Source organism: Ruegeria sp., assembly GCF_965199275.1.
In the GTDB taxonomy this organism is placed as follows: Bacteria; Pseudomonadota; Alphaproteobacteria; order Rhodobacterales; family Rhodobacteraceae; genus Ruegeria.
Window position 1 is genome coordinate 115,344 of record NZ_CBDAQX010000024.1, and the last position, 54,365, is coordinate 169,708.

The 54,365-nt window shown below is 58.2% G+C and carries 63 protein-coding genes and 2 pseudogenes (2 of these 65 cut by a window edge); 11 read left to right on the forward strand and 54 right to left on the reverse strand.

Going from position 1 to position 54,365, the window contains the following annotated elements:
• Both ACOERD_RS25355 and ACOERD_RS25360 read right to left on the reverse strand, forming a co-directional pair.
• Positions 1–147: the beginning of an ACP S-malonyltransferase gene (locus ACOERD_RS25355; protein WP_419740898.1), read on the reverse strand. The gene continues 888 nt to the left of window position 1, outside the view; only the first 147 of its 1,035 coding nucleotides appear in the window; its start codon is at positions 145–147; its stop codon lies beyond the left edge, outside the window.
• Positions 144–2,336 (reverse strand): dehydrogenase E1 component subunit alpha/beta, encoded by a 2,193-nt coding sequence (locus tag ACOERD_RS25360; protein WP_419740899.1) that lies wholly within the window; start codon positions 2,334–2,336, stop codon positions 144–146. Before ACOERD_RS25360 ends, ACOERD_RS25355 begins: the two co-directional genes overlap by 4 nt.
• 144 nt (positions 2,337–2,480) lie before the next feature.
• Here ACOERD_RS25360 and ACOERD_RS25365 point away from each other — a divergent pair, with 144 nt between their 5' ends.
• Positions 2,481–3,377 carry a LysR substrate-binding domain-containing protein gene (locus ACOERD_RS25365; protein ID WP_419740900.1) on the forward strand — a complete coding sequence of 299 codons (897 nt, stop codon included), beginning with the start codon at positions 2,481–2,483 and terminating at the stop codon, positions 3,375–3,377.
• Positions 3,378–3,533: 156 nt separating this feature from the next.
• On the opposite strand, the gene ACOERD_RS25370 is transcribed toward ACOERD_RS25365, so the two are convergent.
• From ACOERD_RS25370 to ACOERD_RS25380, 3 genes are all read right to left on the reverse strand, one after another.
• A complete protein-coding gene (locus ACOERD_RS25370) occupies positions 3,534–4,691 on the reverse strand; it encodes an acyl-CoA dehydrogenase family protein (RefSeq protein ID WP_419740901.1) in 1,158 nt (385 codons plus the stop codon).
• Between the two features lie 80 nt (positions 4,692–4,771).
• Positions 4,772–5,356, reverse strand: a complete 585-nt coding sequence (locus ACOERD_RS25375; RefSeq protein ID WP_170681416.1) for a TetR family transcriptional regulator — start codon at positions 5,354–5,356, stop codon at positions 4,772–4,774.
• A gap of 63 nt (positions 5,357–5,419) precedes the next feature.
• Entirely contained in the window at positions 5,420–5,686 is a 267-nt protein-coding gene (locus tag ACOERD_RS25380; RefSeq protein ID WP_419740902.1) for a hypothetical protein, read from the reverse strand.
• A gap of 206 nt (positions 5,687–5,892) precedes the next feature.
• Here ACOERD_RS25380 and ACOERD_RS25385 point away from each other — a divergent pair, with 206 nt between their 5' ends.
• The 4 genes and pseudogenes from ACOERD_RS25385 to ACOERD_RS25400 all read left to right on the forward strand — a co-directional run bounded on the left by ACOERD_RS25385 (position 5,893) and on the right by ACOERD_RS25400 (position 12,880).
• Positions 5,893–8,364: a heavy metal translocating P-type ATPase gene (locus ACOERD_RS25385; protein ID WP_419740903.1), complete on the forward strand. Its 2,472-nt coding sequence runs from the start codon at positions 5,893–5,895 to the stop codon at positions 8,362–8,364.
• Positions 8,361–8,750: a Cu(I)-responsive transcriptional regulator gene (gene cueR / locus ACOERD_RS25390; RefSeq protein WP_170484511.1), complete on the forward strand. Its 390-nt coding sequence runs from the start codon at positions 8,361–8,363 to the stop codon at positions 8,748–8,750. The genes ACOERD_RS25385 and cueR overlap by 4 nt, the downstream gene beginning before the upstream one ends.
• A 21-nt stretch (positions 8,751–8,771) precedes the next feature.
• Positions 8,772–9,713, forward strand: a pseudogene (locus ACOERD_RS25395) (NAD(P)-dependent oxidoreductase); the annotation flags it as partial.
• A 101-nt stretch (positions 9,714–9,814) separates the two neighbouring features.
• Positions 9,815–12,880 carry an aminotransferase class III-fold pyridoxal phosphate-dependent enzyme gene (locus tag ACOERD_RS25400; RefSeq protein ID WP_419740904.1) on the forward strand — a complete coding sequence of 1,022 codons (3,066 nt, stop codon included), beginning with the start codon at positions 9,815–9,817 and terminating at the stop codon, positions 12,878–12,880.
• 40 nt (positions 12,881–12,920) lie between these two features.
• Here the strand turns inward: ACOERD_RS25400 and ACOERD_RS25405 are convergent, their stop codons facing one another.
• The 3 genes from ACOERD_RS25405 to ACOERD_RS25415 are packed head-to-tail and all read right to left on the reverse strand — an operon-like array spanning position 12,921 to position 13,755.
• On the reverse strand, positions 12,921–13,397 hold the full coding sequence (locus ACOERD_RS25405) for a hypothetical protein (RefSeq protein ID WP_419740905.1): 477 nt from the start codon (positions 13,395–13,397) through the stop codon (positions 12,921–12,923).
• Complete coding sequence (gene hemP / locus ACOERD_RS25410; RefSeq protein WP_170468565.1) at positions 13,394–13,561, reverse strand: hemin uptake protein HemP; 168 nt, start codon at positions 13,559–13,561, stop codon at positions 13,394–13,396. Before hemP ends, ACOERD_RS25405 begins: the two co-directional genes overlap by 4 nt.
• Complete coding sequence (locus ACOERD_RS25415) at positions 13,558–13,755, reverse strand: hypothetical protein (protein WP_419740906.1); 198 nt, start codon at positions 13,753–13,755, stop codon at positions 13,558–13,560. Before ACOERD_RS25415 ends, hemP begins: the two co-directional genes overlap by 4 nt.
• Here ACOERD_RS25415 and ACOERD_RS25420 point away from each other — a divergent pair.
• Entirely contained in the window at positions 13,748–15,490 is a 1,743-nt protein-coding gene (locus tag ACOERD_RS25420) for an IS1634 family transposase (protein ID WP_419737624.1), read from the forward strand. The genes ACOERD_RS25415 and ACOERD_RS25420 overlap by 8 nt on opposite strands.
• Before the next feature lie 151 nt (positions 15,491–15,641).
• Positions 15,642–16,460 carry a phosphoglycolate phosphatase gene (gene gph / locus ACOERD_RS25425; RefSeq protein ID WP_419740907.1) on the forward strand — a complete coding sequence of 273 codons (819 nt, stop codon included), beginning with the start codon at positions 15,642–15,644 and terminating at the stop codon, positions 16,458–16,460.
• Between the two features lie 251 nt (positions 16,461–16,711).
• Here gph and dld read toward each other — a convergent pair whose 3' ends face one another.
• The 5 genes from dld to ACOERD_RS25450 form a co-directional block, all read right to left on the reverse strand.
• On the reverse strand, positions 16,712–18,400 hold the full coding sequence (dld, locus tag ACOERD_RS25430) for a D-lactate dehydrogenase (protein WP_419740908.1): 1,689 nt from the start codon (positions 18,398–18,400) through the stop codon (positions 16,712–16,714).
• A gap of 16 nt (positions 18,401–18,416) precedes the next feature.
• Positions 18,417–19,568 (reverse strand): alpha-hydroxy acid oxidase, encoded by a 1,152-nt coding sequence (locus tag ACOERD_RS25435; protein WP_419740909.1) that lies wholly within the window; start codon positions 19,566–19,568, stop codon positions 18,417–18,419.
• Between the two features lie 23 nt (positions 19,569–19,591).
• Positions 19,592–20,623 (reverse strand): IS110 family transposase, encoded by a 1,032-nt coding sequence (locus tag ACOERD_RS25440; RefSeq protein ID WP_419740848.1) that lies wholly within the window; start codon positions 20,621–20,623, stop codon positions 19,592–19,594.
• A gap of 246 nt (positions 20,624–20,869) precedes the next feature.
• Entirely contained in the window at positions 20,870–22,933 is a 2,064-nt protein-coding gene (locus ACOERD_RS25445) for a TRAP transporter large permease subunit (protein WP_170693127.1), read from the reverse strand.
• Positions 22,934–23,048: 115 nt separating this feature from the next.
• A complete protein-coding gene (locus ACOERD_RS25450; protein ID WP_419740910.1) occupies positions 23,049–24,098 on the reverse strand; it encodes a TRAP transporter substrate-binding protein in 1,050 nt (349 codons plus the stop codon).
• 313 nt (positions 24,099–24,411) lie between these two features.
• On the opposite strand from ACOERD_RS25450, the gene ACOERD_RS25455 reads away from it, so the two are divergent.
• On the forward strand, positions 24,412–25,185 hold the full coding sequence (locus ACOERD_RS25455; protein ID WP_419740911.1) for a FadR/GntR family transcriptional regulator: 774 nt from the start codon (positions 24,412–24,414) through the stop codon (positions 25,183–25,185).
• A 68-nt stretch (positions 25,186–25,253) separates the two neighbouring features.
• On the opposite strand, the gene comE is transcribed toward ACOERD_RS25455, so the two are convergent.
• From comE to rplB, 30 genes are all read right to left on the reverse strand, one after another.
• Positions 25,254–25,808 carry a sulfopyruvate decarboxylase subunit beta gene (comE, locus tag ACOERD_RS25460; RefSeq protein ID WP_170494501.1) on the reverse strand — a complete coding sequence of 185 codons (555 nt, stop codon included), beginning with the start codon at positions 25,806–25,808 and terminating at the stop codon, positions 25,254–25,256.
• Complete coding sequence (locus ACOERD_RS25465) at positions 25,805–26,311, reverse strand: sulfopyruvate decarboxylase subunit alpha (protein WP_419740912.1); 507 nt, start codon at positions 26,309–26,311, stop codon at positions 25,805–25,807. The genes comE and ACOERD_RS25465 overlap by 4 nt, the downstream gene beginning before the upstream one ends.
• A gap of 51 nt (positions 26,312–26,362) precedes the next feature.
• A complete protein-coding gene (locus tag ACOERD_RS25470; RefSeq protein WP_170662747.1) occupies positions 26,363–26,770 on the reverse strand; it encodes a universal stress protein in 408 nt (135 codons plus the stop codon).
• A 100-nt stretch (positions 26,771–26,870) separates the two neighbouring features.
• Positions 26,871–28,178 (reverse strand): histidinol dehydrogenase, encoded by a 1,308-nt coding sequence (gene hisD, locus ACOERD_RS25475; protein WP_170681391.1) that lies wholly within the window; start codon positions 28,176–28,178, stop codon positions 26,871–26,873.
• A gap of 324 nt (positions 28,179–28,502) precedes the next feature.
• Entirely contained in the window at positions 28,503–28,691 is a 189-nt protein-coding gene (gene rpmD / locus ACOERD_RS25480) for a 50S ribosomal protein L30 (protein ID WP_074736195.1), read from the reverse strand.
• Between the two features lie 13 nt (positions 28,692–28,704).
• The gene (gene rpsE, locus ACOERD_RS25485; RefSeq protein WP_170356677.1) at positions 28,705–29,268 is read right to left on the reverse strand and encodes a 30S ribosomal protein S5; all 564 of its coding nucleotides are present in this window, start codon (positions 29,266–29,268) and stop codon (positions 28,705–28,707) included.
• A 116-nt stretch (positions 29,269–29,384) separates the two neighbouring features.
• Positions 29,385–29,744: a 50S ribosomal protein L18 gene (gene rplR / locus ACOERD_RS25490; protein WP_039523386.1), complete on the reverse strand. Its 360-nt coding sequence runs from the start codon at positions 29,742–29,744 to the stop codon at positions 29,385–29,387.
• Between the two features lie 11 nt (positions 29,745–29,755).
• Entirely contained in the window at positions 29,756–30,289 is a 534-nt protein-coding gene (rplF, locus tag ACOERD_RS25495; RefSeq protein WP_170373361.1) for a 50S ribosomal protein L6, read from the reverse strand.
• Positions 30,290–30,300: 11 nt separating this feature from the next.
• Entirely contained in the window at positions 30,301–30,693 is a 393-nt protein-coding gene (gene rpsH / locus ACOERD_RS25500; RefSeq protein WP_170373360.1) for a 30S ribosomal protein S8, read from the reverse strand.
• 13 nt (positions 30,694–30,706) lie between these two features.
• Positions 30,707–31,012 carry a 30S ribosomal protein S14 gene (rpsN, locus tag ACOERD_RS25505; protein ID WP_068340744.1) on the reverse strand — a complete coding sequence of 102 codons (306 nt, stop codon included), beginning with the start codon at positions 31,010–31,012 and terminating at the stop codon, positions 30,707–30,709.
• Between the two features lie 19 nt (positions 31,013–31,031).
• On the reverse strand, positions 31,032–31,592 hold the full coding sequence (gene rplE / locus ACOERD_RS25510) for a 50S ribosomal protein L5 (RefSeq protein WP_419740913.1): 561 nt from the start codon (positions 31,590–31,592) through the stop codon (positions 31,032–31,034).
• A complete protein-coding gene (gene rplX / locus ACOERD_RS25515) occupies positions 31,585–31,896 on the reverse strand; it encodes a 50S ribosomal protein L24 (RefSeq protein ID WP_068340764.1) in 312 nt (103 codons plus the stop codon). Before rplX ends, rplE begins: the two co-directional genes overlap by 8 nt.
• Before the next feature lie 2 nt (positions 31,897–31,898).
• A complete protein-coding gene (gene rplN, locus ACOERD_RS25520; protein WP_008757934.1) occupies positions 31,899–32,267 on the reverse strand; it encodes a 50S ribosomal protein L14 in 369 nt (122 codons plus the stop codon).
• Positions 32,268–32,342: 75 nt separating this feature from the next.
• Positions 32,343–32,573 (reverse strand): 30S ribosomal protein S17, encoded by a 231-nt coding sequence (gene rpsQ / locus ACOERD_RS25525; protein WP_152459158.1) that lies wholly within the window; start codon positions 32,571–32,573, stop codon positions 32,343–32,345.
• Between the two features lie 4 nt (positions 32,574–32,577).
• Positions 32,578–32,784 carry a 50S ribosomal protein L29 gene (rpmC, locus tag ACOERD_RS25530; RefSeq protein ID WP_010437082.1) on the reverse strand — a complete coding sequence of 69 codons (207 nt, stop codon included), beginning with the start codon at positions 32,782–32,784 and terminating at the stop codon, positions 32,578–32,580.
• A gap of 216 nt (positions 32,785–33,000) precedes the next feature.
• Positions 33,001–33,609, reverse strand: a complete 609-nt coding sequence (locus ACOERD_RS25535) for a hypothetical protein (RefSeq protein ID WP_419740914.1) — start codon at positions 33,607–33,609, stop codon at positions 33,001–33,003.
• Positions 33,610–33,624: 15 nt separating this feature from the next.
• Positions 33,625–34,245, reverse strand: coding sequence for a 2OG-Fe(II) oxygenase family protein (locus ACOERD_RS25540; protein WP_419740915.1), 621 nt, complete (start codon positions 34,243–34,245; stop codon positions 33,625–33,627).
• Positions 34,246–34,333: 88 nt separating this feature from the next.
• On the reverse strand, positions 34,334–34,462 hold the full coding sequence (locus ACOERD_RS25545) for a hypothetical protein (protein ID WP_419740916.1): 129 nt from the start codon (positions 34,460–34,462) through the stop codon (positions 34,334–34,336).
• 182 nt (positions 34,463–34,644) lie between these two features.
• A complete protein-coding gene (gene istB / locus ACOERD_RS25550; protein WP_419737606.1) occupies positions 34,645–35,376 on the reverse strand; it encodes an IS21-like element helper ATPase IstB in 732 nt (243 codons plus the stop codon).
• The gene (istA, locus tag ACOERD_RS25555; RefSeq protein WP_419737605.1) at positions 35,363–36,871 is read right to left on the reverse strand and encodes an IS21 family transposase; all 1,509 of its coding nucleotides are present in this window, start codon (positions 36,869–36,871) and stop codon (positions 35,363–35,365) included. The genes istB and istA overlap by 14 nt, the downstream gene beginning before the upstream one ends.
• Before the next feature lie 59 nt (positions 36,872–36,930).
• Positions 36,931–38,247, reverse strand: a complete 1,317-nt coding sequence (locus ACOERD_RS25560; protein ID WP_419740917.1) for an ArsB/NhaD family transporter — start codon at positions 38,245–38,247, stop codon at positions 36,931–36,933.
• Positions 38,248–38,270: 23 nt separating this feature from the next.
• Complete coding sequence (locus tag ACOERD_RS25565) at positions 38,271–38,735, reverse strand: CBS domain-containing protein (RefSeq protein ID WP_170556421.1); 465 nt, start codon at positions 38,733–38,735, stop codon at positions 38,271–38,273.
• 153 nt (positions 38,736–38,888) lie between these two features.
• The gene (locus tag ACOERD_RS25570) at positions 38,889–40,631 is read right to left on the reverse strand and encodes an IS1634 family transposase (protein WP_419737624.1); all 1,743 of its coding nucleotides are present in this window, start codon (positions 40,629–40,631) and stop codon (positions 38,889–38,891) included.
• 58 nt (positions 40,632–40,689) lie between these two features.
• Complete coding sequence (locus ACOERD_RS25575) at positions 40,690–40,938, reverse strand: CBS domain-containing protein (protein ID WP_419740918.1); 249 nt, start codon at positions 40,936–40,938, stop codon at positions 40,690–40,692.
• Between the two features lie 266 nt (positions 40,939–41,204).
• On the reverse strand, positions 41,205–42,947 hold the full coding sequence (locus ACOERD_RS25580; protein ID WP_419737624.1) for an IS1634 family transposase: 1,743 nt from the start codon (positions 42,945–42,947) through the stop codon (positions 41,205–41,207).
• 286 nt (positions 42,948–43,233) lie between these two features.
• Positions 43,234–43,647: a 50S ribosomal protein L16 gene (rplP, locus tag ACOERD_RS25585; protein ID WP_058283513.1), complete on the reverse strand. Its 414-nt coding sequence runs from the start codon at positions 43,645–43,647 to the stop codon at positions 43,234–43,236.
• A gap of 12 nt (positions 43,648–43,659) precedes the next feature.
• Complete coding sequence (gene rpsC, locus ACOERD_RS25590; RefSeq protein WP_008758042.1) at positions 43,660–44,370, reverse strand: 30S ribosomal protein S3; 711 nt, start codon at positions 44,368–44,370, stop codon at positions 43,660–43,662.
• Positions 44,370–44,750 carry a 50S ribosomal protein L22 gene (rplV, locus tag ACOERD_RS25595; protein ID WP_039538267.1) on the reverse strand — a complete coding sequence of 127 codons (381 nt, stop codon included), beginning with the start codon at positions 44,748–44,750 and terminating at the stop codon, positions 44,370–44,372. Before rplV ends, rpsC begins: the two co-directional genes overlap by 1 nt.
• A gap of 3 nt (positions 44,751–44,753) precedes the next feature.
• The gene (gene rpsS, locus ACOERD_RS25600; protein WP_005980699.1) at positions 44,754–45,032 is read right to left on the reverse strand and encodes a 30S ribosomal protein S19; all 279 of its coding nucleotides are present in this window, start codon (positions 45,030–45,032) and stop codon (positions 44,754–44,756) included.
• A 3-nt stretch (positions 45,033–45,035) separates the two neighbouring features.
• Positions 45,036–45,878 carry a 50S ribosomal protein L2 gene (gene rplB, locus ACOERD_RS25605; protein ID WP_120633917.1) on the reverse strand — a complete coding sequence of 281 codons (843 nt, stop codon included), beginning with the start codon at positions 45,876–45,878 and terminating at the stop codon, positions 45,036–45,038.
• Between the two features lie 321 nt (positions 45,879–46,199).
• Here rplB and ACOERD_RS25610 point away from each other — a divergent pair, with 321 nt between their 5' ends.
• From ACOERD_RS25610 to ACOERD_RS25620, 3 genes are all read left to right on the forward strand, one after another.
• Entirely contained in the window at positions 46,200–47,123 is a 924-nt protein-coding gene (locus ACOERD_RS25610; RefSeq protein WP_419740919.1) for an RNA-directed DNA polymerase, read from the forward strand.
• Positions 47,124–47,227: 104 nt separating this feature from the next.
• Positions 47,228–47,455 (forward strand): hypothetical protein, encoded by a 228-nt coding sequence (locus ACOERD_RS25615; RefSeq protein ID WP_419740920.1) that lies wholly within the window; start codon positions 47,228–47,230, stop codon positions 47,453–47,455.
• Positions 47,456–47,506: 51 nt separating this feature from the next.
• Complete coding sequence (locus ACOERD_RS25620) at positions 47,507–47,701, forward strand: hypothetical protein (protein ID WP_419740921.1); 195 nt, start codon at positions 47,507–47,509, stop codon at positions 47,699–47,701.
• Between the two features lie 72 nt (positions 47,702–47,773).
• Here ACOERD_RS25620 and ACOERD_RS25625 read toward each other — a convergent pair.
• The 11 genes and pseudogenes from ACOERD_RS25625 to ACOERD_RS25675 form a co-directional block, all read right to left on the reverse strand.
• Positions 47,774–47,857 (reverse strand): annotated as a pseudogene (locus ACOERD_RS25625) (50S ribosomal protein L23); the annotation flags it as partial.
• On the reverse strand, positions 47,857–48,489 hold the full coding sequence (locus ACOERD_RS25630) for a hypothetical protein (protein WP_419740922.1): 633 nt from the start codon (positions 48,487–48,489) through the stop codon (positions 47,857–47,859). The pseudogene ACOERD_RS25625 and the gene ACOERD_RS25630, both read right to left, overlap by 1 nt.
• Positions 48,486–48,782 (reverse strand): 50S ribosomal protein L23, encoded by a 297-nt coding sequence (locus ACOERD_RS25635; RefSeq protein ID WP_008757532.1) that lies wholly within the window; start codon positions 48,780–48,782, stop codon positions 48,486–48,488. Before ACOERD_RS25635 ends, ACOERD_RS25630 begins: the two co-directional genes overlap by 4 nt.
• A complete protein-coding gene (gene rplD, locus ACOERD_RS25640; protein WP_170484467.1) occupies positions 48,779–49,396 on the reverse strand; it encodes a 50S ribosomal protein L4 in 618 nt (205 codons plus the stop codon). The genes ACOERD_RS25635 and rplD overlap by 4 nt, the downstream gene beginning before the upstream one ends.
• Positions 49,393–50,118, reverse strand: a complete 726-nt coding sequence (rplC, locus tag ACOERD_RS25645) for a 50S ribosomal protein L3 (RefSeq protein ID WP_008758167.1) — start codon at positions 50,116–50,118, stop codon at positions 49,393–49,395. Before rplC ends, rplD begins: the two co-directional genes overlap by 4 nt.
• An 18-nt stretch (positions 50,119–50,136) precedes the next feature.
• Entirely contained in the window at positions 50,137–50,451 is a 315-nt protein-coding gene (gene rpsJ, locus ACOERD_RS25650) for a 30S ribosomal protein S10 (RefSeq protein ID WP_008756422.1), read from the reverse strand.
• A gap of 565 nt (positions 50,452–51,016) precedes the next feature.
• The gene (locus ACOERD_RS25655) at positions 51,017–51,757 is read right to left on the reverse strand and encodes a dCTP deaminase (RefSeq protein ID WP_419737952.1); all 741 of its coding nucleotides are present in this window, start codon (positions 51,755–51,757) and stop codon (positions 51,017–51,019) included.
• Positions 51,758–51,894: 137 nt separating this feature from the next.
• The gene (locus ACOERD_RS25660; protein ID WP_419737951.1) at positions 51,895–52,491 is read right to left on the reverse strand and encodes a hypothetical protein; all 597 of its coding nucleotides are present in this window, start codon (positions 52,489–52,491) and stop codon (positions 51,895–51,897) included.
• Positions 52,481–52,657, reverse strand: coding sequence for a hypothetical protein (locus tag ACOERD_RS25665; protein WP_419737950.1), 177 nt, complete (start codon positions 52,655–52,657; stop codon positions 52,481–52,483). Before ACOERD_RS25665 ends, ACOERD_RS25660 begins: the two co-directional genes overlap by 11 nt.
• A gap of 45 nt (positions 52,658–52,702) precedes the next feature.
• Complete coding sequence (locus ACOERD_RS25670; RefSeq protein ID WP_419737949.1) at positions 52,703–53,413, reverse strand: DUF4376 domain-containing protein; 711 nt, start codon at positions 53,411–53,413, stop codon at positions 52,703–52,705.
• 28 nt (positions 53,414–53,441) lie between these two features.
• Positions 53,442–54,365: the final stretch of a host specificity factor TipJ family phage tail protein gene (locus ACOERD_RS25675; protein WP_419740923.1), read on the reverse strand. The gene runs 4,701 nt beyond the window's last position; the window shows 924 of its 5,625 coding nt (coding positions 4,702–5,625); its start codon lies beyond the right edge, outside the window; the stop codon is at positions 53,442–53,444.

Sequence of the window (54,365 nt, forward strand, 5' to 3'; positions counted from 1 at the left end):
TACCCCCTCTTGCCCGGCCTCGGCCCGCATGGCGTCAAAGCGCTGGAACATCGACATCTTGTCCGCATGGTAGCGGCGCAGATAGCCCAGCTCGGGCTTGTTATAGGTGCCCCGACCGGGGCAGATCACGACAGCTGTTCGGGTCATTTCTGCCCTCCAGTCAGGGTCAAGGCCGCAGCAACGATACCGTCCTTGGACGGCAGGGGCGCGGCATAGGCCGGGCCGGTCGCAATAAAACAATCCTCAGCCACAACGCGGGCGACCCGCGTCTGGGCGCTTTCTTCGCGGAAGAGTGTCATCAGCCCCTCGGATTGGCTGCCTGTGCGGCGGCATTCATCCACGATCAGGACGTGTTTGCAGTCCTTGGTCGCCTTCAGCAGCGCCTCGGCCGGCAATGGGGCCAGCCAGCGTAAATCGACGATACGAGCGTTCACCCCGGCCGCCTGCAACTCAGGCAACGCCTGACGCGACAGGTAGTGGCCGTTGCCGTAGGTCACGATGGCCAGATCGGTGCCGCCGCCATGGATGCCAACCTCGCCCAGCGCAATCCGCCGGTCGGGCGAGGGGTAGGTCGTCATCCAACCCCCGTCCTGCGCCGCACTCAGATCCCGCATGGGATAGAGCGCGATCGGTTCAAGGAATACAACGACCCTCTGCTCTTCCCGTGCCAGCCGCACGCATTCACGCAGCATCTGCGCCGCGTCTTCCCCGGTCGAGGGGCAGGCAATGATCACACCCGGAATGTCGCGCAAAACGGCCAGAGAGTTATCGTTGTGGAAATGCCCTCCAAAGCCTTTCTGATACCCAAGCCCAGCAATTCGCAGAACCATCGGGTTGGTGAATTGCCCGTTCGAGAAGAAGGGTAAGGTGGCGGCTTCACCGCGGATCTGATCCTCGGCATTGTGCAGATAGGCGAGGAACTGGATTTCGGGAATTGGCACAAACCCGTTGTGGCCCATGCCGATGGCGAGGCCGAGGATCGACTGCTCGTCCAACAGAGTGTCGATCACACGGTCCTGACCGAACCGCTGCTGCAGTTTCTGCGTCACGCCGTAGACCCCACCCTTGCGGCCGACATCTTCACCCATGCAGACAATCTCGCCATGTTCCAGCATCAGATCGGTCAGCGCCCAGTTGATCAGGCGGCTCATGGGCTGCGGGTCGGACATCGCGCGCATGTCGCCCCCGAACGCCTTTGTCCGCGCATCCGAGCTGGGGCCGTTCGTCGGCTTGCAGGTGCGTTTGGGTGGGATCAGGCTGGCCATGACATCCTGCGCGGTCGACAAATGCGGGCGCGTGGCAGCCTCGGCGGCCACACGGTCCGTACGGGCGCAGCTGTCCTGGTAGATTTTCAGCGCCTCTTCCGGAGCCAGCGCCCCCGCCTGATCCAACAGCCGAACGGAATGGAGAAGCGGATCATTTGCCTCATCCGCCTCAACCTCGGATTTGCTGAGATATGTGGTTGGGACATCCGCCCCCGCATGGCCATAGAGGCGTACGGTCCGCAGGTGCAGGAAGGCGGGCTTGCGGCGCGTGCGGACATAATGCGCGGCTTCCAGAGCCACGGCGTAGGTCTCATAGATGTCCAGCCCATTGGCCTGAAAATACTTGATGCCTGGGCGATGCGCCATCGACGCCTCGATCCAGCCTTTGGGTGTTTTCACCGAAATTCCGATGCCATTGTCCTCGCATACGAACAGCAAGGGCAGTGGCGTGGATTGCACACTGGTCCAACCCGCCGTGTTGATCGCCCCTTGAGCGGTCGAATGGTTGGCCGAGGCGTCCCCGAACGAACACATGGCGATGCCATCCTCGGGCAACACCCGATGCTCGGGGTCATGCCGCCGCGCTGCCCCCAACGCATAGGCCGCGCCGACCGCCTTGGGCAGGTGGCTGGCAATGGTCGAGGTCTGAGGCGGGATCATCAGAGCCTTGGAGCCAAGCACCTTATGACGCCCACCCGAGGTCGGGTCCTCTTTCGAGCACGCAAAGCTCAGCAGCATATCCCAGGCGATCTGTTGGCCTGGAACCTGTTCAGCCCGAGCGATCTGAAACGCCGCATCACGGTAGTGCAAAAAGGCGATATCCGTCGGGCGCAAGGCGTGGGCCACGGCAGCCATGCCCTCATGACCCGATGAGCCGATGGTATAGAACCCCTGCCCCGCCTTCTGCATCGCCCGGCTGGTGCGATCCAGCGCCCGGCTGAGGACTTGTGAGCGGTAAAGTGACACCGCATCTGCATGGCTCAGCCCGCCGACCGGAGGCGCACCTTCGGGAAAATCCCTGTTTGCCACGCGGGACAAGAAATTCTCATGGACGATCTGCGCGCGATCCATAGCTCGGCCTTTTCAAATGGTGCGGGGCTGTCCGCGTGTCTTGTTTACGAACGGCGCGGGCGCGCGCGTCACAGGCCAGTATATCCGGCTGGTGTCCGCAAAAAGCCAGTGATAATCAAACCCAAAGGTATGAGGAAATGTAATATGATCGCGCCCCGCCGCTTTCTTCCGTCGATTTCATCCCTGCTCGCGCTTGAGGCTGTGGACAGGTTGGGCAGCGCCTCGGCTGCGGCCGAGGAGCTATCACTGACCCAAAGCGCCATCAGCCGCCAACTGAAAACGATGGAGGAGCAGTTGGGCATCGAACTGATCCAGCGCACCCAGATGCGGCTGCACCTGACCCCAGCCGCGCAAGAATATGTCCAGACGGCCCGCACGGCCCTGCATCAACTGGCACAAGCGTCGCTGAAGCTGAAAGCCAACCCAACCGGAGGGTCCCTCAACCTGTCCATCCTGCCAGCTTTCGGGATGCACTGGCTGGCCCCGCGCCTTCAGGACTTCGCCCGCAATCACCCTGAGGTGACAGTCAACCTAAACACAAGGCTGCGACCCTTCGACTTCGAGACCGAAGCCTTCGACGCAGGTTTTCACTTTGGTCGCCAGAATTGGAGCGGCGTGAACTACCTAAAGATCATGACAGAGTATGTCGTGCCCGTCTGCGCGCCTGACATTCTGCCCGACCAGAGTGATGAAATCGACTGGCTGGAGCAGGCGCCCCTTTTGCACATGGAAACGCGCCCCGACGGATGGGAGCGCTGGTTTGCTGCTCAGGGTCATCCGGTTAGCGGGTCGCGCGGGATGCTGTTCGATCAGTTTTCCACGATGATACAGGCCACGATCCATGGGTTAGGAGTTGGCCTGTTTCCCAGCTATCTCGTCGAAGAGCACCTCAAAACCGGCCGCCTTGCCTTGGCGTGGGATGGGCCGGAGGTCAGTTTGGGCGCGTACTATCTGGTATGGCCCAAGAACAGGATTGAGTCCGAACCGTTGAAGTCATTTCGAGCATGGCTCGAAGGGCAGCTGAACCCGGAGATCACCTAGAGTTCTGAACAGGCCGCCACCCGAAAAACTGCGCGGCCTATGGCCTTGCGTCCTGCGGACGGCAGGGGGCCGGGCAGGCGCGGGCTGCGCCCGCGCCTGCCCGGCCCAACGGAAGGAGATGTTCCGAAAGGAACTTCGATGACGGGCGGGAGGGCCTCAGACGTCAATCGAACGCGCGATGAGTTCCTTCATGACCTCATTGGTGCCGCCATAGATCATCTGCACGCGGGCATCGGCGTAAAGGCGGGCGATCGGGTATTCCATCATAAAGCCATAGCCGCCAAAAAGCTGCAGGCATTCATGCATGATCTCGTTCTGGACCTCAGACCCCCAGTATTTGACCATGGATGCGGTGGCGGCATCCAACTCACCCGCCTCCAGTTTGCCAATGCAATCATTCACGAAACTACGCAGCACTTCCGCCTTGGTTTTGCACTCGGCCAGTTTGAACCGCGTGTTTTGGAAATCCATGACGCGCTGACCAAAGGCCTTGCGCTCCTGCACGTATTTCACTGTCTCAGAGATGGCGAAATCAATCGCGCCCAGTGCCATGATGCCGATGGTCAAACGCTCCCACGGAAGCTGTTTCATCAACTGGTAGAACCCCTGCCCCTCATCCGGGCCGAGCAGATTGGTCATCGGCACTTTGACATCTTCAAAAAACAACTCGGCGGTGTCATTGCCCTTCATACCCAGCTTCTTGAGGTTGCGCCCGCGCCGGAAACCCTCGGCCCCGTCCGTCTCAACCACAATCAGAGATACCCCCTTGGCACCCAAGGTCTTGTCCGTCTTGGCGGCAACGATGATCAGATCGGCGCTCTGACCGTTGGTAATGAAGATCTTAGACCCGTTCAGGCGGTAGGAATTGCCGTCCTTTTCAGCCGAGGTCCGCACCGCCTGCACATCCGAGCCTGTGCCCGGCTCGGTCATGGCCAAAGCCCCTACCATCTCGCCCGAGGCCAGCTTGGGCAACCAACGCTGTTTTTGGTCTTCGCTGCCATAGGCCGTGATGTAGTGCGTCACGATTGACTGGATCCCATATCCCCATCCGGCGTCCCCACGCGCCGTCTGTTCGTACAGAGTGACCGAGTCAAACCCCATGTCCCCGCCGACGCCGCCATATTCTTCCGGGATCGCACCCGCCATCAGACCGGTTTCCCCGGCTTTGTGCCAGAATGCACGGTCTACGATGCCATTCGCGGCCCAGGTTTCCGCGTTGGGGACCAGTTCATCATCCAGAAACCGCCCTGCCATTTCGGCAAACATCCGGTGTTCGTCAGTGACCCAGGCTGCGGTCGAGGTAAAAAGCGACATTTGGTATTCTCCGATCAGGTGTTGCCTGAAAGGCTATCGCGGCGCCGTAAATAGGCCAATCCACGTAACGCCGCGTTCCGTCAATGCAACGCAGCGTTCTTTCGGGTCAGCTCAGCATCCAGCAGCAATTGCGCCGCAACCTTGGCGTCTTCGGCCGGATTACCGTTCTTCAACAAAACCGCCGAAACGATCGCGCCCTCTTGCAGCAAAACAATCTGACGGGCCAGAAGCTCTGGCGCATGTGCGCCGGATTGGCGCGCCAACGAGGTCAGGTGTTCCAACATAACCCGTTTATGTTCTGCTGCCTGCACATGGATTGGATGGCTGGCGTCCTGATACTCGGCCGCGGCCTTTAGGAACATGCATCCGCGAAAGTCGTCCTCTTCGAACCACTCTTTAAAAGCGTCGAAAGTGGCAATCAGTTGCCCGGCTGGCGTGTCTGCAATCTGCTCAACCCGTCGCAGGATCCGATTGCGGAAACTTTCATCCCGTAGGCGCAGAACGGCCAGGATCAGATCTTCTTTGGTGCGGAAGTGTTTGTACATCGAGGTTTTGGACACACCGGTTTCCACAACTAGCTTGTCCATGCCGGTCGCGTGGAACCCGTCTCGGTAGAAGACCTCCATCGCCTTGCGCACCAGTTCATCGCGTTTGTTAGGACGCATCAGAAAGCACCTGAGTGTACCGGCCTGTACATTTTTTCCCACTTCCATTGCGGTTTCTTCACGTCACTGCACGTCGTGAACCCAAAGCATCACAACGACTTCACTTTTTTGCAACGTGAACTCTTGCAAATCATAGCCAGTGAGAACACTTTTTAAAGGGTTACCGATCAGTACACCCAAGGATCTGACGATGAAACGCCACTCCAGCTTTGTTGCCCCGCGATATGTGCCGATCATTTTGGTGCTCGCTTTGCTGACTGCGGCGGTTGCTATGTGAAAAGGCGGTAATATGATACGCTCAGCTTTGCAGATCGCCTCGGCGTTGATCATCGGATCTGCCTTTTTGTTCCTTGTTGTGCTGTTTGGCTTCTTTGCCTCACCCAATGCGGTGCGGTCGGCCCCCGAGAGCCCCAATGCCCAAACCTTGCTTGAAAGCCTATTTCGGCGCGAGGGCCGCTAAAAACCAAGCAACACCTCTTGACCTTCCCGTCACTGGAACCCCCATGTGGTCGGTAAAAAATGTCGGGATGAGTCGCATGACCCAAAGCACTCAATTGAAAATCACAGGCATGAGCTGTGCCTCATGCGTTGGACGCGCCGAGGCCGCATTGCAGGCTGTTCCCGGCGTACAGGACGCCTCGGTCAATTTTGCGACCAAGACGGCTCAGATCACTTTTGACGGCCCGGTCTCGGCCCTCAGTGATGCATTGCAGGCCGCTGGCTATCCGGCTGCAACGCATCAATCCACTTTGCAGATTACCGGGATGAATTGCGCCTCTTGCGTGGCCAAGATCGAGCGCACTCTGCAAGAAAGCCCCGGCGTTCTTGAGGCGAGTGTGAACCTTGCCAACCAATGCGCATCGGTCACCTACATCGAGGGCGCGACCACGTCGCAGGCGCTGGCACAGATCACAAGTCAGCTTGGGTTTTCCGCGCAGCTTAAGACATCTCCGGGGTCGGAAACCCAATCCGATGACACGACGGATGAGGCACGCGACCTGAAACGCGCGACAGTGATGGCTGCCATTTTGGCCCTGCCCGTATTTGTTCTGGAGATGGGCGGGCATATGGTTCCCGCATTCCACCATTGGGTTCACGCAACCCTCGGACAGCAGAACAACTATCTGATCCAGTTTGCCCTGACCACGGCCCTGTTGATTGGCCCGGGACGCGTTTTCTACGCCAAGGGCATTCCGTCGCTGCTGCGCGGGATGCCGGACATGAACGCTCTGGTCGCTTTGGGGACGGGGGCGGCCTATCTGTTCTCCATCATCTCGACTTTCGCGCCCGGCCTGCTGCCGCAGGGAACAGCGAATGTGTATTTTGAGGCTGCGGCCGTGATCATTGTGCTGATCCTTCTGGGCCGCATGATGGAGGCGCGCGCCAAAGGCAAAACCGGCGCGGCCATCCGCGCGCTGATCGGGCTTCAGCCCAAAACCGCGCGCGTTGAACGAAACGGAGCAACCGAGGACCGCCCCATTGCCGAAATAGCGGTGGGCGACGTGCTCCAAATTCGTCCCGGAGAACGCGTTCCGGTGGATGGAGATATCCTCGAAGGAACCTCTTACGTCGATGAAAGCATGATCACAGGGGAGCCGGTACCGGTTGGCAAATCCGCTGGCGACCCGGTGGTGGGTGGCACCATGAACGGAACCGGTGCGCTGCGTGTGCAGGCGACTCGCGTTGGGGCGGATACGGTTCTGGCCCAGGTCATCGCGATGGTAGAACAGGCGCAGGGGGCCAAGCTGCCCATCCAAAGCCTGGTCGACCGGCTGACCTATCGCTTTGTGCCTGCGGTGATGCTGGTTGCGGCTTTGACTATCACTGCTTGGCTGATCTTCGGGCCTTCTCCGTCGCTGCCGCTGGCGTTGGTGGCCGGGGTATCGGTCCTGATCATCGCCTGCCCCTGCGCCATGGGTCTGGCCACGCCGACCTCGATCATGGTTGGGACGGGCCGCGCAGCGGAACTGGGTGTTTTGTTCCACAAGGGAGATGCGCTGCAACACTTACAGCAGACCAAGGTCATCGCCTTCGACAAAACCGGCACGCTGACCCTCGGGCGCCCCGAACTTGACCACGTGACAACCACCAACGGCTTTGAGCGGGATCAGGTCCTACGACTGGCCGCCGCGATCGAAACCCGCTCGGAACACCCTATTGCTTCTGCGATCACCCGCGCCGGGCCCTCTGTTCTGCCCGAGGTTTCTCAGGTTCAGTCCCTCACCGGCCTTGGCCTTCAGGGCCGCGCAGAGGGGCATGACCTGCTGGTTGGCTCATACAAATTGATGCAGCAGAAAGGCGTGGATATCTCGGATCTGAAGCCGGACGCCGATGCACGGGCCTCTCAGGGGGCGACCCCACTGTTCTTGGCCATTGATGGGGTGGCTGCGGCCAGTCTGGCTGTCTCGGACCCTGTGAAGCCGGGCACGGCCGAGGCGCTGGCCAAGTTACACGACATGGGCCTGACGCTTGCCATGGTAACCGGAGACAACGCGCAGACGGCGCAAGCGATGGCCGACAGGCTGGGCCTTGATCAAGTGACCGCCGACCTGCTGCCCGGTGCCAAACAGAAAACACTAGAGGGCTTACGCAGTGAATTCGGCACGCTCGCCTTTGTGGGCGATGGGATAAACGACGCGCCTGCTCTGGCGGTAGCTGATGTCGGCGTCGCCATCGGCACCGGAACAGATGTCGCGATCGAGGCCGCCGATGTAGTTCTGATGTCCGGCGATCTGCGTGGCGTCGTGAACGCAATCGACATCAGCCATCGGACGATGCGCAACATCCGCCAGAACCTCGGATGGGCGTTTGGCTACAACACATTGCTGATTCCGGTGGCTGCCGGAGTGCTGTACCCCTTTGGCGGGCCATTGCTGTCCCCGGTGCTTGCGGCGGGCGCGATGGCCCTGTCCAGCGTCTTTGTCGTTACCAATGCGCTGCGTCTGCGATGGGTCCGCCCCAACGTCGCGGAAAGCGCGCAAAAAACCACGAAGGAGGCCCACGCATGAATATCGGCGATGTCTCAACCCGGACCGGACTGCCCGCGAAAACGATCCGCTACTATGAGGATATCGCGCTGATTAAACCTCTGCGCGATGACAACGGCTATCGCCGGTTTCGCGAACAGGACATCCACAAGCTGACTTTTCTGGGCCGCGCGCGCGCCTTGGGGTTCACCATCGAAGACTGCCGCACGTTGCTGGCGCTCTATGAAGATGAAAGCCGGGCGAGCGCGGATGTAAAGCAAGTTGCACGGGATCATCTGGCGCAGATTGACGCAAAAATCGCCGACCTCAAGGCGATGCGCGACACGCTGAGCCATTTGATCGAAGCCTGCGCCGGAGACGACCGACCTGACTGCCCGATCCTGAAGGATCTGGGCGGGAACAGCTAACACGGGGTTGCCCTTTCGCGCAGGCTTTGCTTTGTCAGTGCCAAATACTCCGGCAATCAAGCAATGCCGGTCAGCGGAGAGGATCATCCCATGGCAAAAGTCGCGTTTCTTGGTTTGGGTGTTATGGGTTATCCCATGGCTGGGCACCTTCAGGCTGCAGGGCATCAGGTCACCGTTTACAATCGGACCGCCTCCAAGGCCGAGGCCTGGGTGGCCGAACATGGCGGCGCAAAGGCGACGACCCCCAAAGGTGCTGCGGAGGGGGCCGAATTCGTCATGTCCTGCGTTGGCAATGATGACGACCTGCGGATGGTCTGCACCGGCGCGGATGGCGCTTTTGCCGGGATGTCGGATGGCGCGATCTTTGTGGATCACACCACCGTTTCCGCCAAGGTGACGCGTGAGCTTTATGAGGCGGCCAAAGGGCAAGGGATCTCATTTGTCGACGCGCCGATCTCGGGCGGGCAAGCCGGGGCCGAGAATGGCGTTCTGTCGATCATGTGCGGCGGCGATCAGGCGGTGTTTGATGCGGCAGAGCCGATCATGCAGGTCTATTCGAAAATCTGTCGCCGGATTGGTGATAGCGGGGCAGGTCAAATGACCAAAATGTGCAACCAAATCGCGATTGCCGGTTTGGTTCAGGGCCTCAGCGAAGCGCTGCATTTTGCTGAAAAGGCCGGTCTGGACGGGCGCGCGGTGGTTGAGGTGATCAGCCAGGGTGCGGCAGGTAGCTGGCAGATGGCGAACCGGTATGAGACCATGCTGGACGACCATTTCGACCACGGCTTTGCAGTGGACTGGATGCGCAAGGATCTGGGCATCTGTCTCGACACCGCCAACGAGACGGGCGCGTCCTTGCCTGTCACGGCACTGGTGGATCAATTTTACAAGGATGTGCAAAAACTTGGTGGTGGGCGGTGGGATACCTCGTCGCTGATCAAGCGATTGCGGGCGTTGGATTAAGGGGGCTGTCTGCCCCCTCTTGGCCCTGTATGCCAATTCACCCCCGAAGATATTTTTAGCCAGATGAAGAGATCCGCGTTGCGCGGCGGATAGGGATGGGAATGAAAGACATGCATGATTTCTGGGCGGATGCCCTGCGCAAGTATTGGGGGCTGGATGCCCGTCTGACACGGCTGGACGGAGAGTATGACCTGAACTTTCTGGTCGAAGCGAAGAACGGACAGGACTATGTCCTGAAAGTCATGCGCGCGGGGTGCGAACCAGAGTTTGTCGATCTTCAAGTCAAAGCGCTCGAACATATCACGTCTGAGGCGCCGGGGCTGCCCTTCCCCAAGGTACTCCCCTCGCTGGATGGTGCTGTCCTGCCCGAGATCGAAGATAAGGACGGTCACCCGCGTTTGGCTTGGTTGTTGGAGCGCCTTCCGGGTCAGTGCTACGCCAAAGTCGAGCCAAAATCCGAAGATTTGATCCTGAAACTCGGACGCGTTCTTGGCGCGACCGATCGGGCTCTGACTGGGTTTGCGCATGGCAGCCTGCAGCGGGACGATTTCAAATGGGACCTGGTGAAAGGCGGTTGGATTGCGGATCAACTGGATGCGGTCAGTGACCCGTCCCGCCGCGCGCTTTTGAACGAAATTGTACAGGGTTTCACTGCGATCTCAGATGCGCTGAACAGCCTGCCCACGCAAGCCATTCACAACGACGCCAATGACTACAACATTCTCGTCGAAGGAGAGCTGAGCGAACGGCGTACCATATCCGGCCTAATCGACCTGGGCGACATGTGCGCCGCGCCGCGCGTATGCGAGGTGGCCATTGCCGGGGCCTATATCGTTCTGGATTATCCGAAACCCGAATGCGCTCTGACCGCTCTGGTCCGCGGCTATCACGCCACCAATCGGCTGAGCGCTGAGGAGGTCGATCTTATCTGGCCCATGTTGCGGATGCGGCTGGCGGTGTCCGTAGTGAATTCGACCCTGATGGCGGCTGAAAACCCCGATGATCCTTACGTGACCATCAGTCAAGCCCCGGCCTGGCGGTTCCTTGAGAACGAGGCCGTCAATGGCGGCTTGATGTCCGCCCGCTTGCGCAGCGCCTGCGGCTTGCCGGTGGTCGATGGGGCTGAGCGCATCCACGCCTACCTCTCCGAGCATCGCGGCCATTTCGCCGAGATGTTTGGCCAGGACCTGAGCGATGTGCCGATGGGCTCTCTCTCAGTTGAGAACTCCACCTGGCCGCAGAACCCGTTTCACATGCCGCTCGAAGAAGCCGCACGGGTGGGCGAAGAATTCGGTGAGGGCCTGTGGCTGGGCTATTACAACGAACCCCGCCTGATCTATGCCGAGCCCGGGTTCCGTAAGGGGCCGTGGAAAGCCTCGGACCGGCGCACAGTACATCTGGCCGTGGATGTCTTCGCCCCTGCTGGCACGGTTTTGCGCGCCCCGATGAGCGGTCGGGTCGAAGTTGTCGAGAACCGGGACAGCCATCTCGACTATGGCGGCGTGGTGATCCTACATCATGAAACGCCCGAGGGGGATCCGTTCTACACGCTTTACGGCCATCTGGACCCAGAGGTTTGTGACCGCTTGAAACCGGGCGATCCGGTGGCACAAGGCGCTGCGTTCGTGCGCCTTGGGGATGCCTCGCAGAATGGTGGTTGGGCCCCGCACGTGCATTTCCAACTCGCCTTGACAACCGATGGCATGGAGGCTGACTGGCCCGGTGTCGCCGATCCCGATGAGCTGGAGCTTTGGAACGCGGTCTGTCCGAACCCGGCGGCCTTGCTGAATCTGGCCGATGACAAGGTTTGCTATCAGCCGACCGACAAACAGGCCGTTCTGCAAGGGCGTCACGATCATTTCGGCGGCAATCTGAGCCTGACCTACAATGACCCGGTCATGCTCGTGCGCGGTTGGAAACACCACCTGTTCGACGAATGGGGTCGCCCCTATCTGGACGCCTATAACAACGTTCCTCATGTGGGACATGCCCACCCGCGCATTCAAGCCGTCGCGGCGGATCAGCTGAAGCGAATGAACTCCAACACCCGATATCTGCACCCGGCGCAGGCCGCATTTGCCGACAAGGTGTTGTCGAAGCTGCCGGATCACTTTGAGGTCTGTTTCTTCGTCAATTCAGGCACCGAAGCCAACGAATTGGCCCTGCGTCTGGCCCGCGCCCATACCGGCGCCAAGGGGATCGTGACCCCCGATCACGGCTATCACGGCAACACGAACGCGGCTGTGGCGATCTCGGCCTACAAGTTCAACAAACCCGGCGGGATCGGTCAGGCTGATTGGGTCGAGCTGGTCGAGGTCGCGGATGACTACCGTGGCTCGTTCAAACGTGACGACGCTGACCGCGCGCAAAAATACGCAGATCTCGTGTACCCAGCGATTGCTGCTCTGCAAGAGAAAGGTCAGGGCGTGGCAGGTTTCATCGCCGAGACCTTCCCTACGGTCGGGGGGCAGATCATTCCTCCGAAAGGCTATCTACCTGCGGTATATGAGAAAATCCGCGCGGCTGGCGGTGTCTGTATCGCGGATGAGGTCCAGACCGGGCTTGGACGGCTGGGCGAATACTATTTCGGTTTCGAACACCAAGGCGCGCTGCCCGATATCGTTGTCATGGGTAAACCGATCGGCAACGGTCACCCTCTGGGCGTGCTGGTGACGACAAAGGAAATCGCCCAAAGCTTTGACAACGGGATCGAGTTCTTCTCGACGTTCGGCGGTTCCACCCTGTCCTGCCGCATCGGGAAAGAGGTTCTGGACATCGTCGATGACGAAGGTCTGCAGGACAATGCCCGCATCATGGGCGACCGTCTGATGGCAGGTCTGAAGCAAATCGAATCCGAGTTCGGCTGCGTCGGCGACGTGCGTGGGATGGGCCTGTTTCTGGGGGTCGAACTGATCAACCCGGATGGCTCGGAAGGGACCGAGATCTGCAGCTTTGTGAAGAACCGGATGCGCGATCATCGTATCCTGATCGGAAGCGAAGGCCCGAAAGACAACATCCTAAAAATCCGCCCACCTCTGACCATCGAGGCCGAGGATGTGGATATGATCCTATGGGCGTTGCGCGATGTTCTGAAAGGGGTCGGCGACTATGCCCCTGCCCCAGTTTGTGACCACGATCACCATCACGCGGGATGTGGCTGCTGCTAGGTAGAAACCCCGGCGCAATCGCCGGGGTTTCATTTGCCGATCAATGCAACACGGCCGAGGGGGTCTGATGACCGGTTGTCGGCATTGGAATGGCGGCTGTCATGCGGCGTAGAGCCACCCCCAGCTCCTCTGACAAAGAGGCAAGGGCCGGTGCAAAATCCGGACGCACGATTAGTGAGGCCATCATCATCGCGTCTTCCCGCGCGCCTTCCGATGCGGCCGCAATCATCTGGGCAAAACAGTTCTCATCCGCGCCCAGACAAGCGCATCCTAATCCATGCCGGATCAATGGGCGTCGGCCATAGTTGGAGCACAGCGAGCATAGACGGTCCAAGGTCAGCATCGCGGCGCGCCCTTGATCGGCGCCCAAAGCGATGTCGAAATCACTGGCGGCGTCGGCGCGGCCCCTCGCGCCCTCGCTCCAGAGGCGCAGATACATCACCGCGCCTGCCTCAATTGGGGCGAGGTCCGTCAGGCGGCCAACGGGTGCGCCTCCCCGCGACGACGGGCTGCTCATTTTGTCAGGATCAGTTTGCCGGCGCGGGTAATGCGAAGCGTGTAAAGCTGATCGCCCAGTTCGATATGGGCGAGATTGCCGCCTTTGGTCAGCTCTTCGGCCTTGTGCGAAGGCAGCACGGATACGGCAAAGGACTGGGTGGCGATAGGGGTCTGCGCGTTCATTTGACAACTCCGGAGAATCTCAGGCAAGGGCCTGAACTGTTCGCTTTTTCCTGACTTCCGACCTTTTTGTTGATCTGACTGGGTTTTTGGTTTGTTTTCAGGTGTGGTTGCTCAGAGGCGCGTTGTAGTGCCCCATTATTATAAAAAGTATTGACATGGGCCTTCAGATGGCTAACCTCTTCGCCCATGTTCATCCGCACCAAACATGACGCAAAGCTCAACCGCACACGGATCCAGATCGTTGAATCCGTCCGCACCGGCTCCAAGGTACGCCAGAAGATCCTGCGCCATGTGGGTGTGGCCCATAACGACAGCGAGATTGAGGATATCAAGCGTCTGGCGGGCCGCTTGATGGAGCAATTACGCATTGATCGCTCGCCGCAAATGGAACTGTTCACGCCCACGGAATATGCCGATCTGCAGGCGCTGGTGCGCCGCGCTCCGCGGCCGGACAAGCTTGGCGTTGATCTTGCCGAGTGCCGTGAGGAGGCGCGGGTCTCTCTGGGTCTGCGGGATGTCATGGGGACGATGTATGACCAACTGGGTTGGGGGGCCCTTCTGGGGGCGGCGCGTAAAAGTGCCAATCGCATTGTGAAAGAGCTGGTTATGGCGCGGATCGCACAGCCCGAGAGCAAGCGCGCGACCGTGGAGGCGTTGGAGAACCAGGCAGGCATCACGCTCAATCTGGACGTGGTCTATCGGAGCATGGATTACATCAATACGCCGGTGATAGACGGGATTTGCAAAACCTCTCACGCGGCGGCAGAGAAGTTGCTGGGCGGGCCAGTGACCGTGCTGTTCTACGATTGCACGACCCTGGCCTTTGACACCGAGCGCGAGGACCCGGCCGAGGATGCGGACGGGGTCGAGCAGGATCATCTTCTGGCCAAGGGCTTCAGCAAGGATGGCAAGCATCACCGCGCTCAGGTCATGCTGGCGCTGATCGTCACCTCCGATGGGCTGCCTGTGGGCTATGAACTCTTCCCGGGAAACACCTGGGAAGGTCATACGCTGGAAGCTGCGCTGAAGGCGTTGGAGGGACGCTTCGACGTGGCCAGGGTCACGTTCGTGGCCGATGCCGCCATGCTCAGCAAGGACAACCAGCAGATGTTGCAGAACAAGGGTCTGCCCTACATCCTCGGCTATCGCATGAAGTCCGCCCCGGCCGCCGTGAAGGCGAACATTTTGAGCCCGGAGGGACGCCAGCCTTGGGCTGGACACGGTTCTGAAGAGGCAACCGAGAAGGGCTGGTACAAGGTGATCGACCAGGAGGGAGCGCGGGTCATTGTGACCTGGTCACCCACCCGGGCACGCAATGATGCCCACAAGCGCGACAAGGCAATCGAAAAGCTGCACAAGAAGCTCAAGCGCTCTCGCAAACCCGGCAGCTTCAGCAGCCGGGGATATGGCCGCTTCCTGGCCTTCCCCGACAGCGGGGACGTCACGCTGGATGATGCAAAGATCAAGGCAGCGGCACAATGGGACGGGCTGCATGCCATTGTTGTTCATGGTGCGGACGAACTGGAGGCACAGGACGTCATTGCCCGCTATCACCAGTTGTGGGAGATCGAAGCCTGCTTCCGCACCAACAAGCACGATCTGAAAATCCGGCCCATCTATCACTGGTCGCCGCGTCGGGTCCGGGCCCATATCGCCATCTGCTACATGGCCTTCTGCTGCCTGCAGCACCTGCGCAAGCATCTGGACCTGCTCGGACACCCGATGAGCCCGGCTCGTATCCGCAACGAGTTGAACGCATTGCAGCTCTCGATCCTGCGCCACAAAGGCACCCCTGACCGCTACGGCATGCCAAGCCATGCCACGGTCGATGCCAGACGCATCCTCACCTGCGTCGGCCTGACCTGGAACGAAGCCCCTTTCAAGATACCCCCCGGGCGCACCCGAAAAACTGGCCAGACCAAAGCCTGAGCTCCCTCAACACTCCGAAACAATCGCTGGCGAAAAAAGTCCGTGTAGTGCCTTTTGGCAACCAAGGCATAATAATATCAATGACTTATACGAAAAAATGTCGGAAGTCAGGTGTTCGCTTTTTCAATGACCTAGCTGACCCGAGTCTGGGATGGCTGGCGGTTTCTGTCTTTATTCTGATTATTTTAGTAAAGATTGTCAAGTCGCGCATTTGCGCTTGCAGAAAGTTGCCGTGTTGCGCCTTCTTGACGGGCAGGTTAGGCCTGAACGCATAGGCAAAAACACCGAGGTTACTATGGGCGCGGCAATTGTATTTGATCTGGATGGAACTCTGGTCGACAGCTTGGGCGACATCGTTGCAGCCGCGAACCAGACGCTGAGCTATCTCGACCTGCCCCCTCTGCCGCGCGAGGTGATCGGGCGATTCGTCGGCAATGGTCTCCCCAAGCTGGTAGAGCGTATGATCCGGCACTGCGAGCTGCCCTTGGACCGTCATGGCGAACTGACGAAAGTGACGCTCGCGCATTACACGGCAGGGGCCAGCAAGACGACGGTGCCCTATCCCGGCATTCCTCAGGCGTTGGCCAGCTTGCAGTCGCAGGGGCACATACTGGGCGTCTGCACCAACAAGCCCGAGGCCCCGGCCCGGCATATCCTCGACGTACTGGACCTGTCGCGATATTTCGATGTGGTGCTGGGCGGTGATAGCCTGACCACAAGGAAACCCGACCCTCAGCATCTATTCGCAAGCTTCGACGCATTGCCAGCTCATGGGTCGCGTGTTTTCGTGGGTGACAGCGAGGTGGACGCAGAAACAGCCGAGCGCGCCAAGATCCCCTTTCTCCTGTTCACGCAAGGCTATCGAAAGTCGCCCGTGACAGATATTCCGCACGACGTCGCCTTTGACACGGCCGAGGAGATACCGTCCTTGGTCGCGCAGATGGTGCAGATGTCTGATCAGGTGAAATAGGCCTCAGCGCATACCCTGAAAATTATTGAGGGGCCGGCCGAGGGGGTATGGACCAGCCCTTCATCGGGGAAACTCTGTATGGCCCGTCGGGGCCAGCTGTTGTCTCTTGTTTAGCGGACCGCGACAGATGACGAAATTGGGGGATTCCCGTAGGGGTGTATTTTTTTGTCCCGACGCCGCAGTGAAACCTGCGCTTGACCTCAGGTTTGAGGGGCGATCAGGGCCCTGACCATAGGCACCATGCGTCCGGGTTATTCGGGCTCGGCGTAGTTTCGAGCTTTGGACATTTTACCGATCCCCGGGTTGAACGAATTCGTCGGATCACAGCATTTGTAGTGGGCGGCCAGATCGGGTTTGGCCTTGTACAAATGCCCCACATTATGTTCAGCCGGGTATTCTGCGCCGCGCCTGTCGAACAACTCCAACATCGCGGCTTTCAAAGCCTTTGGGTCAGCGCCTTTTTTGACCACGTAGTCCTGATGCATCACGTGGCACAAGAAATGACCGTAGTAGAGCTTGTGGACCAATTGGCCCTCAATCTCGGGCGGAAGCGTCTCAAGCCAGTCCTGATCGTTTCGCCGTAAAGCTACGTCGAGCGCAATGATGTCTTCGACCTCATTGCCATGCAGGGCCATGTACCTGACGGCTGCCCCGGCGGCAGCAAAGCGGTGCAACCCTGCGATCTTGGCCTCGCGCGGGGTGCACTCAAAAGCATCGCCGTCACGATCTTTCAGGAATGTGGGCAGCCATTCAGCAGCCTCCGCAATCCCTTCGTTCTTCATCTTTAGGATCAGATGGTGTTCGTAGCGGTCGCGAAACTCGACCATCCGTTTCGGCAAGACACGCGGCCAGACCGAGACCGCCATCTGCAGGAAGCGGTCGGTGAAGTTGCGCAGGAACGGAATTCGGCGCAGGCGGGCATCGACTGCGCCTTTGAGCGCAAAGAACATCGGCAGCCGGTCAGTGCCCAGTTTGTCGATCATCACGACCGTATCCTTGCCGTAGCGCGCCGTGATGTCGAAGACCTCGCGCTGCATGTATTCAGCGGACACCGGCAGAGACTTGAATTCCGACAGGATATGACGGCGCAGGGCGGCCAGATCATCGGGGCTGTTTGTTCCGATGTAAAAGACCTTCTCGGCCTCGTTCTTGGGGAACGTATCAAGCCGTACGGCAAAGACGGCCAGCTTGCCAGCCGAGCCCGCAGATTCGAACAATTTGGCCTTGTCTGCGTTGAACCGCGCAGGCGTTTCGGCGTCGACATCGCGCACAATCTGCGCGTAGTCGCTGGCCGAGGCGCGTTTGTTCGTGGCCCCCGGGTTGCGGTCGAACGTGCCTGCATCGAGATTTGCCAAGATCTCTTCCGGCGTGTCGCCCAGATCAATTCGGAGATGGTTGACCAGCTCCAACTCGCCCTTTTCGGAAATCCGCGCATGGACGGAGAGTTCGGTGTAAACAGGGCCACGTTCCACCAGTGACCCGCCCGAGTTGTTGCAGACGCCACCCACAATCGACGCGCCAATGCAAGAGGAGCCGATCACCGAGTGCGGCTCTCTCCCCAGTGGGGCCAACAGTTTTTCCAGCGCAAACAGGGTGGCGCCGGGAAAGCTGACGATCTGGTCACCGTCGTTCAGTGGCACCAGAGTGTCCATGCGACGCGTATTGATCAGTACCACGTCTCGGTCATAGCGGCCCGAGGGGGTCGACCCCTCGGTCAGGCCGGTGTTGGCCGCCTGCATGATGACAATCTTATCGGCTGCAACGCAGGCCTTCAGGACCTTCCACTGCTCAAGAAGGCTACCGGGCTGAATGACGCACAACGCCTCGCCTTCGCCCGAGCGGAAACCGCGCCGGAACCGTTCGGTCGCGCGTTCGCCAGTCAGGACATGCCGCGTTCCAACGACAGAGCGGAAATGTTCAATCAACGCGTCATTGGTCATGGCATCCCTCGTGTCTTTATGCGGCGCGGAAACGGATATTCTCGCGGCTCAGTTGGTCGATTCTGGTCACACCCATCAGCTTCATGTCGCGTTCGATCTCGCCCCGCATGAGGCCCAGCGCGCGTTCGACACCCGGCTGACCAGCGGCGGCCAGAGGATACAGGTACTGACGTCCGACGCCGACCGCCTTTGCCCCAATCGAAAGCGCCTTCAACACATGGGTACCGCGCTGAATGCCACTGTCCATGATCACGTCCAGCTTGTCGCCGACCGCATCCACGATCTCGGCCAGTTGATCGAACGGCGTGCGTGAACCATCCAGCTGCCGCCCGCCATGGTTCGACAGAATGATCCCCGTACAGCCAATCTCAGCCGCGCGTTTGGCATCTTCGACGGTCATGATCCCCTTGAGGCAGAACTGACCATCCCAATCCCGCACCATCTGCGCGACGTCATCCCAATTCATCGACGGATCCAGCATCTCGGTGAAATAGCCGCCGATTGAGCTGGCGCCGCCGCCCATATCTACATGCTCTTCAAGTTGCGGCAGGCGGAATTTTTCGTGGGTGACATAGTTGATCCCCCACATCGGCTTGATCGCAAACTGGATCATACCGCCCAGTGTCAGGCGGAACGGGATCGAGAAACCGGTGCGCAGGTCACGCTCGCGGTTGCCGCCGGTGATGCTGTCGACGGTCAACATCATGACCTCAACCCCGGCCTCTTTCGCACGCTGCATCATGGCCGAATTCAGGCCACGATCCTTGTGGAAATAGAACTGATAGACCTGCGGGTTCTTGTGTTTCTTGCGCAGTTCTTCAAGCGACACTGTGCCCAGCGAAGACACACCGAACATGGTGCCATATTTCTCGGCCGCGGCGGCCACGGCCCGTTCGCCCTGATGGTGAAACAGTCGCTGCAGCGCGGTGGGCGAGCAGTAGAACGGCATATCCAGCTTTTGGCCCATCACGGTGACGGACATGTCCACATCCTTCACCCCGCGCAGCACCGAGGGCAGCAGATCGCAGCGGTCGAAGGCTGCGGTGTTCTGGCGATAGGTCACCTCATCATCCGCACCGCCATCGATATAGTTGAAGATCGGCCCCGGCAGGCGGCGCTTGGCAAGCTGCCGGAAGTCGTGGAAGTTGTGGCAATGCTTGAGACGCATAACGTGATCTCCTATGATGATTGTCAAGCAGGGCATTGATTTTGTTTGATTTTAAATTCGGCAAAATCGTCGAAGACCCAGCCGTTCTTGAGCGTGTCATAGATGATCTTGAGCAGCTTGCGGGCCGTGGCTATGATCGCCTTGCCCGCGCCACGGCGTTCCTTGATGCGCCGATAATAACTGTTGAGATATCCCGAATAGCGGATCGCGATGAGCGTACATTGCACCAGCGTGGTGCGCATGAGCTTGTTGCCGCGCTTCGTGATCCGCCCGTGATGTTCGGTTTCGTTTGAGTTGCTCACCTTGGGCACGATGCCGACATAGGCGGCCAGCTTGTCCGCGTCGGAGAAGTCTTCAACCCTGCCGATCCCCGCCAGCAGGACCGCGGCAGATCGCGCACCGATCCCCTTGATGCTGGTGAGCCCCTCAAAGCCTTTCATGGCCGAGGCGGCCTCCTCGATGGCCTTGTCGAGACGGCTCAGGGTTTCGGTCAGGCCGAGCGCCTGGTCCCGCAATGCCGCCAGTTCGACCTGCTCAAGCGGTGTGAAGCGGCTGAGATCCAGGTCGCGCAGGCGCTTCTTGCTGGACAACCCTTCCTTCTTCAGCTTCATGCCGTGGCGGACAAACATCGCGTGGATGCCGTTCAGCAGCATGGTGCGCTGTTTGACCAGCATGTCACGCGTCCGGGTCAGCGAGGCCAGTTCGCTTTCCTGAGTGGACTTGAGCCGGGTTTCCGGCAGCATGTCCTTCGACAGGAAAAACGCCAGGGCGCGGGCATCGTTGCGATCGGTTTTCTTCACCGATGTGCGGATCACTTTAAACTGGCGCGGGTTGACCACAACGATCCGGCCGACACAGGGTTCCACCTCACCGCAGAACCAGGCCGTGTTGCCGGTGGCCTCGACCGCCAGTTCGTCATCCGCATCAAGGCTCTGACAGAACTGCTCAAGCGCCTGCGCGGACAGTTGAAAGGTTTGGAATGTTTCCGATCCGTCCGTCTCACGCCGACAGATCGTGAAGGAATTCGTATGAAGATCGACACCTATGTAAGCCATGGCTATACTCCCTGCTCAAGGAGGCGGAGCCCCCAATGGGGCGTGAACGGCCAAACCAAGCTCCTATGCAGGATCACCGGCCAAAACCGGGCCCTATGGGGGCTGTTCGGAAACAGGCGAAAGCTAAGCTCCTCAACAGGGTCACAATGCCCTAAGACACAATTCAGCCTGAGACCTATCCGCCTCCCCGAATCCTCTAACAGATTCAGGGCGTTTGGCCGATCACAAATCATTCATACCCCCTCCTCAGTACGCCACAGAGGGCAGCCAAGTGGCGAGTGTCGGCCATAGGAAGACAAGCGCCAATCCGGTCAGTTGTAGCAGCACAAAAGGGATGATGCCTTTGTAGATATGCATCAGCTTGATCTCGGGCGGGCAGACACCTTTCAGGTAGAAGAGCGCGAAGCCAACCGGCGGGGTCAGGAAGCTGGTTTGAAGCGTCACCGCCACCAAGATCACGAACCAGACCAGCGCGGGTTCATCCAGCACTCCGAAGCCCGGAATGTCGATGCCCAAGCCGTTCACGATCGGACGCATCAGAGGCAACACGATCAGGGTGATCTCGATCCAGTCCAGAACAAAGCCCAGCAGGAATACGATGAACAGTATGAACAGGACCGTGCCATTGGCGCCGAAGCCGGTGGATTGGACCACATGTTCGATCAGTTCATCGCCGCCAAGTTCCCGCAGAACATAGGAGAATACCGTCGCACCAAGGAAGATCGCGAAGATATAGGCGGTGGTGTTGAAGGTCGAAACCAGCACGTTCCACAGTTTCGCGAAGGTCAGCTTGCGATATCCCAGCGCCAACAGCGTCGCGCCCAAGGCGCCGATGCCAGAGGCCTCGGTCGGGGTGGTCAAACCTCCGAAGATCGAGCCCAGAACCGCGAGGATCAACAGCAGCGTTGGAATGACCGCGATCAGAACGTCTTTGACAGCATCCCAGTCGGGCGCCTTTGCCCCTTCGGGCACGGGGGCCGCGTCGCGCTTCACCTGTGCGAGGATGAAGATATAAGTCAGGTATAGCCCCCCGATGATCACACCGGGGAAGACGGCTGCCATGAACAGGTCTCCGACGGACAGAGCCATCTGATCGGCCATGATCACCAGCATGATCGAGGGCGGGATCAGGATACCCAGCGTGCCCGAAGCAGAGACCACGCCCGCCGCCAACGTCGGCTGATATTTCTGCTGCATCATCGACGGCAAAGACAGCACGCCCAGCAGCACCACGGACGCACCAATAATGCCGGTCGAGGCCGCCAGTATGATCCCGATCAGGGTCACGGTGATGGCAAGACCACCCCGCACGGTGCCGAACAGGCGCTGCATCGAGGTCATCAGACGCTCGGCCACACCGGATTCGTCCAGCATCAGGCCCATGAAGATGAACATCGGCAGCGCGACCAGAACCGCGTTGGACATGGTCGCGTAGACCCGGTTCACCACCGCGCCAAGGGTCAGGTAGTCGAGTCCGGTAAATGTGCTCTCCAACCCGGTCCACAGCATCAGGTCGTTGTCGAACAGATATGCGAGACCACAGTAGGCAACACCGACACCGGCCAGCACCCAAGCCACCGGATAGCCGGTGAAGAGCAGCGCGATGAAGGTCAGGAACATCGCAATGACCAGTTTTTCTTCGGTCGTTTCGACCAGGAAGGTCAGGCCCACACAGACGGCGGCAAACACAGCCAGAACCAGCAGGATACGACGCAGAGGAGCCCCCTCGCGTTCCGAAGCCGGTCCGTACATCAGTGCGTGCCCGTCATGGATCAGTCGCGCCAGCGCAGCCAGCGCCAACAGAACAAAGCTGATCGGAATGACCGCCTTGAAGGCCCAACGCGCTGGCAGGCCGGTGGGGCTGTCCGAGCGTTCGTTGACGCGGAAGCTTTCGTAGAAATAGTCATAGCCCTGATCAATCATCAGATAGATGAACGGGGTCAGCAGGGTCAGAATGCCGATCACCTCGATGATCCGCTGCGCCCGGCGGGACAGTTGCATATGCAGAACGTCGACGCGCACGTGGCTGTCTGTGATCAAGGCATATGAAATGCCGATCATCGTAACGATGCCGTAGAAGTGCCACTGGATCTCATCCAGTTTGGGGTAGTTCTGGCTGAGCAGATAGCGCAGCGCGACCTGCGAAAAAATCGCCGCCATCAGCAGCACATTCGCCCACATGACGACATGACCGACAGCTTTGACGCTGGTATCAATGGCAACGGCGATTTTTTGACGGTCGGTATCGGGATGCTCCAGGATGCCTTCATAGGCCTCAACCGGATCTTTAGTGGTATTTGGATTGCTCATGGTCATTCCTCGCCCGGCAGCCCTGTGCAAGGGCGGTGAAAGTTTGGAAAAATCCGAAGATCAGAAATCGACTGGGGCAGCAGTGTCCGCTGCCCCAGAAACGTCAGTGAGGAAGTTACTGACGTGGGAGGAAAGCGTTGGTCTTCCAAAGGTTGTAGCCGTCACGGAACTCGGTCATGTCGGCCAGAACCTTGGCAAAGAAGGCGTCATTTGCGGCCTCTTCGGCGGCGACCTCTTCCCAAGTGCTGCGGAAGGTATCCAGCATCTCGGGCGACCACTGCTTGAGGGTGACACCGTTGTTTTCAACGTTGTCGATCAGGGCCGCGTGCTGGATCGCTTCACCTTCGGCAAAGCTGTCGGCCATCGAAGCCTTACAGGCGTTTTCGATGATGGCCTTGTGCTGGTCGCTGGTCTCTGCCCAGACGTCTTTGTTGATCATCAGTTCGAACACGGTTGCCTGCTGGTGCCAGCCGGGGAAGTAGTTGAACTTGACCAACTTGTGGAAGCCCAAGCGCGCATCGATCGCTGGCATCGAGAATTCGGTCGCGTCGATGGCGCCTTTTTCCAGCGCCGGGAAGATCTCACCACCGGGCAGCAAAGAGGTCGCAACACCCAGCTTCTGCATCACCTTGCCGCCCAGACCGAAGAAACGCATCTTCAGGCCGCTCAGGTCTTCGGGTGAGTTGATTTCAGTCGCGAACCAGCCCGAGGTCTCGGGGGCGATGACGGCGCAAGGGATCACGTGGACGTTGTAGCCCGCCTGATCATACATCTCCTGGTACAGCGTCATGCCGTTGCCGTAGTAGAGCCACGCCATGTATTCGCCCGCCTCAGGGCCGAAAGGAACGGCCGAGAACAACGGAGCAGCCGGGATTTTACCCGCCCAGTAACCGGCGGTGGTATAGCCCGAGTTGATCTTGCCAGTCGACACCGCGTCCAGAATTTCAAACGGCGGAACCAGTTTGCCCGGCTCATACACCTTCATCTTCAGCGTGCCGCCCGACATCAGGTCCAACTGCTCGGCAACGCGCGGGATTGGCGAGCCAAGACCAGGCAGCTCGGTCGAGAATGCAATCGGGGTTTTCAACAGCAGCTTGTCTTTAGCAACCGCAGGTGCGGCCAACAGGCTGGCGGCTACGGCAAGGCTCGTCAGGGTCTTTTTCATAATGTCTCCTCCTGGGTGGGTCGGGCATCTGCCTCAAACACAAACGCAGACCCTTTCGGGTTTGCATTACTGGTTCACTAACTTTACCAGTAATGCTCAGTCAACAATTTTATTTACCAATGGATCTGCAGAAATGTCCCTTACTGGGCGCACCCAGTTTCGATGAATTACTGCATATTTTAGGAAATTTTTATTTTATTGAACGTGTTAAGTTGCATTTCCATGCTGGAACTGAACGCTTGAAAAACACACCAATATGGTTACATTTATTTACCAATATATCTCACCTCGGCATCTTACTTAGGTATATCCCATGAACACCAAGGCGATTTTTGAACCGGTCGGACACGAATCGCTGGCCGACGCCGTGGTGGCGCAAATCGAAGACCTCATCGCGTCGGGCATTCTGAAACAGGGCCGCAAGCTGCCGTCCGAGAGGGATCTGGCCGAGATGCTTCGGGTCTCAAGGCCAAAGCTGCGCGAAGCACTGGCCGTGCTGGAAGAGCGCGGGCTGGTCACCACTCAGCATGGTGAGGGGACCTTTGTCGCTGCCCTAACCGGGCAAGCGATGTTGCCGGCCCTTCTGGCGCTCTACGAACGGCATGAGCCTGCCTTTTTCGACCACCTAGAATACCGCCGCGAACAAGAAGGCTTTGCCGCCCGCCTTGCCGCCCGCAGGTCCACCAAGGCCGACAAGGAGAGGATCGCCGAAATCCTCGACGAGAATGTACGGGCGTGGGAGGCGAACGATGCGCAAGCTTCACGCGAGGCGGATTTCGCCCTGCATGCGGCCATCGTCGACGCCAGCCAGAACGCCACTTTGATCCATATGATGGCTTCGATCTACGAACTGACCAAGCGAGGCGTTTTCTACAACCGCAGTTTTCTGAAATCGATTGACGGTTCGGGCAAACAGCTGCTGGATCAGCACCTTGCCCTGGGTCAAGCGGTGATTGACGGAGACGAAAAGCGCGCCGAACAGGCCGCGCTGAACCATATCGACTTTGTCGAGCGCTCGTTCAGGACGGGGATAGAACAGCAGCGCCGCGAGGTTATGGCCGAGAAACGGCGTCTTCTGTCGCGCTAGACATTTAGTGCCAAAGCCGCCCGCAAAGGACGGCTTTGATCAGTGCATTCGGCAAACCGAAGAAGTGTTTAGGCCTGTACGGCCTTCATAAACCGATCTCGGATCACCACTGGGTCCATCGTGATCGGCGGCATCTTGGCGTTGCCGCTTTCGCATTTGCTGACGATGATGGTCATCTGCCGGGCGTCCAACGCCTCCTGCAACACGCGACCTGTATCTTCGGCGGCGCATTCAATCACGCGCTCACACCCTGCCGCAGCCGCCATTTTCGCCAACGACGTCTTCAACCCGGCATAGGTCGGCTGATCCCCGGTGGACCCGTATGAACCATTGTCGACGATCAGCAGGATGTAATTGTCAGCCACGTTGTTCGCGATGGTCGGCAACGTACCCAGATTGGTCAGAACGGAGCCGTCCCCGTCGATGACGATCACCGGCTTGGGTTGGGACAGGGCCAACCCCAGACCTATGGATGAGGCCAACCCCATCGTGCCCAGCATGTAGAAATTCGTTGGCTGGTCATCAATCGCGTGCAGCTCTTGGCTGGGAATGCCGATGTTGCAAACCACCAGTTGATCCCGCAGGATCGGAGCGATTTCTTTCAGGATTTCAGAACGGATCATTGGTCGCCATAGCCTCCCCAGAAGTTGGCATCGGTCAGAATGGCAACCGGCTTGTTGCACATGAACGTGTATTTCAGGATCGCGTCCAGCTCGGCTACATCCGCCTGATGGTGAAAGTGGTAAGTCGGGATACTGAGCTGCGCCAACAACGCCTTGGTGTGAACAGCCATCTCGACCTGGCAGGCAATCGGCTCGCGCAGCTCACCCCGGTAAGAGATCAGCATCGGCAGTGGCATCCGATAATACTGGATCAGGGTCGCCAATGTGTTGATCGTCACCCCGATCGCTGTGTTCTGCATGATAATGGCCGGGCGCTTACCACCCATCCATGCCCCCGCGCACAGGCCCATCCCCTCGTCCTCTTTGTTCGAAGGGATGTGATAGATGCCTTCGCGCTGGTCGATCTCATCAATGACACCGGCCAATTGCTTGCAGGGGACGGTGGTCACGAACGAAATGTCGTTCGCCACCAGGTCGTCAGTGATCTTCTTGTCTATATTCATCTTCCGGCTGTCAGTCCTATTGTTGTCGCCCAAGGGCGTGATTGACGGTTATCACCTGCGGTACACATGCACCGCGCAAGGGGCATGACGCACAACGCGCGACGCTGTGGAGCCCAGGAAATAGTCGCTGAGGTCGGGCTTGTGAGACCCGATGACGATGCAATCGACACCGTTCTCTGCCGCATAGTCTATGATCGTGCGCGCCGTGTGGCCCTTTACGAGTTCGGAACTTACCCCATCCAGCCCTTCGACTTTGCGCGACAGCTCCAGTCGGGCGCGGCGATATCCTTCTGCCACCAGATCCTTGTCCAGAAACGCACTGACCGAGCCCTGCGGCATTTCGTAAACATGCAGAGCAATGATCTCTCCGCCGCCCTGAGACAAGGCACGCGCCACTTCCAGAGTGTGTTGCGAGATATCGTGATCCAGCGCCATTGGAACGAGAACTTTCTTGTACATGTCAAACTCCTTTCGGCCCGGTCGGCCCTATCAAGCCAAGGATAGTACCCAGTGCGGTATCAAGGCCAGAGAACAGTTTGGCAGGTGGTGGTTGGACCGATCATCCCTCTGCACGCAGATCAAATTCTTCATCCGGGAAGTACTTGGCGAGGCGTACATCGGCCGCCCGTGCATGCCCCTCCATCCCTTCCACGCGCGAAATCCGGGCGGTGGCCAGGGCGATGGGTTTTGAGCCTTCCCGGGTCGCCCGCTGCCATGTCACGATCTTCATGTATTTGTGGACGCTCAGCCCGCCTGTGTAGCTGGCCGCCCCCGAAGTCGGCAGTACGTGGTTGGTTCCCGTCGCCTTGTCCCCGTAAGATACTGTGGTCTCTTCCCCCAAAAACAAAGAGCCATAGCAGGTCAGGCGATCCAGCCACCATTCCAGATCCTCGGCCTGGACTGTCAGGTGTTCCGGCGCGTAGTCATCGGAACAAGCGGCCATCTCTTCGCGATCCGAACATACGATGACTTCGGCATAGTCACGCCACGCAGCAGCCGCGTTCTCTCGGTTCAGGTCAGGAAGATCTGCAATCAACTCGGGCACCAGTGTCATGACATTCTGCGCAAGCGCCCGGTCATCTGTCACCAGCCAGACAGGAGAATTGTAGCCGTGTTCCGCCTGGCTGACGAGATCGGTCGCCACTACAAGCGGATCTGCACTGCTGTCGGCGAGGACCAGACTGTCGGTCGGACCTGCGATCATGTCGATGCCAACCTCACCGTAGAGGATGCGCTTGGCCTCGGCGACGAACTGGTTCCCCGGCCCCACAAGGATATTTGCGCGTGGCAGGCCGAACAGACCGTATCGCATCGCGGCGACACCCTGCACCCCTCCCATTGCCAGAATACTGTCGGCCCCACAGATATGCGCCGCATAAACTACTGCAGGCGCAACGCCTTCATCTGATTTCGGAGGAGAACACGCGATGATGTGGCGGCATCCGGCAACTTTGGCAGTTGTCACGGTCATTATTGCACTGGCGATGTGGCTGTACCGACCGCCGGGCACATAGCAGCCCGCCGCATCCACAGGTATCGCCTTTTGACCAGCGATCACGCCGGGCACGATCTCGGTCTGTACGTCGGTCATCGTGGCCTTCTGCGCCTCGGCAAAATGGCGGACGTTGTTATGAGCGAAACGGATATCCGCCTTCAGCTTTTCGGGCACCCGCGAAATTGCGGCGTCGATCTCGTCCTGCGTCATCAGAACGTTCCCATCGAACCTGTCGAACTTGGCCGCATATTCCAGCGCTTTCGCGTCGCCGCCTGCTTCTATCTCCGCCAGAATGGTCTTGACCGTATCGTGAACCTCAGGCGCATCAGACTGCGCCGTCAGCATCGCCTTTTTGAGATAGTCGCGCGCCATAGTCAGCCCCTGCTTCCGGTTCCTGCCCGGCCACTCTGTCAGAGGCGAAATCGCTTTTGCAAGCGTTTGTGGAGCCGAAAACGAAACTCTATTCGATCTTCTAACCCCATTTAGGAAAAGATAAATTTTGGGATTGGGAAAGCTGAAACTCGGTCTTGTAAGAGGACCTCTGCGCCGTTGTTGCCAATGGATTCGGCGGCCCGCTCGTCCCTATTCAAGGCGTGAGGCAAGCGGTTGAACGAGGCGATTCGCAGATGCAATCGGGCAAAAGAAAACGCCCCTGACACAGGTCAGAGGCGTTTCCAAAACATATCGAGAGGGCGCTCAACCGCGCTCTTCGATGATCTCAACCAGATGCGGGATCTTGTTGACCATGCCACGAACCGAAGGCGTATCCTCCAGCTCACGGGTGCGGTGCATCTTGTTCAGGCCCAGACCGATCAGGGTTGCGCGCTGTTCGGCGGGGCGACGGATCGGAGAACCGATCTGCTTGACGACGATGGTTTTTGCCATTGCTCGCTACTCCTTACGCTTCGGCTTCAGCCGGTGCTTCGTCCCGCTTGGGCAGGATGTCGGCAACTTTTTTACCACGACGTGCGGCAACCGAACGCGGGCTCTGCTCTTTCTGCAGGCCGTTGATGGTGGCTCGGATCATGTTGTACGGGTTCTGCGAGCCCAGCGACTTGGACACAACGTCCTTCACACCCAGCATTTCAAACACGGCACGCATCGGACCACCGGCGATGATACCAGTACCTTCAGGTGCGGTGCGCATAACCACTTTACCAGCGCCGTGACGACCCTCGATGTCGTGGTGCAGAGTACGACCTTCGCGCAGTTGCACGCGGATCATCTGACGCTTGGCTTGCTCAGTCGCCTTACGGATGGCTTCAGGTACTTCTTTCGCTTTACCTTTGCCAAAGCCGACGCGGCCTTTCTGATCGCCGACAACCACCAGAGCGGCGAAGCCAAAGCGTTTACCACCTTTTACGGTTTTCGACACGCGGTTGATTGCGACCAGACGATCTGCAAATTCCGGTGCTTCTTCACGGTCGCGGCCACGGCCCCGACGGTTTTCACGTTCTGCCATTTGGCATCCCTTTTCTCATGTGGCGCATACGGCGCCGTTTGCTTCAATCCAAGTGAGCCCCGACTGTTGCCGAGGCCCCCGGATCATCGGGGCAGCCGCAAAGCTGCCCGCAAGTCTTAGATCTTCAGACCACCTTCACGCGCGGCGTCGGCAACTGCCTTCACCTTGCCGTGGAACAGGAAGCCACCACGATCGAAATAGGCCTCTTCGACGCCCGCCTTCTTGGCACGCTCGGCGATGGCCGCGCCCACTTTGGTGGCCGCTTCGACGTTGTTCTTGCCAACAACACCCAGATCTTTTTCCAGGGTCGAGGCCGATGCCAGGGTCACGCCACGAACGTCGTCGATCAGCTGAACGCTGATGTTCTTGTTCGAACGGTGAACCGACAGGCGTACACGGCCGGCGTTGACTTTGCGAAGTTTGTTCCGAACGCGCAGGCGGCGCTTCAGAAACAGGGTTCTTTTGCTGTTTGCCATTGTTTGCGTCCTTACTTCTTCTTGCCTTCCTTGCGGAAGATGAACTCGCCCTTGTAGCGGATGCCCTTGCCTTTGTACGGCTCGGGACGGCGCCATTCGCGGATTTTGGCCGCGACTTCGCCCACCTGCTGCTGGTCGATACCTTCCACAACGATCTCGGTCTGCTTCGGCGCGGTGATGGTTACACCTTCCGGAGCAGTGAAATCAACATCGTGGCTGTAGCCCAGGTTCAGCTTCAGGGTGTTGCCCTGCATCTGAGCCCGGTAACCAACACCCTGGATCTCCAGCTCTTTTTTGAAGCCTTCGGTCACACCGGTTACCAGGTTGGCAACCATGGTGCGGCTCATGCCCCACTGCTGGCGGGCACGCTTGGACATGCCACGGGGGTCGATCTTGACCACGTTGTCTTCAACCGACAGCGTAACGTCGTCGGTGGCGGTGAAGCTGCGGGTGCCTTTCGGCCCCTTCACTTCGATGGTCTGACCCGACACAGAGGCGGTAACGCCGCTGGGCAGCTCGACCGGTTTTTTACCAATACGAGACATTGCAGACCTCCTTAGAAGACGGTGCAGAGCACTTCGCCGCCAACATTGTTGGAGCGAGCGTTTGCGTCCGACATCACACCTTTCGGAGTGCTGACAATCGACACGCCCAGACCCTGACGGACCTGCGGGATGTCATTGACGCCCATGTAGACGCGACGACCGGGTTTCGAAACCCGCTTCAGCTCGCGAATGACAGGGGTGCCTTCGTAGTATTTCAGGCTGATTTCGATGGCCGGATGACCGTTTGCACCGGTCGTCTTTTCATAGCCACGGATGTAGCCTTCGTCCGCCAGCACGTCCAGAACCCAACCGCGCAGCTTGGAAGCTGGGGTGGAAACGGTGGACTTGCCGCGCATTTGCGCGTTGCGGATACGGGTGAGCATATCGCCGATAGGATCATTCATATCTATGTCTCCCTTACCAGCTCGATTTCACCATGCCGGGGATCTGACCAGCAGAACCCAGCTCGCGCAGCGCGATACGGCTGACCTTCAGCTTACGGTAGTAAGCGTGGGGACGACCGGTCAGCTGACAACGGTTGTGTAGACGGGTAGCCGAGCTGTTGCGCGGCAGTTTCGCCAGTTTCAGACGCGCTTTGAAACGCTCTTCCATCGGGCGGCTCTCGTCATTCGCGATTTCTTTCAGCTCGGCACGCTTTGCGGCATATTTGGCCACCAGGCGTTCGCGCTTCTTCTCGCGTTCGATCATTGCTTTTTTAGCCATGTCTCAATCCTCGCGGCGCTTAAGCGTTGAAGGGCATGTTGAAAGCTTTCAACAGGCTCTTTGCTTCAGCGTCGGTTTTCGCTGTGGTGGCAATTACGATATCCAGGCCCCAGACCTCGTCGACCTTGTCGAAGTCGATTTCCGGGAACACGATGTGCTCTTTCATGCCCATGGCAAAGTTGCCCTGACCATCGAAAGACGGCTTAACACCGCGGAAGTCACGAACGCGCGGCAGCGCGATGGTGATCAGGCGATCCAGGAATTCGTACATCCGGTCACCGCGCAGGGTCACTTTCGCGCCCAGCGGCATGTCTTCACGGACGCGGAAACCCGCGATCGACTTCTTCGCCTTGGTTGCAACGGCCTTTTGACCAGCAATCGCAGTCAGATCTTCGACAGCAGCTTTCGCTTTCTTCGAGTCTTTGACCGCCTCAGCACCACAACCGATGTTCAGAACGATTTTTTCCAGCTTGGGCAGCTGCATGTCGTTCTTGTAGCCGAACTCTTCTTTCAGAGCGGCACGGATGGTTTCAACGTACTGAGCTTTCAGACGCGGGGTGTAGGTTGCGTTATCAAGCATCGATCACGTCCCCTGTGGTCTTGGCGAAGCGGACCTTCTTGTCGCCTTCCATGCGGAAGCCAACGCGGGTTGCTTTGCCGTTCTTGTCCAGCAGCGCCAGGTTCGACAGCTCGATCGGGTTTGCCTGAGGCAGGCGACCACCTTGCGAGGTTTGCGACTGACGTGTGTGACGGATGGCAATGTTGATGCCTTCGACAACAGCTTTACCGGCTTTGGGGTCAACCGAGGAAATGGTTCCCTCTTTGCCCTTGTCCTTGCCGGCCAGCACGACGACCTTGTCGCCTTTGCGGAGTTTAGCAGCCATGATTACAGCACCTCCGGAGCCAGCGAGATGATTTTCATGAAGTTCTTGCCGCGCAGTTCACGAACAACGGGGCCAAAGATACGTGTACCGACTGGCTCGTTGTTGTTGTTCAGGATGACGGCGGCGTTGCGATCGAAACGGATCGCGGTGCCGTCTTCGCGACGGACTTCCTTGGCGGTGCGTACGACGACGGCCTTACGGACGTCCCCTTTCTTTACGCGGCCGCGCGGGATGGCTTCCTTCACCGAGACGACAATGATGTCGCCAACGGAGGCGTATTTACGCTTGGAACCACCCAGGACCTTGATGCACTGAACTCGGCGTGCGCCGGAGTTGTCAGCGACATCCAGATTGGTCTGCATCTGGATCATGTGGTTTCTCCCGACCTGTGGGGGCTGGTCTCGTTAGATCCCCCAGGGTTTCGACAAATGGAAAATCCCGGAGGCTTACGCTTCCAGAACTTCCCAACGTTTCGTCTTCGATTTCGGCGCGCATTCGATGATGCGTACAGTGTCGCCGACCTTGAAGGCGTTCTTTTCGTCGTGAGCCCGGTATTTCTTGGACTTACGAACGGTTTTGTGCAGCAGCGGGTGCTTGAAACGACGCTCAACCGAAACGGTTACGGTTTGCTCGTTGGCGTCGCTGGTTACTACTCCGGACAGGATACGCTTGGGCATAGGATTACTCCTCCGATGCCGCGGCAGCGGCCTTTTCGTTCAGAATGGTTTTGACGCGGGCAGCGTTGCGGCGAGCCGCTTTGATGCCAGCAGTGTTTTCCAGCTGACCGGTTGCCTGTTGAAAGCGCAGGTTAAAGCTTTCTTTCTTCAGGTTGGCCAGTTCCTCGCGGAGCTGGTCCGGGGTCTTGTCACGCAGTTCTTGGGCGTTCATCGCCTTTTTCCTTTGCTCAAAACACCAGAAGGCCCCCTGACAGGGTCACCTTGGACCTGGTGGATGAATGATAGACATGCGAATCCCCCGACTCGGCCGGGGGACTTGCAGGATGCCGCGGTATAAGGGTTTAAGCGGTGGGTGGCAAGAGGAAGTTTTAGGGCGCGAATTGGACAGAAAAACCGTGTCTCACCGACGCCGGGTTGAAGCTACGGCCTATGAATTGTCTTCTTTGATTAGCAATTGGTGAAATCCGCTGTCCAATACAGGTAAAGAGTCACCAGCAGCCACGCCTCTTCTCAGCACCATTTGCAGCTCAGGGGCATATAACATCCGCTCAGTAAACGCGTGGGAACCCTCGACACTCTCTTTGAGCAAGACATCCCAAACTCGATACTTGCAGGCCCCAACCCTTTCAATCCGGTATCTTTGAAACTCGACCTCAATTGAACCCGACTGGGCATTGTCGGTGTTGGGATAGTCGACGAAGTCTGAGGTCCACTTCTTTTGACTGTCCAGGATATCTAGCGAGTCCAATTTTCGCTCATAACTTCGGAACCATTTTGTGTCGGGCAACCCTTGGGGCGGCAAAATTGGATGAGCAAAATAGACTTCTCGCCGAGCTTCATTTGCCCCCGGGTCGACGGTAGTCGCAAGAATACCCCCTGCATGAGAGACGTATTCGATGTCATCCAGATTTTTGCCAGGCTCGCGAACAAGGACAATGCCGGTATCAACATGTTCTTTACTGGGACACTCCGCGCTAACCGAAGACGCTAGCAACGCTACTAGAAAAGAACTGCCTAAAAAAAATTTAATCAACATTGAGGGTTTTCACTCTCATTCCCACTTATAGTTGAAACTGACACTGATCCGATCATCCTCGGCCATATTCATCGGCACTTCGTGGCGCAGCCAACTTTCCCAAAGTAGCACATCCCCCACTTGAGGCTGAACATAAATGAAAGGTTGCAAGTCCTTTCGCCCAAATTTTAGGCGCGTCGGAGCGGCCATCATGCGGCCTGAACGCGGATCCTCCAGCTTCAGCGCGCTCGCCCCTTCGGGCATGGCAACATAAGTCGTACCTGAGATCACACTGTGCGGGTGCAAATGGCTGGAGTGCATCCCACCCTCCGGTAGGATATTGATCCAAAGGTCCTCCAGCTTCAGCTCCCCCTCGCCCAGATCGAACTCCAGATCCTTGGCAAAGGCCGCGACGTGCTGATCCAGCGCCTTTACCAGGTCGTTAAAGATCGGGAAGCGCCAGGGCAAATCGGTCAGCGAGGCGTAGCTGGTGTAGCCGGGATAGCCATTCTCTTCACACCATTCCTGCCCGGCTTCATCATCCTCGGCGATAACAAGACAGGAGTTTTCCAGCTCGCCCGCGTCGATCTTGGGATCGAACTCGGACAAAGCTGCGCGATAGAGACGGGTAACGAAGAGTGATTCAATCTGTGCCATGCCCCGGCTATATCCCAGCCGAAGCACAAGGGCGAGAGCAGCCGCCTCAGAAAAGCGGCTGCTCGGGTGCGATCTTTCGTTTGGCGCTTTAGTAGAAGTAGCGCAGCCAGAGATAGACGTTGGCGATCATCAGGGTCAGGATCATGATCGGGAACGCCATGAGCGCGAATTTGACAAAGCCAATCGGCTGCTTGGCCTTTTCGGTGTCAATCGGCATTGAATAATGACCCCCCATCGGCGTCCAAATTTGACCCCCCTTGGAGCTAAGAGGGGCGTTGAGGGGGTCGTGTTTAGGTTGATTCAGGAGGGGGTGGACAGCAGGTCAAACCGAAAAGAGAGCGTAGCTCGACTGAAGGTTTGACCTGCTGTCTGTTTTGAATTTATTCCCCGATTTCGAGGTTAGTCGCGGTGGTTAATTCGCCAGCTTTCGTTCCCGGTTTCGATGATATCGCAATGGTGTGTCAGTCGATCCAGGAGAGCAGTGGTCATTTTGGCATCTGTGAACACACTCGGCCATTCAGCAAATGCGAGGTTGGTTGTTAGCAGAATAGACGTTCGCTCGTACAGTTTGCTGATGAGATGGAAGAGTAATCGTCCACCAGACTCTGCGAACGGCAGATAACCGAGTTCGTCTATAATCACGAGGTCGACGCGGATCAGCTGCTCGCTGAGCCGCCCGGCGTTGCCTTCGCGATGTTCAGCCTCCAGCTTGTTCGCGAGATCCACAGCGCTGAAGAACCTGACCCGCCGGCGGTTATTGACCGCGTGGCCCCCGATCGCTGTTGCGAGATGCGTTTTGCCCGATCCGGTTCCACCGACCAGCACGCCATTCCTGGCCTGGTCCATAAAATCGCCGTCATGAAGATTGCGCACGACTTCCTCGTTGACGGGGCTGACCGTGAAGTCGAACTCAGGTAAGGACTTGCAGACCGGGAACTTTGCGGCACCCATCTGATACCGGATCGAGCGCGCAGTCTTTTCGGCCAGTTCGGCCGTGAGGAGTTCGGCCACGACCTGTTGGGGCCGCCAGTTGTTTTTGGCTGCGGCCTGCATCACTTCGTCAAAGCAGTTGACGATGCCTGGCAACTTCAGTTGACGGGCAAGTTCGAGAATTTCCTTACGCAGTTGCATGGGAGCCTCCAAGCCTGTCATAGCGAGCGCAATCCGCGATCGGTGCCATTTTCAGCTGCAGGTGGGCAGGCGGCTCAATCGCCTTTGGCGGCGGGGGATTGGTGCGCCGAGAGACAATGTTCAGGATCGCATCGGCCTTGCGCAGGCCAGATTTTAGAGCTTCTTCGCAGGCAGCCTCGACCACATCAATGTCGTGCTGGTAAGCAGCGAAAAGAATATCGGCAAGTTGCCGGTCTCCGTCGGATGTGCCCCGCAGATGGGTCCAGATCTGCGTCATTGCCGGTGGTAGGTCCCAGTCACGGAACGGTGCTCCATTGCGCAGAGCGCCAGGCTTGCGCTTGAGGACGGGCACATAGTGCCAAGGGTTGAAGATCGTTTTTCCTCGGCCGAAGCACCGTTCGTGCTCTCCGACAATCTCACCGTCTTGGCGCAGGACAATCCGCGTGGCGTAGACCTGCAACTGGACCTGACGTCCAACAGCTCTTGCCTCAACGCTGTATTTGTTTCTTTCGAAGTTGATCAGGCAGGTTCGGCTCACGGCGACCGTCTTTTCACGGAACCCGACGAAGGGCTTCTGCAGATGCGTCAGCAGCGGCTTTTCCTGCTGGAACTCCTCCCAGACCGTCACCTCCAGGTTTTCCGGATGCCGCAGTTCTTTTGCGCGTTTGATCGCGTCTTTTTGCAGCCGGGCATTCAATTCATCGAAGTCGGCCACCTCCAGACGCGGTGTAAAACTATAGGCGCGGCTCTCCTTGACCAGATTCTCAACCTGACCCTTCTCCCAACCGGCCGCGCGCGTACAGGCGATCGGGTTCACCAGATGATGAGAACACATCCGGGAGAATGCCTTGTTGAACTTTCTTTCCTTGCCCGACAGGATCGCATCGACGGCGGTCGTCATGTTATCGTAGATCCCGTTGATGCAGCCTCCACCAAAGAATTTGAAGGCCTCGTCGTGGGCATCAAAGACCATCTCCTGCGTCTCGCGCGGATAGGCAATGGAGAATGGCATGCGGCTATGGCAAAGTTTGAAATGGGCAACCTTCACGGTCGTGAGTGCACCGTCCATCAAAACCGTCTCCACACTCCAGTCGAACTGGTACGCCTCCCCAGGATCAAAGATCAGCGGGATGAACGCCTGCGCCTGTTGTCGGCCGTGCGCAATGCGCCAATTCTTTGTGTAGCGTCGAACACTGTCATACCCGCCGCCAAAACCATCATCGGAGAGTTCCTTCCAGATTTTGGTCATCCGCTTGCGGTGTTTCTTCGGAAGCGCCTCGTTCTCCTCAAGCGTTTCATCCAGACGCGCGCGCCAAGGCCCGAGCACCGGGTATGGCTGCGATTTGCGCTCATATTTGAACTCCGTCACTCCCGATCGGATTATCTTTCGAACCGTTGCACGGCTCAAATTGAGCGAACGGCAAATTTCCTTGATGCTCTTTTTTTCGATCAGGTGTAAGCGACGCACTTTTCTAATAGTTTCCACGCAAATCATCCCGCTTGCCTCTCCATCGACTGCTCAATGAAAAGGATGTCTACAACCATAGGGAGGGGTCAAATTTGGACGCCGATTTCCCCGCTTAGGGGGTCAAAATTGCACGCTTTTCTACACTTTTCGGCAAAGGCCGCAACCGTCAGGTTGGCGCTTGCACCCAGCAAGGTACCGTTACCGCCCAGACAGGCGCCCAGAGCCAGCGACCACCACAGAGGCTCGATCGCGTCAGGCCCGCCAAACGTGTCGGCAGTGGACTCGATCAGAGGGATCATCGTCGCCACGAAGGGGATGTTGTCCAGAATGGCCGACAAGATGCCCGAGGCCCAGAAGAGGAAGAACGCGGTCCACATCATGTCGCCTTCGGTCAGCTCCAGTACTTTCTCACCGAAGAATTCAAGCAGGCCGACATGCTCGACACCTGCAACGATGACAAACAGACCGCCGAAGAAGAAGATGGTGATCCACTCAACCTCGCCAAAGATGTGGTGAACGGATTCGGACTGTTCTTCTCCGTGCTGGTGCCCATAGGCCAACAGCATCAGCAGCGCGGCGCCAGCCAGCGCCGAGGTGCCCGGCTGGATGCCGTAGCCATGGCCAAGCGTGAAGCCAAGCAGGGTCAGCGCCAGAACCGACAGTGATTTGATCATCAGGCCGACATCGGTGATCGCTTCGTTTTCGTTGAAACGCATGATCTTTTCGCAGGCGGATTTGGGGATGGCGGCCAGCGTGCGGCGGTTCATCAGGTAAATGATACCCGTCAGCACCACCAGACAGATGGCCGAGATCGGCGCAAGATTGACCACGAAGTCATTGAAGCTGAGGCCTGCGGCCGAGCCGATGATGATGTTTGGCGGGTCACCAATCAAAGTGGCCGTACCGCCCACATTCGAGGCCAGAATCTCGGCAAAGAAGAACGGGTAAACGCGCGTCTCGAGCGCGTCCGTGATCAGCAAGGTGATCGGTGCGATCAACAGAACAGTAGTCACGTTATCCAGCAAAGCCGAGAACACCGCCGTGATCAGCGTCAGCATGATCAAAATGCCCGTCGGATTGGCCTTGACCACCTTGGCGGCCTTGATCGCGACGAATTGGAACAACCCGCATTTACTGGTGATCCCGACGATCACCATCATGCCAATCAGCAGGGCCAATGTGTTGGCATCAACGCCCGCGACGGCCTGTTCCTGGTTGATGATGCCGAACAGCACCATCAGCGATGCCCCCAGCATGGCCAGAATGGCGCGGTTTACTTTTTCGGTCACCAGGACGGCATAAACAGCAATCAGGATACCGGTGGCGACCCACAGAGGGTCAATCCCCAACATTTGAGGTACGGAGAACGCGTGTTCTCCATGCGAAACGGAATGGTCGGTCAATGGTCTGATCCGGTCTTTAGGGGTTAGCTCAGCGCGTGATCAATCAACGAGTTCGGGCTGACAGAGCCGACGAAGCGATTGGTCTCGGGTTCCACGAGGAAAACGTGGCGTTTGAATTTGTGGATCAGGAAAATGCCTTCCATCACCGGCGTGTCTGGTGCGAGAACCGGGATGTTGGCCGGGTTCGACATGTGATCTCCGACCCGCTCTTCGTGCAGGCGCTTGATCTGTTCGCTGATGTCTTCCTTGGTCAGATCCATAAAGTTGAGATGGCTGATTGCAACGCGCGAGGTCTCATCACTTACGCCAATACGGGCGGCCTGTGGCAAGATCATCTTGATCAGCGTGGGCGCGGTGAAAACGCCTTGGAAGCTACCGTCATCCCCCACCACCGGCAAGAACCGGGCGCGGCTGTCGCGGATGATCTCAAACGCCTTGGCGACTGTATCATCGGGATGAATTGTCTTCTGTTTTTCAGGGGGGACCATAACGTCCCGACAAGTAAGGCCCATACGTGTCCTCGGTCTTTCCTGACTTCCGACATTTTTTCGTATAAGTCATTGATATTATTATGCCTTGGTTGCCAAAAGGCACTACACGGACTTTTTTCGCCAGCGATTGTTTCGGAGTGTTGAGGGAGCTCAGGCTTTGGTCTGGCCAGTTTTTCGGGTGCGCCCGGGGGGTATCTTGAAAGGGGCTTCGTTCCAGGTCAGGCCGACGCAGGTGAGGATGCGTCTGGCATCGACCGTGGCATGGCTTGGCATGCCGTAGCGGTCAGGGGTGCCTTTGTGGCGCAGGATCGAGAGCTGCAATGCGTTCAACTCGTTGCGGATACGAGCCGGGCTCATCGGGTGTCCGAGCAGGTCCAGATGCTTGCGCAGGTGCTGCAGGCAGCAGAAGGCCATGTAGCAGATGGCGATATGGGCCCGGACCCGACGCGGCGACCAGTGATAGATGGGCCGGATTTTCAGATCGTGCTTGTTGGTGCGGAAGCAGGCTTCGATCTCCCACAACTGGTGATAGCGGGCAATGACGTCCTGTGCCTCCAGTTCGTCCGCACCATGAACAACAATGGCATGCAGCCCGTCCCATTGTGCCGCTGCCTTGATCTTTGCATCATCCAGCGTGACGTCCCCGCTGTCGGGGAAGGCCAGGAAGCGGCCATATCCCCGGCTGCTGAAGCTGCCGGGTTTGCGAGAGCGCTTGAGCTTCTTGTGCAGCTTTTCGATTGCCTTGTCGCGCTTGTGGGCATCATTGCGTGCCCGGGTGGGTGACCAGGTCACAATGACCCGCGCTCCCTCCTGGTCGATCACCTTGTACCAGCCCTTCTCGGTTGCCTCTTCAGAACCGTGTCCAGCCCAAGGCTGGCGTCCCTCCGGGCTCAAAATGTTCGCCTTCACGGCGGCCGGGGCGGACTTCATGCGATAGCCGAGGATGTAGGGCAGACCCTTGTTCTGCAACATCTGCTGGTTGTCCTTGCTGAGCATGGCGGCATCGGCCACGAACGTGACCCTGGCCACGTCGAAGCGTCCCTCCAACGCCTTCAGCGCAGCTTCCAGCGTATGACCTTCCCAGGTGTTTCCCGGGAAGAGTTCATAGCCCACAGGCAGCCCATCGGAGGTGACGATCAGCGCCAGCATGACCTGAGCGCGGTGATGCTTGCCATCCTTGCTGAAGCCCTTGGCCAGAAGATGATCCTGCTCGACCCCGTCCGCATCCTCGGCCGGGTCCTCGCGCTCGGTGTCAAAGGCCAGGGTCGTGCAATCGTAGAACAGCACGGTCACTGGCCCGCCCAGCAACTTCTCTGCCGCCGCGTGAGAGGTTTTGCAAATCCCGTCTATCACCGGCGTATTGATGTAATCCATGCTCCGATAGACCACGTCCAGATTGAGCGTGATGCCTGCCTGGTTCTCCAACGCCTCCACGGTCGCGCGCTTGCTCTCGGGCTGTGCGATCCGCGCCATAACCAGCTCTTTCACAATGCGATTGGCACTTTTACGCGCCGCCCCCAGAAGGGCCCCCCAACCCAGTTGGTCATACATCGTCCCCATGACATCCCGCAGACCCAGAGAGACCCGCGCCTCCTCACGGCACTCGGCAAGATCAACGCCAAGCTTGTCCGGCCGCGGAGCGCGGCGCACCAGCGCCTGCAGATCGGCATATTCCGTGGGCGTGAACAGTTCCATTTGCGGCGAGCGATCAATGCGTAATTGCTCCATCAAGCGGCCCGCCAGACGCTTGATATCCTCAATCTCGCTGTCGTTATGGGCCACACCCACATGGCGCAGGATCTTCTGGCGTACCTTGGAGCCGGTGCGGACGGATTCAACGATCTGGATCCGTGTGCGGTTGAGCTTTGCGTCATGTTTGGTGCGGATGAACATGGGCGAAGAGGTTAGCCATCTGAAGGCCCATGTCAATACTTTTTATAATAATGGGGCACTACAACGCGCCTCTGAGCAACCACACCTGAAAACAAACCAAAAACCCAGTCAGATCAACAAAAAGGTCGGAAGTCAGGAGCGTGGGCGCGGTGAAAACGCCTTGGAAGCTACCGTCATCCCCCACCACCGGCAAGAACCGGGCGCGGCTGTCGCGGATGATCTCAAACGCCTTGGCGACTGTATCATCGGGATGAATTGTCTTCTGTTTTTCAGGGGGGACCATAACGTCCCGACAAGTAAGGCCCATACGTGTCCTCGGTCTTTCAGCGGGGTTTCAGAGCCAAGGCACAGTTCGTGCTCAAGCCGTATCGGAGTAAGATCGACCCAAGCTCTGATTGAGAAGGTTTTGCGAGCGCTTCTTTTCACCAGATGAGAGAATATGCCACCCCTGAGCCCCATCTCCTGACTTCCGACATTTTTTCGTATAAGTCATTGATATTATTATGCCTTGGTTGCCAAAAGGCACTACACGGACTTTTTTCGCCAGCGATTGTTTCGGAGTGTTGAGGGAGCTCAGGCTTTGGTCTGGCCAGTTTTTCGGGTGCGCCCGGGGGGTATCTTGAAAGGGGCTTCGTTCCAGGTCAGGCCGACGCAGGTGAGGATGCGTCTGGCATCGACCGTGGCATGGCTTGGCATGCCGTAGCGGTCAGGGGTGCCTTTGTGGCGCAGGATCGAGAGCTGCAATGCGTTCAACTCGTTGCGGATACGAGCCGGGCTCATCGGGTGTCCGAGCAGGTCCAGATGCTTGCGCAGGTGCTGCAGGCAGCAGAAGGCCATGTAGCAGATGGCGATATGGGCCCGGACCCGACGCGGCGACCAGTGATAGATGGGCCGGATTTTCAGATCGTGCTTGTTGGTGCGGAAGCAGGCTTCGATCTCCCACAACTGGTGATAGCGGGCAATGACGTCCTGTGCCTCCAGTTCGTCCGCACCATGAACAACAATGGCATGCAGCCCGTCCCATTGTGCCGCTGCCTTGATCTTTGCATCATCCAGCGTGACGTCCCCGCTGTCGGGGAAGGCCAGGAAGCGGCCATATCCCCGGCTGCTGAAGCTGCCGGGTTTGCGAGAGCGCTTGAGCTTCTTGTGCAGCTTTTCGATTGCCTTGTCGCGCTTGTGGGCATCATTGCGTGCCCGGGTGGGTGACCAGGTCACAATGACCCGCGCTCCCTCCTGGTCGATCACCTTGTACCAGCCCTTCTCGGTTGCCTCTTCAGAACCGTGTCCAGCCCAAGGCTGGCGTCCCTCCGGGCTCAAAATGTTCGCCTTCACGGCGGCCGGGGCGGACTTCATGCGATAGCCGAGGATGTAGGGCAGACCCTTGTTCTGCAACATCTGCTGGTTGTCCTTGCTGAGCATGGCGGCATCGGCCACGAACGTGACCCTGGCCACGTCGAAGCGTCCCTCCAACGCCTTCAGCGCAGCTTCCAGCGTATGACCTTCCCAGGTGTTTCCCGGGAAGAGTTCATAGCCCACAGGCAGCCCATCGGAGGTGACGATCAGCGCCAGCATGACCTGAGCGCGGTGATGCTTGCCATCCTTGCTGAAGCCCTTGGCCAGAAGATGATCCTGCTCGACCCCGTCCGCATCCTCGGCCGGGTCCTCGCGCTCGGTGTCAAAGGCCAGGGTCGTGCAATCGTAGAACAGCACGGTCACTGGCCCGCCCAGCAACTTCTCTGCCGCCGCGTGAGAGGTTTTGCAAATCCCGTCTATCACCGGCGTATTGATGTAATCCATGCTCCGATAGACCACGTCCAGATTGAGCGTGATGCCTGCCTGGTTCTCCAACGCCTCCACGGTCGCGCGCTTGCTCTCGGGCTGTGCGATCCGCGCCATAACCAGCTCTTTCACAATGCGATTGGCACTTTTACGCGCCGCCCCCAGAAGGGCCCCCCAACCCAGTTGGTCATACATCGTCCCCATGACATCCCGCAGACCCAGAGAGACCCGCGCCTCCTCACGGCACTCGGCAAGATCAACGCCAAGCTTGTCCGGCCGCGGAGCGCGGCGCACCAGCGCCTGCAGATCGGCATATTCCGTGGGCGTGAACAGTTCCATTTGCGGCGAGCGATCAATGCGTAATTGCTCCATCAAGCGGCCCGCCAGACGCTTGATATCCTCAATCTCGCTGTCGTTATGGGCCACACCCACATGGCGCAGGATCTTCTGGCGTACCTTGGAGCCGGTGCGGACGGATTCAACGATCTGGATCCGTGTGCGGTTGAGCTTTGCGTCATGTTTGGTGCGGATGAACATGGGCGAAGAGGTTAGCCATCTGAAGGCCCATGTCAATACTTTTTATAATAATGGGGCACTACAACGCGCCTCTGAGCAACCACACCTGAAAACAAACCAAAAACCCAGTCAGATCAACAAAAAGGTCGGAAGTCAGGAATATGCCACCCCTGAGCCCCATCTTTTTTGCAATGCCGGTATTGAATCTCGGAATTTGGCGCCTAGCGGGTTTGCGAGAGGCCACAAACGAAAAAGCCCCCACCGATTTCTCGGCGGGGGCAATTCTGTTCGGGTTTCCCCGGACTGTTTACCAGTCTTCGCGAACCACGACGCGAGTCTTGATCGGCAGCTTCATCGCGGCCAGGCGCAGGGCCTCACGGGCGATGTCGTCATTGACGCCGTCGATCTCGAACATCACGCGGCCAGGCTTGACTTTGCATGCCCAGCGGTCGACCGAACCTTTACCTTTACCCATACGAACTTCGATCGGCTTAGCCGTGACCGGAGTGTCGGGGAAGATGCGGATCCAGACACGACCCTGACGCTTCATGTGACGCGTCATGGCACGACGTGCAGCTTCGATCTGGCGTGCAGTCACACGCTCAGGCTCAAGAGCTTTCAGGCCGTAAGTGCCAAAGTTCAGATCAGAGCCGCCTTTGGCGAGACCCTTGATCCGGCCTTTGTGCATCTTGCGGAATTTAGTACGCTTTGGTTGAAGCATATCTTTCCCTCCTTAGCGACGACCGCCACCAGCACCACGAGGTGCAGGGCCGTCCTGGAGTTCCTGTGCTTTACGGTCACGTGCCTGCGGATCGTGCTCCATGATCTCACCTTTGAAGATCCAGACCTTGATCCCGATGATCCCGTAAGGAGTCATCGCTTCGGCATGTGCGTAATCGATGTCGGCACGCAGGGTGTGCAAAGGCACGCGGCCTTCGCGGTACCACTCGGTCCGTGCGATTTCGGCGCCGCCCAGACGACCAGCGACGTTCACCCGGATACCCAGGGCGCCCATGCGCATGGCGTTCTGAACCGACCGCTTCATTGCGCGACGGAACGAAACACGACGTTCCAGCTGCTGAGCGATGGACTCGGCAACCAGCTGCGCGTCAAGCTCGGGCTTGCGCACTTCGACGATGTTCAGGTGCAGTTCGCTGTCGGTCATGCGCGCAAGCTTTTTGCGCAGAACTTCGATGTCCGCACCTTTCTTGCCGATGATGACACCGGGACGTGCTGTGTGGATCGTAACGCGGCACTTCTTGTGCGGACGTTCGATGATCACACGGGCAACACCGGCCTGCTTGCACTCTTTGTTGATGAACTCACGGATCTTGAGGTCTTCCAGAAGAAGATCACCGTAGTCCTTGGTGTCGGCGTACCAGCGGCTGTCCCAGGTGCGGTTGACCTGCAGGCGCATGCCGATCGGATTTACTTTATGACCCATTAGGCTTGCTCCTCAACTTGACGCACCTTGATGGTGATCTCCGAGAACGGCTTCATGATCTTACCGAAACGGCCACGGGCACGCGGGCGACCGCGCTTCATGACCAGGTTCTTGCCAACCCATGCTTCGGCGACGATCAGCTCGTCAACGTCCAGGTTGTGGTTGTTTTCGGCATTCGCGATTGCGGACTGCAGGCACTTTTTGACGTCCTGCGCGACACGCTTATTCGAGAAAGTCAGGTCGGTCAGAGCCTTCTCGACTTTCTTGCCGCGGATCATTTGCGCAACCAGGTTCAGTTTCTGCGGGCTGGTGCGAAGCATGCGGGTTTTCGCCATTGCTTCGTTTTCAGCCACGCGGCGGGGGTTCTTTTCCTTGCCCATGACTTACTTCCGCTTCGCTTTTTTGTCTGCGGCGTGGCCATAATAGGTGCGGGTCGGCGAGTATTCACCGAACTTCTGACCGATCATGTCTTCCGAGACGTTGACGGGAATGTGCTTCTGGCCGTTGTATACACCAAAGGTCAGACCCACGAACTGGGGCAGAATGGTGGAACGACGCGACCAGATTTTGATGACTTCGTTGCGGCCCGACTCGCGCGCTGCTTCGGCTTTTTTCAGCACGTAAGCATCGACGAAAGGACCCTTCCAAACAGAGCGAGACATGGATTAACGTCCCTTCTTCTTGGCGTGCCGCGAGCGGATGATCAGCTTCTGGGACGCTTTGTTCTTGTTGCGGGTACGCTTACCCTTGGTGTCCTTACCCCACGGCGTAACCGGCGTACGGCCACCCGAGGTACGACCTTCACCACCACCGTGCGGGTGATCGATCGGGTTCATTGCAACACCACGAACCGACGGACGAACGCCCTTGTGGCGCATACGACCGGCTTTACCGAGGTTTTGGTTCGAGTTGTCGGGGTTGGACACGGCACCGATGGTGGCCATGCATTCCTGACGGACCATGCGCAGTTCGCCCGAGCTCAGACGGATCTGAGCGTAGCCGCCATCGCGACCAACGAACTGAGCGTAAGTACCGGCCGCACGTGCGATCTGACCGCCTTTGCCAGGCTTCATCTCGATGTTGTGGACGATGGTACCAATGGGCATGCCCGAGAACGGCATTGCGTTGCCCGGCTTGATGTCAGCCTTGGCGGATGCCACGACTTTGTCACCAACAGCCAGACGCTGAGGAGCCAGGATATATGCCTGCTCGCCGTCTTCGTATTTTACCAGTGCGATGAATGCGGTCCGGTTCGGGTCATATTCGATCCGCTCGACGGTTGCCGCGACATCAAATTTGTTCCGTTTGAAGTCAACGATCCGGTAGAGACGCTTTGCGCCACCGCCGCGGCGGCGTGAAGTGATCCGTCCGGTGTTGTTCCGGCCGCCCGATTTGGTCAAACCCTCAGTGAGAGACTTGACCGGACGTCCTTTCCAAAGCTCCGAACGGTCGATCAGCACCAGCCCGCGCTGGCCCGGCGTCGTCGGCTTGTACGACTTGAGTGCCATGCTTTCTGTCTTCCGTTTAGCAAGTGCAGGGAGTTTCCCCGCTATGTGATAGGCCCCCGTAGGTGCCAAGGGTATAGGGCCCCGAAGGTCCCCGGTTACAAATATCAGAGGCCCCGGAACGAATCCGAGGCCGCAAGATTGGGAGCGTGTAACAGGGTTGGGGGTGGGTGTCTATAGGGGAAAGTTTCTTACCCTCAGACTAACGGTCCGAACTAACACGCAAGTTTGTGCGACATTAAATCCCGTCTAAGGAACCAGTCTCAAGTTGAACTTTCGGCTTCCGACTGCTCCTCTTTGTACAAGAGCATTGGAGAAACCATTTTGACTACGGCAAAACTATTGGACTTAAGTGCGGCTGAAGCCAAAGCGCATTTCTTAAAGGGCAGCAGCTACTTCAATGGAGATTTCCCCAATTACATAAGCTTCGAGCCAATATTAACCGGCGTTTCGGAAGTTTTAGGTGGTCAGCTCTACTCGGCCTTTAAGGCGAGTAACCCGGAAGCGCTTTCAGATGTAAACTATAGCTTTGTTGCAAATAAAGATGGGCGCTTCGCGTGGCGACCCTATGAGTTGATGCACCCAGCAATATACGTTTCGCTTGTCAATTTGATTTGTTCAGAAGAAAACTGGCCGCACATCACCGCACGAATGTCAGCATTTGATCAAGGCGTCGTCACATGCTGCAGTTCTCCTGTTGTTTCTAAAGACAAGCAATCTGATCAAGCGGCTCAAGTAAGGAATTGGTGGCAAATGGTCGAGCAGCGATCCATCGCTTACTCACTGGAGTTTAGTCACGTTCTGCACACCGACGTCGTCGATTGTTATGGTTCGCTCTATACCCATAGCATCGCATGGGCACTGCACGGCCTAGAGGACGCGAAGAAGTCCAAGGGGAACGGAAAACTACTCGGCGACAAGATTGATGCTCACATTCGGGCCGGGCGCTACGGGCAAACCAACGGGATTTCCCAAGGTTCCGTTCTAATGGACTTTGTCGCAGAGCTGGTCCTAGGTTACGTAGATGAACAAATTACGAGTGAACTTGGTTCTGCAAACGACTTCCGAATACTCCGATACCGAGACGACTATCGCATATTCGCCAACAGCGATGGTAGAGCAGAAGAGATACTAAAGGCTGTGAGCGACGCCCTCCGAGCCGTAGGGATGAGGCTGGGAACCGCGAAGACATCCTCAGCACAAATGTTGTCGAGGGCTCTATTAAGGCTGACAAGCTCGCGGGTATAGATCTGCAAGACCTCGGGACTTCTAACGCGCAAACCTTCCAGAAGCAGCTGCTTCGATTACACTCTTTTGGTCGCAAATATCCTAACAGCGGCGCGTTACGGCGATTGCTGGGTGAGCTCCATACAGAAATCATCAAACAAAAGGTCGAACCAGATGACCTCGAAGTACAGGTAGCCATTGCAACAGATATCGCTGTCGTTTCACCACTGACGTTTCCAGCCATTGCCGGAATCCTAAGCCACTTGATTTCACTCCAAAACAAAGAACAGAAAGAAGTGCTTTGGAACAAGGTCTATGAAAAGATGAACAAGGTACCCCACAATGGGTATTAAGAAGTCTGGCTTCAAAGGGTCACAAAGCCCAATGAAGTCGGGATCGAGTTCTTGAGTGGCGAAAACATTTGTCGGATTGTAAATGGTGAAAAGGTCGAACTTTGGAACGACTCTTGGATTTCAGCACCAAAACTAAAAAGCGCGTTAGACGTAACAAAGATACTGGTCAAAGAGGCCAAGGAAACTCCAGAAGTCATGACGCCCGAAGAAGTCGAACTGTTTAAGAAAAATGCGTGGCAATACTGAGCCCTGAAAGCCGCAAATAAAAAAATCCCCGCTTTCGCGGGGGCCTTTATCTCTCTCCAAAGACGGGTACGATCAGAGACCGGTGGACACGTCGATGATGTTCCCCTCTTCCAGGTTCACATATGCTTTTTTGACGTCTTTCCGACGACCCAGTTTCACCCCAATGACCGCCTGCGACAAAGCGGCTCGGCTTCCACCGCGATCCGCTGCTTGAGCTTGATATGCCCCAGCACCTCGCGAAAGGCGCGGTGTTTGGGTTTGCCTTCCAGATAATCCGCCAGTTTGAGCAGGTTGATCGGGTGCTTCGCAATCAACGCCTCGATCCGCTGCACCGCGTCGTCCAGCGCGTAGTGATCGACATACTGACAGGCCACCTGCGTGGGCGTCAGTAGGCAGAAATCCTGCGGGCGTTTCTCGGTATAGCGCGCGATGTCGAAAGGCGACGCGCCGAGGGCGTGGAACTTGGGGATGTGCACGCGCATATCGGCCTCGGCATGCTCCAACACCGTGCCAGAGGTCTGGCGGAACCCCAACGGGCCAAGCTTGCCAACCACATGGCGACGCATTGCCGGAGAAATCATGTCCACATCCGCCCGGTCGTATTTCAGATCATCGAAAACCGACAGAAGCCCCAGCTTCTCATCAGCAATCTGAAAATAGGGCTCGGCGCTGAACGCCCGCATTTGATCCAGAACCTGCGCACGCACAGTTTCAGGGTCTGAAACGAAATCGGCCCCGGCGGGTTGAACCGCCGAGGCCGTGAATAGTCGCAGTAAGCGTCGGATCAAAGACCGGTGCTCACGTCGATTGTGTTGCCCTCTTCCAGGGTCACATATGCTTTCTTGACGTCTTTCCGACGACCCAGCTGGCCGCGGAACCGCTTGACCTTGCCTTTGGTCACGGTGGTGTTCACCGCTTTGACCTTCACACCAAACAGCGCCTCAACGGCCTCTTTGATCTGCGGCTTGTTGCTGTCGATCGCCACTTCAAAGACAACCGCGCCGTTCTCGGACGCCATGGTCGACTTTTCGGTGATGATCGGCTTACGGATCACGTCGTAATGTTCTGCCTTCGCGCTCATTTCAGACGAGCCTCCAGTGCTTCGACAGCCGCTTTGGTGAGCACCAGGGTGTCACGCTTGAGGATGTCATAGACGTTTGCGCCCATCGTCGGCAGGATATCCAGACCCTCGATGTTCTTGGACGCTTTCAGGAACCCTTCGTTCACGGTCGCGCCGTCGATGACCAGAGCACGTTTCCAGCCCAGGTTTGCAACCTGTTTGGCCAGAGCAGCAGTCTTGCCTTCGGCTTCGGCACTCTCGATCACAACCAGTTCACCTGCCTTGGCTTTGGCCGACAGAGCGTGGCGCAGGCCAAGCTTGCGGAACTTCTTGGGCAGATCGTGGCCGTGCGAACGCACGACGGGGCCTTTGTAGATACCACCACCACGGAAGATCGGCGCGTTGCGGTCACCATGGCGTGCGCCACCGGTGCCCTTCTGGCGATAGATCTTCTTGGTCGAGTAGCTGGTTTCCGAGCGGGTCTTGACCTTGTGAGTGCCGGCCTGCGCGTTGTTGCGCTGCCAACGGACCACACGGTGCAGGATGTCCGCACGCGGCTCGAGACCGAACAGATCGGCGTTCAGCTCGATGTCGCCGGCTTTGCCGCCGTCCAGTTTGATTACATCAAGTTTCATGCTTCACCACCTTCCGCGGGAGCTTCTTCCGCAGGTGCTTCGGTTGCAGCCGATTTCACAGCAGCCGGGAAAGGCAGGCCTTCCGGTGCTTTCTTCTTCACGGCGTCCTTGACGGTGACCCAGCCCGACTTCGGTCCGGGAACGGCGCCTTTGATGAAGACCAGGTTCCGGTCGGCGTCGGTTTTGACGACTTCCAGGTTCTGGGTGGTAACACGGGCAGCACCCATGTGACCGGCCATCTTCTTGCCTTTGAAAACCTTGCCCGGGTCCTGACACTGACCGGTCGAACCGTGCGAACGGTGGCTGATCGAAACACCGTGCGAGGCGCGCAGACCACCAAAGTTCCAGCGCTTCATCGCACCGGCAAAGCCTTTACCGATCGAGGTGCCCGAAACGTCAACTTTCTGACCTTCCAGGAAGTGTTCTGCCGAAATCTCGGCGCCCACATCAATCAGACCATCTTCGGAGACGCGGAACTCGGCCAGCTTACGCTTGGGCTCAACCTTTGCAGCGGCGTAGTGCCCGCGCATGGCTTTCGAGGTGCGTTTTGCCTTGGCAGCGCCGGCGCCCAGCTGAACGGCGGTGTAGCCGTCTTTGTCAGCGGTACGCTGTGCAACGACCTGCAGGTTGTCCAGGTGAAGAACGGTCACAGGGATCTGCTTGCCGTCTTCCATGAACAGCCGGGTCATGCCGACTTTTTTTGCGATAATACCAGAGCGCATAATCTATACCCTCCGATCTTACGACTGCAGCTTGATCTCGACGTCCACACCAGCAGCGAGGTCGAGCTTCATCAGCGCGTCAACGGTCTGGGGGGTCGGATCAACGATGTCGAGCAGACGCTTGTGCGTACGGATCTCGAACTGGTCGCGGGATTTCTTGTCAACGTGAGGGCCACGGAGAACCGTGAACTTCTCAATCTTGTTCGGCAGCGGGATAGGGCCGCGCACGTTCGCGCCGGTCCGCTTGGCAGTGTTGACGATCTCTTGCGTGCTGGCATCCAGAACGCGATAGTCAAATGCCTTCAGCCGAATACGGATATTTTGGCTTTGCATATTAACAGCCTTTTTTAGGCGTTGAGGTTGAGAGGAGGACAGACGCGCATCGCCAACCCTCTTCGAACCCAAAAGGCGGGAATCACCCCGCCTTGACGTTCTTATCGAGAACTCGCGCGTATTAGTGGGGTTGGTGGAGTTTGGCAAGAGGTTTGTTGGCTTTGTCCCACCTCAAAGAGCGACACGACCCAGTACCAAGAACTGATCTTCAGGACCAACTTCGCAACAAGAACGCGCTAAAGAACTATGGGCGAGGTGTACAGCCTACACGCGACAATTGAGCATTCAGAGAAAACCGACTTGGTCTGGAAGGTTTTCACCCCACGCTACAGTGAATACGCTGGTTGACGACACAGGTTCTGGACGTGCTTTAGCGCTTCAGGTTCTGTTAGGCTGCTGTAGCGCGACAGAATTATTGCTCAATCCGCGACAGTTTCGCGCCCAATCGATGTGATTTTCGCGTTGATTTCCGGTGCGACAGTTTCGTGCTCAATCGGGATTTTGTGCGGCAGTATTGTTGTCACACACCGGGTGCGCACTGCTGACAGTGCAGTACAGCAGGACTCTAGGGCGCGGGGGGTGTTCCAAAGAAACTCTGCAGGAGTGACATAACAATCCACCCGACGGCGGCAACTCCAGCGGCACCCAAAATCCAGCCGATGACCTTTAGCCAAGGCTTGGCATCATTCACAATCTGCCGAATTTCATGTACATCGGAGGTCAGGATTTTCAGGTTACTGGCAAGGTTTTTGACCGAGTGATCAAGCGTTTCAACGTTGTCAATAACATCAGCAAGGTTCCGGCTGCGCATTCTCATCATAAATTCGACATCTTGTGACGGAAAGTCCTTTTGCCCTTGATATGGCCCGGTATATCCGTGCTCGTCCTCTGATGATAGCTCATAGAAAATGACCGACATGATCACCTGGCCGTATTGCAAAATAATCGGCTCCAGCGTCGGATTATATAGGGAAACAAAAATTTTTCCCTTATAGCCGGGATCGATTTGAGGACCCCCAAACGCGATGACACCCCTCCTCGCAAGACCAGAGCGGATGCCGTATGACGCGCAAATGCTGTTGGGCAGTTCAAAAAACTCTTCCGAGGATACAGACGCCCAAGAGTTGCTTTCGAGAATGAACTCATCGCCCTCTCCCCAGACATGACGACCGGCACCGGCGGCAAGAACATCGCCTATTCGACAATCGTAGCTCGCGGGCTCGATTTTAGTCTTGTCAAACGGCTCGATTTTGATCGCGCCCGTTGCGATTCTGTCACCGATATCTTTTCGTCCAAGGATTGCCATGCCTGCGCCTTTTCCTGCCTTGCAGAAAGATTAACATTCCCGACCGCACAATGGAATCCCGCGCGTTGATTTTCGCCGCGACAGTTTCGCGCCCAATCGGGTTGTTGTTTTGCCATTTTTGCTTTTGATCAGCCTCATTACTTCAGCGCAGAAAACGGCTCGGTGAGAGCGCGGCAGAAGTCGCCGGACCAGTTCGGGTTGTGGTTCTGAAGGTGTGCTGGCGCGATATCATCAAGGTGCAGGCGGTTTTGCGTTCTGAGGAACCTGATGGTCTCGCAGAGTTCCCTGATCACGGGTGATACAAGGCGTTCGGCTTCTGCATATGGCCCGCTGCCGTTGTGAAAGCTGCGTGTGGTTGCGGTATTCTGGAACCATGTCGCGATGCCTTCCTCCATGACACTGGCAACGCCCTGTGCGGGATCAATGAGGTGGACGCATTCGTGAGCAAGCTGCCAGCGCGCCCTTGCCCCGTCCTGCATTGCGGACCGGTTCAAGTGCACAATGACATGCTTGCCATGAGGATGGGTGTCCGGGAACCATGTCTTGGGCATTTCATGGCATGTATCGACAAACTCGATGCCGAGGACAGTGAAGGCGGGATCTCTGGGCCCCAGCATGGCTTCGATGTCGGACAGGAACACGCCGAGCCATCGCGTGAAGGTGCGGGGCTCAAATCTGCTGGTCGCGCCCTCCTGCATGACAAGCCGTGTGACGAACTGCCCGTCAGCGGCCATTGAGGAGGATCTCTGAAAGGGCCAGATCGGCGGCTTCATTTGGCAGGCGACGGCCGAAAGCCTCAAGCAGGGTCTTGTGGAGCGCCTCGAGCGCCTCGAGTTCCTTGCGCTTGTCGTCGATTCTGGCGGCGAGATATTCCATTGAGGACGGTGTGTACTGGCTCATGTCCGATCTCCGTTGTACGTGTTTTAGCATATCCGCGCGGGCGCGTCATTGGGGCTGGGTGGCGTGCTCCGGCCATCCTTGTGCGACGTTTATGGCAAGGATTGCCTCTGCGGTTGTGGCGGCGGTGATGGCATCCTTGAGTGTGCGGGCGTGGATGCGGCGGGCGCTCTGCCAGGCCGAGAGGGCTTTGGCGAGGGCTGTGATGTCCTCTGCGCGCATGGGGACGCGGGTGTTTGCGGCATCGATCCAGACGAAGTCTTTGGGCCAGTTGGGTTCTGCGGCGGCGCGCAGGGCGGCGGCGGTGATGGCTGCGGCGCTTTTGGTATCGCCCTGCCAGGTGCGGGCGTTGTGGGTGAAGGTGGTGCGGCGTGCAAGCTCTGCGGCCAGTTGGGCGTGCTTGTGCTGCCGGGCCTCTTCGCAGGCCTGGTGCACGGCGTGCCGGGTGAGGCTGTCCCATGCGGGCTTGTCGCCGGCCTTTGCATCTTCGCGGCCATAGGGGTCGGGCTGTGTGGCGGCGGCGAATTGCGGCGGGTTCCATGTGTAGCGGTCCCACATGGTTTTGGTGATGGTCTCCGGGGGCTCGGCCTCTTCGGGGAAAGCGGTCCATGGCAGGATGTCGTGAGGCAGGGCAAGACCTGTCTCGGTGAGGGCCAGGAGCGCCTGTGCGAAGGCGTCGTAGGAGAGCGTTTGTGGCGCGGGGTCTTGTGCGGTGGGGTCTTGTGTCACTGGGCTTTGTGTCACTGGGCTTTGTGTCATGGGTCATATCCTGGGTCAGGCGACGGGATCAGGCGAAGGGGCGGGTTTCTCGTGCGGTGAGGGTGAGATATGCGGCAGCACTCCATGCGACCCGTGTGCTGCCGCCTCTGATACCCGCGACGCTCGCGCCCCCGGTGCGTACGGTTCCTGTTGCGCGCAGGGTGAGCCTTTTCTGCCGGCCGACCGGGGTGAGCCGGGCGGGCAGCACCCCGCTGAGAACGGCACGGCCTGCGGCGCCGGTGGTGACGCTGATGCTGAGGGTCCGGATGACGACATTGTCGAGCCGGACCTCGAGCCGGACGTTGAAGGTTGCGCTGTTGTATCTTGTGCCCACGGCCGATTCTGAACCCTCGCTGTTGCGGCTATGTTCGTACCAATAGGACGAGGAAGGCGGGGTGAACCCGCCGCCCGAGACCTCGACCGCGTAGCGGATGATCTCGTCGGCACTGTCCCTGCGCACCACGATATCGGAGCCGCCATCACTGCGGCGCGTGGAGAAGCGCTGGTTTTTTCTTGTGCGCGCCCTGCCCGACGCGTCCAATCGCCAGCGCGCGCCCCGGGCCACATCGCCGATGAGGCTGTCATCGAGATGGGTGAGGGTGATGAGGCCGGGGCCGATCTGGACGCCGCCGGTGATGAGCGCGGTGTCGGCGCGCAGATGGGTGCCGTCGATCTGGCCGGCGGCGAGGGCCTCGGCCAGCAGCGTGCCGGGGATGACGGTATTGCCGTTGATGACATGGGTGACGGGGAGCCATGCGGTGCCGGTCCAGGCGCGGGTTTCGGCCCAGCCTCCGGCGCTGTCGGTGAGGGTGACCACATCGCCGGTGACATTGGCGCCGGGGGTTGCGCGATCGGCGATGCTGTTCACCCAGCCGCGCGCGCTGACGCGCCGGGCATAGCTGCCCGCCCCGCGCGCGCCATTGCTGCCATCACGCCCGTTGATGCCGTTGCG

What these genes read in the sequence shown, in the direction of transcription:
- ACOERD_RS25360 (WP_419740899.1), bottom strand. Translation starts at nt 2,336, where the DNA reads ATGGATCGCGCGCAGATCGTCCATGAGAATTTCTTGTCCCGCGTGGCA.
- ACOERD_RS25365 (WP_419740900.1), top strand. Translation starts at nt 2,481, where the DNA reads ATGATCGCGCCCCGCCGCTTTCTTCCGTCGATTTCATCCCTGCTCGCG.
- ACOERD_RS25370 (WP_419740901.1), bottom strand. Translation starts at nt 4,691, where the DNA reads ATGTCGCTTTTTACCTCGACCGCAGCCTGGGTCACTGACGAACACCGG.
- ACOERD_RS25375 (WP_170681416.1), bottom strand. Translation starts at nt 5,356, where the DNA reads ATGCGTCCTAACAAACGCGATGAACTGGTGCGCAAGGCGATGGAGGTC.
- ACOERD_RS25380 (WP_419740902.1), bottom strand. Translation starts at nt 5,686, where the DNA reads ATGATCAACGCCGAGGCGATCTGCAAAGCTGAGCGTATCATATTACCG.
- ACOERD_RS25385 (WP_419740903.1), top strand. Translation starts at nt 5,893, where the DNA reads ATGACCCAAAGCACTCAATTGAAAATCACAGGCATGAGCTGTGCCTCA.
- cueR (WP_170484511.1), top strand. Translation starts at nt 8,361, where the DNA reads ATGAATATCGGCGATGTCTCAACCCGGACCGGACTGCCCGCGAAAACG.
- ACOERD_RS25400 (WP_419740904.1), top strand. Translation starts at nt 9,815, where the DNA reads ATGAAAGACATGCATGATTTCTGGGCGGATGCCCTGCGCAAGTATTGG.
- ACOERD_RS25405 (WP_419740905.1), bottom strand. Translation starts at nt 13,397, where the DNA reads ATGAGCAGCCCGTCGTCGCGGGGAGGCGCACCCGTTGGCCGCCTGACG.
- hemP (WP_170468565.1), bottom strand. Translation starts at nt 13,561, where the DNA reads ATGAACGCGCAGACCCCTATCGCCACCCAGTCCTTTGCCGTATCCGTG.
- ACOERD_RS25420 (WP_419737624.1), top strand. Translation starts at nt 13,748, where the DNA reads ATGTTCATCCGCACCAAACATGACGCAAAGCTCAACCGCACACGGATC.
- ACOERD_RS25415 (WP_419740906.1), bottom strand. Translation starts at nt 13,755, where the DNA reads ATGAACATGGGCGAAGAGGTTAGCCATCTGAAGGCCCATGTCAATACT.
- gph (WP_419740907.1), top strand. Translation starts at nt 15,642, where the DNA reads ATGGCTGGCGGTTTCTGTCTTTATTCTGATTATTTTAGTAAAGATTGT.
- dld (WP_419740908.1), bottom strand. Translation starts at nt 18,400, where the DNA reads ATGACCAATGACGCGTTGATTGAACATTTCCGCTCTGTCGTTGGAACG.
- ACOERD_RS25435 (WP_419740909.1), bottom strand. Translation starts at nt 19,568, where the DNA reads ATGCGTCTCAAGCATTGCCACAACTTCCACGACTTCCGGCAGCTTGCC.
- ACOERD_RS25440 (WP_419740848.1), bottom strand. Translation starts at nt 20,623, where the DNA reads ATGGCTTACATAGGTGTCGATCTTCATACGAATTCCTTCACGATCTGT.
- ACOERD_RS25445 (WP_170693127.1), bottom strand. Translation starts at nt 22,933, where the DNA reads ATGAGCAATCCAAATACCACTAAAGATCCGGTTGAGGCCTATGAAGGC.
- ACOERD_RS25450 (WP_419740910.1), bottom strand. Translation starts at nt 24,098, where the DNA reads ATGAAAAAGACCCTGACGAGCCTTGCCGTAGCCGCCAGCCTGTTGGCC.
- ACOERD_RS25455 (WP_419740911.1), top strand. Translation starts at nt 24,412, where the DNA reads ATGAACACCAAGGCGATTTTTGAACCGGTCGGACACGAATCGCTGGCC.
- comE (WP_170494501.1), bottom strand. Translation starts at nt 25,808, where the DNA reads ATGATCCGTTCTGAAATCCTGAAAGAAATCGCTCCGATCCTGCGGGAT.
- ACOERD_RS25465 (WP_419740912.1), bottom strand. Translation starts at nt 26,311, where the DNA reads ATGAATATAGACAAGAAGATCACTGACGACCTGGTGGCGAACGACATT.
- ACOERD_RS25470 (WP_170662747.1), bottom strand. Translation starts at nt 26,770, where the DNA reads ATGTACAAGAAAGTTCTCGTTCCAATGGCGCTGGATCACGATATCTCG.
- hisD (WP_170681391.1), bottom strand. Translation starts at nt 28,178, where the DNA reads ATGGCGCGCGACTATCTCAAAAAGGCGATGCTGACGGCGCAGTCTGAT.
- rpmD (WP_074736195.1), bottom strand. Translation starts at nt 28,691, where the DNA reads ATGGCAAAAACCATCGTCGTCAAGCAGATCGGTTCTCCGATCCGTCGC.
- rpsE (WP_170356677.1), bottom strand. Translation starts at nt 29,268, where the DNA reads ATGGCAGAACGTGAAAACCGTCGGGGCCGTGGCCGCGACCGTGAAGAA.
- rplR (WP_039523386.1), bottom strand. Translation starts at nt 29,744, where the DNA reads ATGGCAAACAGCAAAAGAACCCTGTTTCTGAAGCGCCGCCTGCGCGTT.
- rplF (WP_170373361.1), bottom strand. Translation starts at nt 30,289, where the DNA reads ATGTCTCGTATTGGTAAAAAACCGGTCGAGCTGCCCAGCGGCGTTACC.
- rpsH (WP_170373360.1), bottom strand. Translation starts at nt 30,693, where the DNA reads ATGAATGATCCTATCGGCGATATGCTCACCCGTATCCGCAACGCGCAA.
- rpsN (WP_068340744.1), bottom strand. Translation starts at nt 31,012, where the DNA reads ATGGCTAAAAAAGCAATGATCGAACGCGAGAAGAAGCGCGAACGCCTG.
- rplE (WP_419740913.1), bottom strand. Translation starts at nt 31,592, where the DNA reads ATGCTTGATAACGCAACCTACACCCCGCGTCTGAAAGCTCAGTACGTT.
- rplX (WP_068340764.1), bottom strand. Translation starts at nt 31,896, where the DNA reads ATGGCTGCTAAACTCCGCAAAGGCGACAAGGTCGTCGTGCTGGCCGGC.
- rplN (WP_008757934.1), bottom strand. Translation starts at nt 32,267, where the DNA reads ATGATCCAGATGCAGACCAATCTGGATGTCGCTGACAACTCCGGCGCA.
- rpsQ (WP_152459158.1), bottom strand. Translation starts at nt 32,573, where the DNA reads ATGCCCAAGCGTATCCTGTCCGGAGTAGTAACCAGCGACGCCAACGAG.
- rpmC (WP_010437082.1), bottom strand. Translation starts at nt 32,784, where the DNA reads ATGAACGCCCAAGAACTGCGTGACAAGACCCCGGACCAGCTCCGCGAG.
- ACOERD_RS25535 (WP_419740914.1), bottom strand. Translation starts at nt 33,609, where the DNA reads ATGTTGATTAAATTTTTTTTAGGCAGTTCTTTTCTAGTAGCGTTGCTA.
- ACOERD_RS25540 (WP_419740915.1), bottom strand. Translation starts at nt 34,245, where the DNA reads ATGGCACAGATTGAATCACTCTTCGTTACCCGTCTCTATCGCGCAGCT.
- ACOERD_RS25545 (WP_419740916.1), bottom strand. Translation starts at nt 34,462, where the DNA reads ATGCCGATTGACACCGAAAAGGCCAAGCAGCCGATTGGCTTTGTCAAA.
- istB (WP_419737606.1), bottom strand. Translation starts at nt 35,376, where the DNA reads ATGCAACTGCGTAAGGAAATTCTCGAACTTGCCCGTCAACTGAAGTTG.
- istA (WP_419737605.1), bottom strand. Translation starts at nt 36,871, where the DNA reads ATGATTTGCGTGGAAACTATTAGAAAAGTGCGTCGCTTACACCTGATC.
- ACOERD_RS25565 (WP_170556421.1), bottom strand. Translation starts at nt 38,735, where the DNA reads ATGGTCCCCCCTGAAAAACAGAAGACAATTCATCCCGATGATACAGTC.
- ACOERD_RS25570 (WP_419737624.1), bottom strand. Translation starts at nt 40,631, where the DNA reads ATGTTCATCCGCACCAAACATGACGCAAAGCTCAACCGCACACGGATC.
- ACOERD_RS25575 (WP_419740918.1), bottom strand. Translation starts at nt 40,938, where the DNA reads ATGGGCCTTACTTGTCGGGACGTTATGGTCCCCCCTGAAAAACAGAAG.
- ACOERD_RS25580 (WP_419737624.1), bottom strand. Translation starts at nt 42,947, where the DNA reads ATGTTCATCCGCACCAAACATGACGCAAAGCTCAACCGCACACGGATC.
- rplP (WP_058283513.1), bottom strand. Translation starts at nt 43,647, where the DNA reads ATGCTTCAACCAAAGCGTACTAAATTCCGCAAGATGCACAAAGGCCGG.
- rpsC (WP_008758042.1), bottom strand. Translation starts at nt 44,370, where the DNA reads ATGGGTCATAAAGTAAATCCGATCGGCATGCGCCTGCAGGTCAACCGC.
- rplV (WP_039538267.1), bottom strand. Translation starts at nt 44,750, where the DNA reads ATGGGCAAGGAAAAGAACCCCCGCCGCGTGGCTGAAAACGAAGCAATG.
- rpsS (WP_005980699.1), bottom strand. Translation starts at nt 45,032, where the DNA reads ATGTCTCGCTCTGTTTGGAAGGGTCCTTTCGTCGATGCTTACGTGCTG.
- rplB (WP_120633917.1), bottom strand. Translation starts at nt 45,878, where the DNA reads ATGGCACTCAAGTCGTACAAGCCGACGACGCCGGGCCAGCGCGGGCTG.
- ACOERD_RS25635 (WP_008757532.1), bottom strand. Translation starts at nt 48,782, where the DNA reads ATGAGCGCGAAGGCAGAACATTACGACGTGATCCGTAAGCCGATCATC.
- rplD (WP_170484467.1), bottom strand. Translation starts at nt 49,396, where the DNA reads ATGAAACTTGATGTAATCAAACTGGACGGCGGCAAAGCCGGCGACATC.
- rplC (WP_008758167.1), bottom strand. Translation starts at nt 50,118, where the DNA reads ATGCGCTCTGGTATTATCGCAAAAAAAGTCGGCATGACCCGGCTGTTC.
- rpsJ (WP_008756422.1), bottom strand. Translation starts at nt 50,451, where the DNA reads ATGCAAAGCCAAAATATCCGTATTCGGCTGAAGGCATTTGACTATCGC.
- ACOERD_RS25655 (WP_419737952.1), bottom strand. Translation starts at nt 51,757, where the DNA reads ATGGCAATCCTTGGACGAAAAGATATCGGTGACAGAATCGCAACGGGC.
- ACOERD_RS25660 (WP_419737951.1), bottom strand. Translation starts at nt 52,491, where the DNA reads ATGGCCGCTGACGGGCAGTTCGTCACACGGCTTGTCATGCAGGAGGGC.
- ACOERD_RS25665 (WP_419737950.1), bottom strand. Translation starts at nt 52,657, where the DNA reads ATGAGCCAGTACACACCGTCCTCAATGGAATATCTCGCCGCCAGAATC.
- ACOERD_RS25670 (WP_419737949.1), bottom strand. Translation starts at nt 53,413, where the DNA reads ATGACACAAAGCCCAGTGACACAAAGCCCAGTGACACAAGACCCCACC.